Below are 54244 nucleotides of genomic sequence, written 5' to 3' on the forward strand. Positions count from 1 at the left end.
AACCGAGTGGTCGCCAGTAAGTTCGCGCAATATGTATCTGAACATGGTCGCGGATTCGTTAGCTAAGGCATCACAAAATGCTACCCATGTACAGCAGCAGATACAAACCATAACGGTCACCAATACGGCGTTAGGTTCAGGGCTGATTTATGCCATTGCCGCTCAAGGCTCAAAGGAATAACCGCTAAGGTAACGGACAGCATTTTATTAAGGTTAATGAGCCTGCTTGTTCACACAAAGCGTGGCTCAAGTATGCCTATACGTATGATCATTATTGCTGCAAATGATGACATAAAGTGTAAGGCATTGACTGACTCATGATGATGGATACTGAGACATTAGGTTAGGTATCAAACGTCATATTGAGAGGAGCTAATAGTCTATTAGCTTGTAGCAATACCATTTTAATCAACTGAAAAGGAGTAACACCATGCCAGTAAATGAACAAGTCACAGATTCAGTCACACAGGTCAACACCAAAGTAGTCGGCGAAACACCGGCCATGGCGATGGGCAACCTACTGATGTCTACCAGTCAGGCGTTGAGTAATGCGGCACACAATGCCACTGCGGCTCAGCAACAAGCACAAATCACTATGCAAGCGGCTACGGTTCAAGGGGTTAATTCTCTGATGGCGATTGGCTCTGCGGTGATTGGTCGTGGTGCTGAGGGAATCATTGAGAAAGGCTAAACCGCCCTGAGAGTTCAACAAGATTAGAAAGAGTAAAGGAGTTAAACCATGCCAGTAAATGAGCAAATAACCGACTCGGTCACTCAGGTGAATACCAGTGTAGTGGGTGAAACGCCAGCCATGGCAATGGGGAATTTGTTGTTGTCTACCAGCCAAGCTTTGGGTACAGCAGCTCACAATGCAACATCGGCTCAACAACAAGCCCAGATCACCATGCAAGCTGCCACAGTCCAAGGGGTCAATTCGCTTACAGCAATTGGCTCAGCGGTATTAGGGCGAGGGGCGGAAGGTATCATTGAAAAAGGCTAGTAACGAGTAATCTTAATTCAAAATAAGGAATGTAATCATGCCAGTAAATGAACAAGTTACCGACTCTGTCACGCAGGTCAACACCAAAGTCATAGGGGAAACACCAGCCATGGCGATGGGCAATATGTTGATGTCAACCAGCCAAGCGTTAGGTACAGCGGCGCACAATGGTACTGGTGCACAGCAGCAGGCGCAAATCACCATGCAAGCGGCCACAGTACAAGGAGTGAATTCCTTGATGTCGATTGGTAGTTCCGTCATTGGACGTAGTGCAGAAAGCATTATCGAACCAGGTTAAAGGGAAAATCGAATAGAGAGTGAAGGCGTCTTCACTCATATTTGAAAATGAAGCCAAGTGAAACAAAAGGAAGAAGATTATGCCAGTAAATGAACAAATCACTGACTCAGTGACGCAGGTGAATACCAAAGTCGTTGGCGAAACGCCAGCCATGGCGATGGGGAACATGTTGCTGTCAACCAGCCAAGCGTTAGGTACGGCAGCTCATAATGGCACCAGTGCGCAGCAACAGGCGCAAATCACCATGCAAGCGGCCACAGTACAAGGTGTGAACTCCTTGATGTCGATTGGTAGTTCCGTCATTGGACGTAGTGCGGAAAGCATTATTGAACCGGATGATGCTCCTGAAGCATAGGCCTCATAAGAGTCATCGATATAACGTCATTAGGCAACACCCTGACCAGTTACTGACTGGACAGGGCGTTATTTAATAAAGGAGAAGAAGATGAAAAATGTAAACATGCCTCCAGATCCGGATACCTCGGCTTTCCATGCGGCGACTCAATCGGTGGCTCAATCCACCGCGATGGCCTTAGTCGATGCAACGGATAACCTACGTAACTTGAATACATTAAGTACAACGGCCATCGGCACCGCATTAAGCCAGCTACTGGAAACGGGCGACAGCAAATACCTTGATGTTATAGAGCAGGCTCAAAAAATCGTTGTGAATGGCACGGAAAATTTTGGGGCTGTGGGGGAAAAAGTGGCCACTGTGTTGTATGAAAGTTCCCCATAACGCGCCCTTATATCGCTAAGTTGACGTGATATTAGCCGCAATGACCTTTATGTAACTCGATCAAACCATGGCTTAAATGACTAAGGAGTGAAGATGGAATCGCAGGATATACGTTATGAAAATGAGTTTGAGCAAGAAGTTCCTGCTAAAGCTGTTCAGGAGTTCAATACATTACAAACCTTTTCAGTTCAACCAACTGGCCTACTGGAAACCACGTTAACGGACACATTGGGGTTATCAATGCACAATGCCGTGACCAACCAGCAGCAATCACAGATGACCACAGCAGCATCGATTACCAATGCCTGTGCCCGTTTATTAAAGACCCAATCAGTGGTTGCCAAGCCAAAGGCAGCAGAGAAAGCGCCCGCAGCTGAAAATAACACCAAACAGGCAAGTCATGAGGCGCGGGCGAGTATTCCCCCTGAGGAGCCTAAACCGAAGAAAAAGGCCCTGAACGTAAAAGGGTTTCTAAAAGGCAAGAAAGGAGAGAAAGATGATCAAGCCGAGCCTAATGAGGTTTGATCTGGATGCCCAGCTTGAACAAATTGACACCTTTACTCAGCAACAACATTTAGAAGTGAAAAACCTGATATCCAGCACACAGGAGAAACTGTCTAAGGCTGAGTCAGAGAGTGCGGTGAATAAGGTGGAGCAAGAAGTCAGTCAAATACTCAGTGCCATCGAATCCACGTTAGATGAAGAAATGGCAAACATTAATCAGCAGTTACAAACCATGCTGCCAGTAGAGAAAAAATAGAGGTTATTATGGCTAAGAAAGTGAATGAACAAATTACCGACTCGCTAACACAAACCAATACCCAAGTTTTAGCGTCAACGCCCGCCAGCGCCATGGGCAACCTATACACAGCAATGGGGCAAGCCATGTCAAACATGAGCAGCAACGCCGCCAGTGCTCAGCAACAAGCATCGATCGGTATGCAAGCCGCTACCGTACAAGGCGTGAATTCCATGACCGCTATTGGTTCTGCCGTGCTGAGCCGTGCTTCTGAAAGTGTTGTTGAAAAAGACGACTGATCAGCATAGGTAACATAAATGATCTGTAGAAAAGCAACGCTCCAAGCCTAACGGTTTGCATATTAGCTTGTAGTGATGCATGACAGAAGCCGAACAGAGGAGGAAGCATGAGCGATGAGAACTCACAAGACTTGCAGCAAGTTAATGAGGTGATTGATCAGCTGACCGAATCTGCGATGTCAGACTCTATGGGGTTACAAATGCAAAATGCCGTTACGATTCAGCAAGGCATGCAAACCATCAGCAACGCAGCGACCTCTACGGCGTGTGCTCTCATTCTCAAAAAAGGCGGCTGATGAGTGATGCCTCATGGCCAATGAAAGCGCCACAGATAAGGCCAAACAATCGGTTGCCCAATCCACTGCCATTGCGGTACAGGATGCGGCGGATAATTTGCGCAATCTCAATACCATCAGTACGACGGCCATTGGTGTGGCTCTGTCAGAACTGTTGGCAACGGGTGATCCGAAATACATTGACGTGATAGAGCAAGCACAAAAGGTCATGTCAAAAGGCACGGAAAATTTCGCAGAGTTGGGAGCAAAAGCGGCGGAAGTGGCAGAGAAATTCAACTAATCCGTGTTTGATATGAAATGCTTAACATTGCCTCCACAAGATACCCCCCTCTTTCATTGACAGGGACAACCGCTACCATTGATTTTTAAGAACGGCCCTGATTCGCTCAATAAACCAAGCTTGAAGGGCAAACAAAACCTTATCTTGAGGCCTTTCATCGCGGCAGATGCCATACGAATGTTAGCACTTGTCTCGGATGCACTGTGTGGCGATTTGTCGATTGAACCGATTCATACTCTTGCTCAAGCACAAGCATTCGTCATGGGGAAAGGTTCGTCTCATCGTGATCGATACGCTGTATTGCATCCTCTATATGGTCTGATTGGTGGCGTCGCGTGGGGAAAGCAAACGGCCAATGTCGCTTTTATCAGCTACTGGATCTTTCCGCCATACCAAGGTCAAGGGTTGGGTAAACAGGCCTTGTCATTACTGCTTAACCACATAACGAAACAAGGGATTCCCGATATCATCGCGGATGTCTATTACGACAACTTAGTGTCTAAAAAATTATTAAAGCACTTTGGTTTTGTTTGGTCAGGCAGACAACTGGATGATCTACCAGGAAAGGCAATTGATCGATATGAATTGAGGTTATGAATTGGATGATTTTTTGAATGAAAGTCCGTCGGGTCGGTTCAAGAACAAAGCGACTGATGCCTTTCAGGATAGGCGTCGCTTCAACAACCACCTTGGCGTATACGATAACAGGACGATTGAATCGCTCAATATTCGCTCTTTACCAGGTTACTTAATTAATTTGAGGATGTCTTTAAATTCAGGTGCGTTACTGTCAGCGACTAATTCATACAAACACATTTCTACACTGCTGGTGGTAGCACCGTTGGCTAGCAGCTTTGAAATGGCCAGTTCTTTATTAAAAAGTGTTCGAGAAGAAACGCAGTCAACCACCACTTCTACCTTGTAACCTAAGTCGAGTAGTTGCATGGCGGTTTGGTAGACACAAATATGTGTTTCAATGCCACAAATAAGCCAAGTCTTTACCGGCGTTTGTTTCACCGCCACGATAAATTCTGCTGACCCTGCACCGCTAAAGGTGTGTTTTTTAATGGGTTCTTGGGATGCCAAGAGATTGGCAATTTGAGCTTGAGTAGAGCCGATTTTATCGGGTGTTTGTTCTAACCACAGAATGGGTAACCTTAACAGCTTAGCACCTTGGATTAATTTGGCCGTTTGATCCATGAGAGCCTTACTGTCGTGGACAATGTCTGCCAGCTTGCCTTGGATATCAATAACGATTAACCCTGTGTTTTGTTTGCTTAGCATCCTCTCTCCTTTTTATTATTCTGCTGACGATTTATCAAGTATGCGATCAGAAGTGCTCAGGTCAATCATTATTTCTTTAAAGCGGGGGAAGAGGGCCTATAAGCTTATGCTGTATTTATTGACTGCAAGCCAAGGTATTCGCAGAAAAAATCAGTCTTATCTCTTTGCTTTTATGCTAGTGCCCCACAAGTCATGTGGGGCATCAAGCAGCATCGCTAATATTTTAAATTTTATTATTTTTTGCGTGGTGTAATGGGCACAGCGAAATTTTGCGGTGCTTTCCATCCACCTGACCAAAGTTTTACTAAGCTTAGTTCTTTCATGAGCATGTAGCCTTCAGGCCCCAATACGTCGCGAATGTTTTGACCGTCTTTTAATTGGTTGGGGGTTGGGTTGCGGGTTTCATAAAACCCTTTTATAGCACTTTCTTGTGAAATGTATGTGACTTTCGGAGTGGTGCCCAGTTTAGTAATGGTGCGATTTTTCCAATTAGCATCTTGTGTGGGGGGATTGGGTTGGCTAGCGCTTAGATAGCACTCCGTCGCGGCGGCACTTAGTGTGGCGGGACCTCGGTAGGCATTGTAGACTTCTAAGGTTTCATAGACGCCGCTTTCTAATGCTTTCGTGCCTTCTAAAAAAACACTAAGAGCGGTCTTTACCGGCTCGAGATTAGCGTATGGCGTGTAGTTTAAGAAGACATCTAATAAATCTAAGTTTTGCCAATTAGGATCAAGACTATCGTTTCCGATTCTGCCGTCGTTCGTTTGGTAGTCATAAGTCACTAAATGATTATCATCTGTTGGCCTATAGCCCACATTGGGAGAGGTATCTTTAGGTTGTCCTTGGTACACCACGCCACCTTGGTTTCGGTTTTGAGTAGGGCCTGCGCTGACTGGTTTACTAAATAGAGTATTTAGGTCTCGTATTATTTTGCTTTCTGCATACTCTGAAGAAGCATGTAAGGGCATGACGGTCCAGCCTTCATCTGAGATTCCACTTCCTATGTCGTTAAAGTAATAATGATGCCTTTCACCTGTTTTTTGGTAGGCACCAGGGTCATAATCTTTCCCAATGATGGCTGGAAGCACGGTAGTGTCTGCAGTTAAGCCACCAAAATGGCTACGGAGTAAAAGCGCTAATATTTCTTTACCGGTAATGATGGCGCTGTGATGGTGTCCACCGGCGGCGCGATCGAGGTGTTTTTGAATTTCCTGGTTGCTATCTATGTCTTCTTTCCACTCTATGTAAGCGTCCAAGATGTCACCAAACCAAATCCACGGAGTGGCTTTGGTGAGCTTATTTAATGGGTCATAGGTGTCTTCCCACACTTGGATAGCAGTACCTTCATCCCTTTTACTGGACCAAGCAACTAAGATGATGACTGGTTTTAAATTTTGCTCTCTATTATTTTCCTCATCGATTGCAAATTTGCCACTGTTTTGCCTTTCTAAACAATTGATGTTTCTTATTGTTTGATAGCAGGGGCCACATCTCATGGCTGAAAAAGCCGCACTCTCTTTTATGTGTTTCTGTTCGTCTGGGCTGTATCCTATTTCTTGCTTTGTTTGTTCGTAAGGGCAATCTTGTGGTTGAGGTTCCCACCATTTATCTTTTGTTGGACTTCCTGGCCCAAACCAGACATAAAATATTATTGGCCTTTTATTTATAATTGCTTGCTCTACTATTGTTTTGAAATTGGCTCCGTCCATTCTCCAATGACGTAAATCTAACGGAGGTACTTTGGGTTCACCTAGGTAACGCTTTTCCTCTTTTAGGGAGGATCGGTTTAAGTGAGGTTTTTGGCTGTTGAGTGGGTCTTCTTGATGTTTTTCTTCGCACATAACTAACACCTTTACATGGTCTGTTTTTGATTGATCCGTATGGCATGGGTATTCAAAACACGATTAATAAAAATCGTTCTTCACCGCCTTTCTTCATCTGGCATAGACGTGATATTTGGCCGCTGCCGGTGAGGCCACTGTCGAGCACATAAGCGCATTCTTTGTGGTTATCCAGTGGTTGGAAGTGTTGGATATCTTGGCTGTTAAATCGTCCCCACAGTCCAATAAATAAAAGGATGTCGTCTTTAGGTAGGGCGTCACGTAAGGCTCTAACACGGTTGGCATCGTCATAGAGTCTGTTCAGTTCTTTTCCAACGGCAAGGTCATCTTGGTGGAGGACATGAAATTCAAACCAATACTGTTTGCTGGCTGTGGCGAGTTTTAAATCCGCTTTTGAGGCGCTTCTTCTTTCACTGTGCTTAACTTGATTGGTTTTGGCATTGTGTTTGTAATATTGGTCGTCTTGTTGATAGGGACAGGCATATTGAATGCCCGTCACATCAAGAATCTGGCTAAGAGGAAGGCTAAATTCGACCGCCATCCAGGAACGACTGAAAGGTTTGCACTGTGGTCGCGCGATGATCTTGTTTGCATGATCGAAGTCATACTGAGCCGCGATTTTAGCGAGCAAGGATTGCTGTATCATGTCGTGTCTCCTGCATGTTTAGGGTGAAAAATTCTGCTTTGATGCGACCATGAACCTGATTGTTAAGGGAAATATTCCTTAATGGCTATTGTTCTGGTCCAGCGAGCGCTAAGTTAGTTTGGGCTGTCCCACTGCTGTGCTGAATGGCTTTTACAAACTGGTTAATGGCATTTTCGGCGTGACTTTTTTCGACGTTTTCCTGATTAATGTAAGGGTCGAGCTCGGTGCGAATGTGGCCACCAGTAAGCGCATCTTTTTCTCTTTGTACCACAATGGCGTGAACGGCTTGGCAGAAGGCAAAGGCATCGGTTTTGCTGTAAATACGGTGTTGTCGTCCTATGTTGCCAGTATCTGGATAACGCGGCGCAGCATAAGACACTAGGTAAGGTTGGGTTCTTGGATCGTTGCCTATCATTTCTTCACATGAAAAAAGAACAAAGTCGGTGGATTTATAGTTGTCCATGATGTTATTACAGATGGGAGCGTTAGCTTGTATTCCTAAGTTGTAGTCGCAGAAGAATACATCGACGCCTTTGATTAGAGAGGCCATCATGGTGTCGAAGGCAGATTGGATCTCTGCGGGTAATTCAGCATCTTCGGGTAGTTTGTTAAACTCTGCAGATTTCACGATGAAGGAACTGCGCCAGCTCGCTAATAGCTCTGTGCCATTCGAATTATCTCGGTTTTTGTAGGCCACTTTGTAGCCGCTGTCGAAGACATCTTCGACATTGGGCTGATCGGAAAGGCAGGCAAATATCCGCCCGTCTGATGCTTCACATAATCGAAAAATGAGTTGGCTCATTGTGTTCTCCTATAGGGTGATAATTCATTGAGACTAGAAGAATAGGCTGTTCTCTATAGAGAGACTCGGTGGAACCTTTTAATCAAACGGTTGGATTAATGGTTTGATGCCAGCATACATGACGGAATATTCGATAAGTCATGAAGGCAAGGGCTGACGAGCGGGGCTGTACGAGCAGGAGAGGCGTTTTTGTCTGTTTGGCCTGAGAGTATTTGGTCGGGTATTTCGTAGTTTGTCATGCGTGTCTTGGCGCTTTCGTCGTCGTCAGTATCATCACCCTTTGTCTCTTCGCTGTCTGAATGCTCGTTGCTTTTATTGTTATCTGTCTGTTCATCTTGCACTGACGTGTGGGTATTGGCTGATTGCTTGGTTTGACTGTTAGCAGTGTGGTGATCTTGTGTTTGGTGGTTGGAAGCGTCCCGGATAAAGGTGTCTTGAGGCAGATCTGGGAGCTGCATGGAAAGGTTGTCCATGAATTGTTGATAAGGGTTGCAGCTAAAGTCGAAATGAACCAAGGGGCTACTCGCGTTAACAACGCACGTTTGCGACGTGAGTGCTTGCTTTTCTGTGGCTTCAGTCGGTGACTTGTCTGATTGCCGCTGTGGTTGTTGTGAGGGTGATTGGGCTTTTGTTACTCGCTTCTTCGTTGATTTTGAGCGCGTGTTGAGGCGAAACCCATAGGTAATGCGGACCACACGACGTTTGGGACGTTTCATTTTCCTCTCCTTGACTGGAGGGAGGCAAGTAACAGTCTACTTGCCTCATTGGCTTAAAGAAGACCTTTGCTCAGAGACTGGATGGCATCATTGACCAGCTTTTGAACTTCGGCTTTGGCCGCAATTTGTTTGGTGAGCATTTCAGCTTCCAGTATGTCTTTTTCTCTGTTCAGTTCCATGTCGAGTTCTTCTTGCGAAATAACCCCTTCTTGTTTGGCTTGTAGTAAGGCACTTAGGGTGTCTTGTTGTTTTGTTAAGCTACTGGTTAAGGCTTCACCAAGAGCATTTTTTAAGGGGGAATCTTCTACTTGGTCTAATGTTTGTTTAACAATTTGGTTAAAAATATGCTTCATTTTCCTGTCTCCTACTCGTGGTTATTGTTTGGCCATTTCCCCTTGAATAAGGGCTTTCATCAGTCGCTGATATTGGTCCATGCGGCGTTTAATAATGAAATCGGATACTGAATTTTGGCGTTTATGGCTAGTCATATCTTGCTGCCAAAAGGCTTTGAGCGTCTTTGTTTGGGCTAGCGTTTCTTCGTTTTTTTCACGCATAGCTTGGCGTCTTTCTAGACTTCGAATGTTGACTTCAATGTTCAAATATTGATCAGAGAACAGTGCGTAAGTCCGGTTGGACTCTGGCTGTGTCTGTAAGGTCAGGTAGAAGCGATCAATGTCTTGGTCGATGCGCTCCATTTGTTCAAGGGTTTTTGCATCATAGGAAGAAACAAGTTGGATAGAGCATCCGCTGAACCAGATAACACTGAGCAGCAGACAAAAGAGAGGAAGTCGCTTTTTCATGTGGATTCCTTGGTTTGATGAATGAGGTTGATAGTGTGGATCAGTTTATGGTGAAAAACTCAGGTTTATCGGTGCAGTTGTTTGCCCGAGTGATGTTGTCCCAAAAAAAGGAGAATATGGGATTTGGACAGCCGATATGGGCGACTTAGAGAAAACATTAAAGATTGTCTTGGATACATTAAAGCCAAAACCACAAAAGCCAAAACTCACGCCAGAACAATTCCAGCAACTGGCTAAAGTAAACATGACGTTACAGCTGGTTTTATTAGGCAAAAAGACCCCTAAAGATTTGCAAGACGACACGAATAAGATGTTAGAAAAATTGGCGAAAACCTTCATTGATGATGCCATAAAAAAAGCTAATGAGAAGGGGGGATAGTAGGGGGCGTAGAATTGGTCTGACGACGCAGACTGTCTATGAGTTTATCGAGCAACGAAAAGAGAACCTCGATGCTGTAGCCTGCTAAGAAAGCCAAAGCCATGGGAGAAAGTGCCATTTCTCCCATTTCGGGTTTAAGAAACCAGCCTGTAATCATGCCCGCAAGACAGCCTAGGGTTAAACGTAAGCGATAGCCGATTTCCCGGCTGGCGGTATAAGTCAGACTTCTTACTTGCTGTAAAAGGGTGCGTAAGACAAAGATTAAAGCGCCTAATAATCCGTAGATTAAGGGCAGTAAATAGCTTTGCAACATTTGTATAAAAGATTGGGCAGCAATCAGATTAGCTGAGAACTCAATGCCGAAATGTTGCTTATCTAGGGGGACGTCAAGTTGAATCGTTTGGCCGAACATCCACAAAAAATTCCATTGTTTTAGTAATTGATAATTCGCTTCAATATCATCAGGAAGCGGGCTTACGATGGGCTGGGGAAAGGGTTTTAAATCTTCAAGCAAGGTATAACCAAAGAGATAAAACATCTGCACCATTAATAAAAAGAGCAATGTGAAGACGGTGTAATAGCGATATAAGGTGATGGTTTTAGACGCTGTTGGTTTGGATTGTTTACCATTTGTGATGATCGGTACCACGGCTTTAATGCTTTCTATCGTGACTGGATAAATTTGACGTGCTAGTCGGTCATAACATTGGATCAAGTATATTTCATCGCCTACGGACCAATTATCGTTTTCTATTTTTGTACTGACCGTGGTAATGCCTTTGGCGATTTCTGGGCTAATGGTTAAATTGCCGTGACGAGCAACATAGTGCAATAAACAACGACTGTCTTCAGCGAGCTTAATCAGTTCTTTTTGGGCGCTGGAAGATGTTTTGCTTGCCTCATCGTTCGTCACTGGCAATGACTCCTTTAGTAACGGTATTCTGAAACAAGGCAACCTTGATAATCAAGCAGCTGACAGCCACCGCCAGAGTTGTTCCAAATGGCTCTAGGACTGTTAAAACTGAATTCGTCTGGTTTTAAGTCGGTTTTATTGGTGTAAACTTTGATCGAGGTGAACGCGTTAAGCTTAGTATGTATGGGAAAGCAGAATTCATTTTGATTTGTGATAGCGTCTAAACGCCACTCATCTAATATGACATCACAATCTGATATATTGCTGATTTCAACGAATTCATCACCTTCGCTACGGTGCTCTTCGCCATCATAATTCATGTGGCTAATGACGACTTTATCATGGGCACTTTTGCCATACGCTAAACAAGAAATGACCTTGTTTTGGTCATCGAGTAAAGAGCCTAAATCCCCTTTATTGTTCCACAGAGGCTGATTGGACTGAAAATTGAAATTACTGTCTCCTGATGTGTCTACTTGCAAGCACGTGTAGGGTGCTAGAATACTGCTTTCTGGAAAGACATATTGTTGTTTGGGAGACCCTGCTTGGATTCGCCAGCCACTAATGTCAATGTGCAGCCCTCCTGAGTTTTGAATCGTAATAAACTCATCTAATTGCGTTGGTATGCCTCTATATTGGATATTTTTAATCGTCACCTGGCTCAGTGCTTGAAGTGTATTTAGGCGTTGCCATAGGTCGTCTGCTTCGGTTTGTCTAATCGGTGGACAAGAGGCAAGAGATTCGAGTGTTTTGGTGATATCGCTTTGCAATTGGTTGGTAAAGTATGACATGTTGGTTTCCTTCTTTGTGGATTGATATGACGGTTGTTTACAGGGATGACGCTCGTTCTTTCAAGCGATCAAACATGACTTTCTGGTTACTGCTGTCTGCAAAAGCCATTTCATTTGAAATATAAATGTTGTTTCGGGTATCTAGAGTGAGTAGCCGTGCTCGTCCAGTGGTGCCCCAAAAGGTATTCATTAATTTGCGGTCTTCTATGGGATAGCTGCTTAAAATTTTTGTGCGGTAATGGATAATTTGGGTGGACGCTGGCTCTATTTCAGCTTGTCTTTGGTACTCCTGCATTTGTAGGCGTAAGTCGACATAATTGTTGTCACTGATGTTGACTCTAACGAGAGCAACTGGACGTAACGAGGCGCTGATACGTCCGTTATTGGTCACCACAACATCAAGGTTGAAATAGCTGTATAGGTGGCTTTGTTCTAGTTGTAGTTTCTGGATTTGAGTCTCAATGCCGCGCATATTGTCTCGTAATTTTTCTAACCTACGATTGTTAGAAACGATCACGTCATAGAGGTCTTCTTTGACATCGGATAATAGAAAAACCAGAGCTGGGGTGTTAATAGTTGGAATTTCTCTGTCTTTAAATTCCATGCTGGTGTAGTTCCGGGTAATGCTTAATACCTGTTGTAAATAGTGTTGAGCTTCATCGTCATCAATGTAGTTTCGAAGTGACCATTCTTTCATTTCCGCGACACGAAATTCCGTTAATAAATTCACCTCATTTTCAGGGTCTAGATATTGGTCGATGGTATGCATGTGCTGCATTAGAAGCGCTTTTGTTTCGGCTATGTTTTTCAGGTCCAGCTTTGCTTTTTCAAAAGCGTTGTGAAGCGTGTTAACGGAGAATGAAGGGTAACGAATCTTATCGCCTCGCTGACCATTGTTGTTATATTCATAGAAACGTTCTTCATCTATATAGGGCGTCAGCAGCTTGAGTTCATCGGTTGCTAATGTGACCTCAAAGTGATTTGAATTCAAACGTTTTATTTCTGCTAGCTCCACACTGAGATCAGATTGTTCGACAAAATAAACTTGCCAGATAGGGATAATGGCGGCTGAGACAACCCCGATTATAAACAGCGAAATCCCACGAATGTGCTTGTGTGATTTTTGTTTTAAAGAGGTTAAGTCCATCATGAATCCCCATCTTGGCTCAGTTTGTTAGGTTGCAATGTTCGTGACTCTGGTTCGCTATTATTCTGCGTTATGCTTTTCATAAGCGGATTGCAGTTTTTCGTCATAATGGTTTTCAGCGTAGCTAGGACCATTGTAGTAACGAGCAAATGTTGACCAATCTAGGTTTTGGATGGCCTCAAGCAAGCGATTGTTAGATTTAATAAAGTGGACGAAGGCGATCAGGTGATGGCGTTCGGCAAAAAACATATCGCTAACAAAGCTTTCGACGTCTTCGTAGCCTGCGGCTTCGTGGTTAAACCCCATAATTTGATAGCGTCCAAAAGACGCCGATTTAAGGGCGGCCGAACGGTCAAGCTCCATGGCTTTTTGCAGGCGTTCATATTCTTTTTCACCGCCAACATACAAAGATCTGTCCCATTTTGGTGACGAAATGTCGGGGTGCGATTCGTCAAAGCGATGATGGCTGTATTTGGAAAATTGATGGGCCTCAAACAGGATGCAAGGCGCATTATTTTTAAAGTAACCACTGCCAGAGGATTCGACTTCTGACACGGCTTTGATGGCAGCAACATCACAGCTCAATAATTCTGCGGCTTGCTCAAAGTCTGCTTCTTTTAGATCCTTATCAGGCACAATTTTGGGTAAAAACATACTGAGTATTGGCTCGGACTCTACTAGTGCTTTTTTCAATGCTTTATGAGTCATGCCATTACAGCTGATTAATGCATCCGGATTTTTAAATCCCAGTAGGTGACGTTGCAGTAAGGTAATAGCTTGGCAGGTTGGTGAGTCTGTTTCATCCTCGCCAATTTCGCCATCTTCTGCGAGGGGCTCGCTAAGTTCAATTTTTTCATAAATAGCATTTAAGGCTTTTTGTACGACGAGTACATCGTCGGTTTGGTTTTCACCACCAATACCGACAGACGATGAAAGAGTGAGTTTTGACATGCTTCTTCTCCATATTTAAAGGTGAGGTGACGCTAAAATAGTAATTAGGTTCGTAGGCGGTTTATTGGGCTGAGCTATGTATTCTTCGGGCAAATGAATGACATTGAATGGACCGAAGCGATAGGAGAAGGCGTTTTGCGCGGTATCAGGTGTTGAAGAGCGCATTCGTAACCACACAGCGCACTTTGAAATTGACCATACAGATTGTCTGTATGGCCTTCTGTCTGTTTAAGAAAGCACCTACCTGCCTCTATAGATAGGTGATCGATACCTCTATGATTACCTCTCAGGTCGTAAATTTGGTGAGGGCTTAGATATGATTATGATTGCATTAATACAGCACGTTTCATGGTGTTTTCAGCGTTATTGGTCACGCAGGAAACTGGCTTCTTTATCTCATGAGTTACGTAAAGACATGGGCATTATGCAAGATGACTTTGAGATGGAAGTGCGCAAAGGCAATTGTGTTCATTTGATCAAAGAGTTATGCCAGTTTGTGGGTTCAAACTCGGCCTTAACTCGTACAAAGCAGTTTGACGGCAAACAACACGACGTTAAGTCGAATTAATCTCAGACTTCCACAATTCCTCTATTGAAAATGTGGTTGAGAATGAATACCATTTGAGATCATGTTTTTACTCACTTGGAGAGTATTGTGGAAGATTCAATTCAGCAGAAAATAGTTGATTTCTTACAAGTCGGTGGTCCCGTTGTTTGGATTTTGATGGCGTTTTCTGTCGTTGCGCTGACGATCGTGTTGCTTAAACTTTGGCAGTTTTCTTCTTTGCGTGCTGAAAGTTTAAAAACAACCAATTTGGCGCTTGCCGAATGGCGTAACAAGAATGTTGAGGGAGCGTTGGAAAAATTGGAGCAAAAGCGTCCAATTGATAGTCTAGTGGCTTATTCAATGGAGGCCTTGGTTAATGGTTCTACGACCGCGGATTTGATTCGCGAGGAAGTGGAGCGCCGCGCCATGAATCTATTGAGTCAATTACGTTCTTTTCTACGACCTTTAGAAATCATCGCGACACTGAGCCCATTGCTGGGTTTGCTTGGTACAGTATTAGGTATGATCACGGCGTTCCAGCAAATGGAAGGGGCTGGCAATCAGGTTGATCCGTCAGTGTTATCTGGCGGCATTTGGCAGGCACTATTAACCACCGCGGTTGGTTTGGCTGTTGCGATTCCTGTCGTGACTTTACACAGTTGGTTGGAGCGAAAAGTAGAGCGTATCGCGCATAATATGAATGATGCGGTGACTCAGGTTTTCACCAGCCCAAAGGCAAAAGAGTTGGTGGAAGAAGCTGAAAAAGAGATCCTTCATGCCGCTTAAGCTGACTCAGCCAAAACGCAAGAATGCCATCAGTTTAACCCCTTTAATTGATGTGGTGTTTATCTTGCTGTTGTTTTTCATGTTGACGTCCAGTTTTGTCCCTTGGCGCATTGTCGACACACCATTGTCTGTGGCGTCCGATACGCCAAAACCTGAGACTGAAAGTGACAACCTGATTTTGACTCTTAAGCTGAACGACAACCAAGTTTGGTTAGCGGATCGATCTATCAGTTTATCCGACCAAACGGCTTTTCAGTCTCTAGTGGAAGAGAATAATGAGGGTGTTTTCATTATTAAGGCGGAAGACGGTGTGACGTTGCAGTCCTTAATGAAGCTGGCTGATCGTCTGAAAGAAAACGGTGCCAATACCGTTTCTATTGCCAATGCTTTTGCTATGCCGGAGAGCTCCTCAGAATGAAAATAGGAGAAAAGTACGCCGCTCGAAATGCCTCCAATGACGATAATATGGTGCCTTTGATCAATGTGGTATTTCTTATGTTGGTCTTCTTTATGGTGGCTGGACAAATTCAAAAAGCCGATCCAATTGCCGTTATTCCGCCAGAATCCATAAATGATAACCGTGCTGAAACGGACCCCAGTGTGGCGATCTTTGTCGGTTTAAATAATGAGCTTTATGTGGAAGATGACGTGTTTCAGATAGCCGATGTGAAAGGCTATCTGGAGCGTGAGTTTGAAAAAACAGAAGATAAAAACGCTTTTTGGGTACAAATTAAAGCCGATGGCAGCATTCCGCTAGAAAAACTGCGACCTGTGTTTGATCAAGTTCGACAAGCCGGATTAACCAAAGTAAGTTTGGCGACTCAGTTAGAGCGAGGCACACCATGATCTCTGCACGTCATTGGTTTGTCGCTGGCGGTTTGGCCATCTCAGTTCATGCTGGGGCGTTTTATTTTGCTTTTTACAGTAATGACTCTGAAGGAAGTCAAACAGCGGGTGTTCAAGGCATAGAGTTTGATCTAGGGATGATGGGCGATTTAGGGGTGGCGGCGCAAACGACTCTTGCTCAAGAAGAGGTTGAGGAAGTTGAAGAACCGATTAAAGAACCTGAAGTTGAACCAGAACCAGAACCAGAACCAGAACCAGAGCCAGAGCCAGAGCCAGAGCCAGAGCCAGAGCCAGAGCCAGAGCCAGAGCCAGAGCCAGAGCCAGAGCCAGAGCCAGAGCCAGAGCCAGAGCCAATCATTGAACCTGAACCAATCGTTGAGCCTGAGCCAATCATTGAACCTGAGCCAATTGTTGAACCAGAACCCGTTGAGATAAAACAAGACTCTCCAATTGAAGTGGAAAAGGTTGAGCCAGAGCCAGAGCCAGAGCCAGAGCCAGAGCCAGAACCTGAGTCAGAACCAAAACCTGAGCCAAAACCAGAGCCAAAACCAGAGCCAAAACCAGAGCCAAAACCAGAGCCAAAACCAGAGCCAAAACCAGAGCCAAAACCAGAGCCAAAACCCGTTCAGAAAGTGGTAAAGGCACCACCTAAAAAAGTAGCTCCTCCTTCTATGGCGAATATGAAGGCGACAACTGGCAGTAGTAACGCTGCGACAACCGGCGGTAATCCAGGTGCAAAAGCGACTTACTTCTCCAAGCTGAAAGCCGTTTTGGCGAAGAATAAACGTTACCCAAGACAATCGCGTCGACGTAACGAAGAAGGGGTGGTGTCTTTGTCTTTTATTGCTTATGCCGATGGTTCTGTGTCAGATGTACAGATTACCAAAAGTTCCGGCTATAAGCGTTTGGATAAAGCCGTGATGAAGATGATTCGCAACGCCACGCCATTGCCCAAATTTCCTAAAGACATGGCTGAAACGGAATTGAAAATTAACATTCCGGTGTCCTTTAAATTGAGTGATTTAAGATAGCTTATAATTGGCTCATCAAATGCCGCGGCGGTAAGAGTCGCGGCATTTTTAATGGCTTAATTTAATGTGACGGTGGATTGGATGATGGTAATAATAACCAGACTTTACCAAAGTGTTTCAGTTGGCCTGCTAGTCGATGAGCTTCTTCTCCGATGCCCTGATACCAGTCGATATGACCTGAGCCTTTAATGGCTCCGCCTTTGTCTTGCGCTAACAGTAAGCGAAATTCGTGACCGATGAGTTCACCTGCTTGATCCAGCTTTGGCACTTGCGCTAATAAGATTGAGCCCAAAGGAATGACGCTAGGATCGACCGCTGCTGAATATAATGGCGTCAGCGGTACGTTGGCTGCACCAACGGGTTTTTCCAGCCCTTCGCTAAAGAACAAATAGCTAGGGTTAGTGGAGAGGATTTCACGCATTCTGTGAGGGTGTTCCTCTAGCCACTGGCGAATGCTTTGTGCCGAAATATCGGCTCGGTCTATTTCCCCTCGTTCGATCAATTCTTTGCCAATGCTGCGATAAGGGTGACCATTCACCCCACCCCAAGATAACAACTTCTGTTCGCCATCCTCGTATTCGATCACCCCTGATCCTTGTACATGCAAAAAGAAGTTGTCGACTAAATCGGCAGTGTAAGCGATTTCTAAATCTTGACCTGCAAGGGCACTTTCAAAGTCAATGTCTTCTCGGGATGGATAACGACCTTCGGCGTTGGTTTGTGTGGGTTTACGGTACAAAGGGTAGCGGTACGCTTCGTCTGGTAAATGACGAACGGGCATCACCGGAACGTAATACCCTGTGATCTGCACATTGCCTCGTTGATCTTGCCCCGCCAGTTGATGAGCAACCAGATGAGGAGTGTATTTAGGGTTGTCTAGCCACAAAGAGATTTCATAAGCCACATGTTTGAGATCTGCCAAATCCACTGCTGTGTTGTCCAGTTGGAACTGTCGTTCTGATAAGCGATTTAAGTAGGTTTGTTGTTGAGTCAGTCCTTCACGAAAACTGTCATCAGGGTAAGGTAAACCAGGTGGCAGACTTTCTTTTAAATACAATTGATCTCGCTTCAATGCTGTGACGTCGCGACCATTATTTTCAAAGTCATTGGAATGATCGATTTCGTTAAAGCTACAAGCGGCAATCAAGGAGAAGCTAGCGAAACAGAAAGGGCGTAAAAGTAGACGAGATCCATGTAAAAAACGCAATATAGGCATAATATTCAACTTATTATTCGATGTTAGATGTAGGTCATTCAAACAATGGCGCGAATGACAGCGACACTTTATCTTGAATTTTTACGCCAATGAAAGCAATGTTTTAGCGTGCTTTTTACACTTAGATGTGTGCCTGCAGCATCAATTGTTCATACGCTTCGCGAAGGCTAATGAAGATTGCTTGATCGCCACCTCGGTCTGGGTGGTATTGTTGCGCGAGCTTACGATATTGTTGCTTAATACGGCCTTTACTTGGATTCTCTTCTGTTAGCTCCAAGGTTTTTAATGCGGAGCGTCGGTCACCAGAGTGGCAAACACCGTTATAAAAGCTGTCGAGCAAGCGGACTACATCCGCTTCGTCGGTTTTTTCGTATTCATTCCAGTCAAGGTAATAGGCCGCAAGCTTGGCATCTGGGCTATTATTAACACTGGTCGTATTGGAAGAAGACAGATGCTTTGCACTTAGCAGGCGAATCTGAGTGGCTTCTATACTTAACATGAGGTTGTCTTCTTGCCAGAGTTGGCTTTGCAACTGGTATAACGCGTTCATGATTAAGAAATGCTGACGAAACAGTTGTAGGTTTGTATCATCGGCTAATTGGCTGAACTCAGGGAACTGCCCCTGCAAAGACTTGAGAATATCAAACTCTTTTAGACCGTGAGGCTGTGCTTTTAGCATGGTAAGAATGGGGGCGATAAGCGGATTGTTCATGATCGTCTCGCGTAGTGCTGGTTACTGACAGTGTATGTGATGCAAGGCGAAAGCGCCAAACGCTTTACGACAGGGTGACGGTTTTCAGATAAAAAGGCAAAAGTATGTTGTGGGTTTTACTGGTTATTTTGGCTTTGGTGTTGATCCTTGGCCCCAACCTTTGGGTTAAGTACACCTTGAAGCGTTATGCGCAAGAACGTGGCGATATCCCGGGGACTGGAGGGGAATTGGCCGAGCATTTGGTGACGCGGTTTGAGTTGCCGCGAGTGGCGGTTGAAACCACACAAGAAGGCCGTGATCATTTTGACTTTAAACAACACGCGGTGCGTCTTAGTCCAAGCGTATTCAATGGACGCTCTTTGACCGCCGTGGCAGTGGCGGCTCATGAGGTAGGCCATGCGATCGCCCATGAGAAGAAACAACCTATATCTCATTTGAGTTCACGTTATTTGCCCTTGGCTCACGGCTTAAACCGCATTGCAGGCGCTCTGTTACTCGGCTGGCCTGTGATTTCCGTCTTGTTGCATTTGCCTTATGCGGTGCCTCTGCATGCGGCTGTGGTGGGCTTATCTGGTTTATTGGCGGTGTTTGTGCACTTGGCCATGTTACCGGAAGAGTGGGACGCCAGTTTCAAGAAAGCCTTACCTATCTTGGCGGAAGGGAATTATGTTCACGCCGAAGACTTACCCAAAATCAAACGCATTCTGACCGCTTGTGCCATGACTTACGTGGCTGCGGCGTTAATGCGCATACTCTTTGTATGGCGTTGGTTTAGACGTTAATGTTTCGTTTACAGCAAAGCAGGCGTAAATCAAATATACGAAATGTGCTAGACAGTTAACTTTGGCACCTATATGTATCACTAATTTGATATTTTTCCCGCCTTGTCACAAAAAACTCATGAATTCATCATCTTTTCGTTTTATGATCAAAAAACTGACTATTTGGTAAGTATTGATTTTTTTAATCTCGATGGAGTACTAACATGACGTTTGACCTATCTAAGAAGGCGGCTTTTTTGGCTTCTTCTTTAGCCTTTGCTTCCTTAGCGCAGGCTTCTACCATTGACTTACGAGTAATGGAAACCACGGATATTCATATGAATTTAGTGGATTACGATTACTATGGGGACAAGCAAAGTGATGCGGTAGGTTTATCCCGTGTGGCCACTCTAATCAAAGCGGCCCGAGCTGAAGTGAGCAACTCTGTGTTGGTCGACAATGGCGATTTGTTGCAAGGCACACCGTTGGGGGATTACGTAGCAAAAGGCCGTGTCTTGCGTTTTGGCGAAACACACCCTGCGTTTAAAGCCATGAACCTATTAGATTACGATGTGGGTAACATAGGTAACCATGAGTTCAATTACGGCTTAGACTTTTTGATGAAAAGCTTGAACGGTGCCAACTTTCCATACATTAGTTCAAACGTATACGTAGATGATGGTGACAATGACGCCAGCAATGATCAACCTTACTTCCAGCCTTATTTGATCAAAGCAAAAACCTTCGTTGATTCGGATGGCAAATCACAAACCGTTAACATTGGCTATATAGGGTTTGTGCCGCCACAGATCATGACTTGGGACAAAGACAATCTGACGAATAAAGTCATCGCCAAAGACATTGTCGAAACGGCGAAAAAATACGTACCAGAAATGAAAGCCAACGGCGCGGATGTCATCATTGCCATTCCACACAGTGGCATGATGAACTCACCTTATATGAAAGGTGAAGAGCATGCTTCTTATCATTTGGCCAAAGTGGATGGTATTGATGCCATTTTATTTGGTCATTCACATCGCGTGTTCCCAGGTGACAAAACCATTGCTCAATTCGACGGCGTCGATAACGAAAAAGGCACAGTTTACGGCAAGCCTGCGACCATGCCAGGGTTTTGGGGATCGCACCTAGGTGTGGTGGATTTAACCTTAGAGCCAGCAGGTGACGGTTGGAAAGTGGCCGATGGTAAAGCTGAAGTACGGGCTATTTCCCGTCGTGACGGTCGTAAGACGATCCCATTGGTGGAGGCCGATGTCGCTATTAACAAGGCAGTAGAAACGGAACATGAAGGCACGCTAGCGTACATGCGTCGTAAAGTGGGTGAGTCCACATCCGATATCAACAGCTTTTTTGCCTTGGTACAGGACGATCCATCGATTCAAATCGTTAACAACGCGCAAGTTTGGTATGTCGAAAACATTGTGCGTGGAACCTCGTATGAAGGTTTGCCTATTTTGTCTGCCGCAGCGCCTTTCAAAGCCGGTGGTCGCGGTGGTCCAGAATATTACACAGACGTACCAAAAGGTGACATTGCGCTGAAAAACGTCAGCGATTTGTACATCTATCCAAACGATTTGAAAGTGGTGAAGTTGACCGGAGCACAGGTGGTGGAATGGCTTGAGCGTGCGGCGGGTCAGTTCAATCAAATTGATGCCAAATCCAAGACAGCGCAAGACTTGGTCAACTCGTCTTTCCCAACTTATAACTTTGATGTCATCGACGGTATTTCATACCGCATTGATGTGACTCAACCTGCTCGTTACGACTCAGAAGGCAAGGTGGCGAATCCAAATTCGCACCGTATCCTAGATGTGACGTTCCAAGGTAAACCAATGGATATGACGGCCGACTTCCTTGTGGCGACGAACAACTACCGTGCTGGCGGTGGTGGTAGTTTCCCTAACTTGTCCGGTGACACCATCGTCATTGATGCACCCGATAAAAACCGAGACGTCGTGGCGAACTACTTGTTGAGTCAGAAAACCATTAATCCAGCGGCGGATGATAATTGGTCTTTCGCAGATTTTGGTAAGGCAAAAGTTCTGTTCACTACGGCTTCTAAAGCCAAAGAAGCTGCGAGTAGTAACATGATTTACCAATCAATGAACAATGATGGTTTTGCGGTTTTCGAACTGAAATAAGTCATTTCATGTTGTTTTAGAGAAAAGCTTAAGTCATAAAAAAAAGCCTAAAGTAATCATTACTTTAGGCTTTTTAATGAACTCTTTTCCGCTCAAATCGGAAGGGGCGATTACCGCTGCTTGGTTTCGTATTCAGGGTGAATCCAAACAGGCGCATCTAGGCTAGGCAGTGGTGCTTTACCAAGGATGATCTCCGCGGCTTTTTCCGCCACCATAATGGTTGGGGCGTTCAAATTACCATTGGTGATGGTGGGGAATATGGACGAATCCACCACGCGTAAACTCTCCACGCCTCGTACGCGACATGCTTCATCCAGCACTGCCATTGGGTCATTGTCGGCGCCCATTTTACAGGTACAGGATGGGTGATAAGCACTCTCGACGTTCTCTTTTACCCACTGATCAATTTCTTCGTCACTTTGCACATCAAGACCTGGCTGAATCTCTTCGCCACGGTAGTCATCCAGTGCAGACTGTTGAAGAATTTCACGACTCAAGCGAATGGTGTCGCGCCAGTCCTGTTTGTCTTGTTCAGTCGAAATGTAGTTGAACAAGATTCGTGGCTTGGCCGTAGGGTCAGCCGATTCAATCCATAACTTACCGCGGCTTTCTGGTTTATTCGGCCCAACGTGAACTTGGTAGCCGTGACCGTCAAAGGCGGTACGACCATCGTAGCGCATTGCGGCAGGCAAGAAGTGGTATTGAATATTCGGCCATTTCAAGCCAGCACGAGAGCGAATAAAGCCACAGGATTCAAAGTGGTTAGAGGCGCCTAAGCCGTCTTTGAACAAAATCCAGCGAGTACCGATGAGGCCTTTGCTGATCAAATCCAGTTTGCCGTTTAGGGTAACGGGTTGATTACAGCGGTATTGGAAGTAGACTTCCAAGTGATCTTGTAAGTTTTCTCCAACGCCAGGTAGTTCTTGAACCACAGGCACACCTGCTTTCTCAAGCACGTCTTTTGGTCCTACACCAGACAATTGCAACAATTGTGGTGAGCCGACTGAACCGGCGGATAGGATGACTTCGTTGTTGGCTTTGACTTGACTCACGGAGCCATTCTTACTGAATTCAATGCCCACAGCGCGCTTGCCTTCAAACACCACCTTATGACTAAGCACACCGGTTTTCAGTGTTAGATTTGGGCGTTTTAGAGCACGACGCAAGTACACATTGGAGGTGGAGGCGCGAACACCATTTTTCACCGTCATGTGCATTGGACCAAAGCCTTCTTGACGATAACCGTTGTAATCGTCGGTTTTGCCATAACCCGCTTCATTGCCAGCTTCAATAAAAGCTTGATAAAGCGGGTTGTAACTCATGTCGTTGCCATTGTTGGTGGCCAATGGACCTTCACTACCGCGGTATAGGTCGGCACCGCCTTTCCATGATTCGGCTTTTTTGAAGTAAGGCAGGCAAGACTGGTAGTTCCAGCCTTTGGCGCCATTTTCTTCCCACTCATCAAAATCACAGGCATGGCCGCGAACGTAGACCATGCCATTGATGGAAGAGGAGCCGCCTAACACTTTTCCGCGCGGGCAGTGCATTTCACGACCGTCTAGGCCAGGCTCTTTTTCCGTATGAAATTGCCAAGCGTACTTTTCTGTGTTCATTGGGTACGACAAAGCGGTCGGCATTTGGATAAAGATGCTTTTATCTGAGCCACCCATTTCCAGCAGCAAGACCTTGTGTTCACCGCTTTCTGTTAAACGGTCTGCCAGTACACAGCCTGCGGAGCCTGCACCGACAATAACGTAATCGTAAGTTTCGTTTGCCATTCTTTCTCTCGCTTACTCAGTCTTGCTTAATAAGGGTTTTGAATGTCGTTAAGGTCGACAAAGATGCTCTTGTTTTGCGTGTAGTGGTAAAGCGTGTCGATGCCGTTTTCGCGACCAATACCGGACTCTTTGTAACCACCAACCGGCATTTCTGCAGGGGATGCGCCCCACGCGTTAATCCAACAAATACCGGCTTGCATTTGATTGATAACACGATGAGCGCGAGCGAAGTCCTTAGTAAAGACACCTGCTGCTAAGCCCATTTTAGTGTCGTTAGCACGAGCAATGGCTTCGTCTTCGTCTTTAAAACTCAAGACGGACATGACAGGACCGAAGATCTCATCTTTTACTTGTGGCATGTCGTCGGTGCAGTCGGTGAACACGGTTGGTGCGACAAACGCGCCTTTGTCTAAACCGTTTTCCGTTACTTGGTAACCGCCACATAGCAAGGTCGCGCCAGCGTCTTTCGCTGCTTGGATGTAACCTAAGACTTTCTGCATATGATTTTTCGAGATCAAAGCGCCAACTTGCGTTGCCATGTCCATTGGGTCGCCGATAATCATGGCTTCAGTGCGTTCTTTAAGTTCTTTGGTAAAGGCTTCAAGAATGTCTTCATGGACAAAGACACGTGTGCCGTTCGTACAAACCTCACCTTGAGTATAGAAGTTCGCCAGCATAGCAGCCGATACCGCTTGATCGATTGGCATGTCTGGGAAGATGATCATAGGGGACTTACCGCCCAGCTCCATGGTCACTTCTTTAAGTGTTTGAGCGGATGCCGTCATCACTTTTTTACCTGTGCCGACTTCACCGGTGAAGGAAACTTTATCGATTTCAGGATGGCTCGTAATCATTTGACCGGTTCGACCATCACCTTGAACGACATTGAAAACACCGTCCGGTAAGCCCGCTTCGGTAAAGATCTCTGCTAGTTTCAGCGCCGTTAGTGGGGTTTCTTCAGACGGTTTGAAGATCATGGCATTACCAGCAGCAAGCGCAGGGCCTGATTTCCACATGGCGATTTGAATAGGGTAGTTCCACGCGCCAATGCCGGCACAAATGCCCAGTGGCTCACGGCGAGTATAGAAGAAGTTACCATTGCCTAAATCTTGGTATTCGCCTTGAATTTTATCGGTCAGACCCGCGTAATATTCGATCACATCCGCACCGGTTTCAATGTCAACGCAGATGGCTTCTTGTAAAGGTTTACCTGTGTCTAAGACTTCAAGCTTAGCCAACTCTTCGTTGCGCTCACGCAAGATTTCGGCGGCTTTCTTAAGGATACGACCACGCTCGACAGGGCTCATTGCGGCCCAGACTTTTTGACCTTGTTTGGCAGATTCAACTGCAGCATCGAGCTCAGCTTGTCCAGCATGTTCAACCGTTGCGATGACTTCCCCAGTGGCTGGGTTGATGGTTTCGAAATGTTCACCGCTGGTGGATGCATGGTAGCGGCCATGAATGTATTGCTGCTGGTGTGCCATGTTGTTTGCCTCTCTTGATTGGGTTCAATGCCTTGTTACTGGTCGTACTAAGGTATTAATTTTTTATTAAATGCGCGTTTAATAAAAAACATTGTAACATTTTTGCTCACTAATATCAGCCCGTCGACTGAGAGCGACGTAAAGGGTTCATTGTGCGTCGTTTCAAATACGCTGTAACAGTGTAGTGGGTTTTTATGACAAGGTAGGGAAGGTTGGCTTATAAAGGGCAAGAAAATACGGCCCCTCAATTCCGCGGGAATCTTGAGGCACCGTAATAGGTTGGTCGGTGAAATAAGCGATATTAGAGATTTAATACGCCGTTGCTATCATGGCTAACAGGGCTTGGCACATAAGCGTCCGCCATATCGTCGTTGAGCCAATGAACATTGTCTGCCACGTAACGAAATTGGTATGTGTGATCCACTTCCAAATTTAATGTCGAGGCATACAAACCGGTTTTTTGTTTTTTCAGCGGATTGGCTTCTGCGTCCCAGTTATTAAAATCCCCCACAACTGAAACTTTATTGGCATCACCAATGGTTTCTGCAGGCAAGGAAAATTTCACTTTGCATTTTGGCTTAGTCTTTAGGTAGGTTTTCTCAATCATTTTCAGCTCCATATGATTTAACAAGAGAGACTATAACAAGGCTACTGCAAAAGCCTGAGAGGGTAACACTGTATAAAGCAAGGCTTGCGCCAGCTTTGGTAACTCATTAACGGTAATAGAAAAGCCTGTGAGGTATGGCCTCAGCCTAAGACGCTTTTGGGTCAGCGTTCGCCAAATCGTTTCAAAATTGCCCTGTTGTGGGGCTTCACTCACCTTAATTATTATAGAACGTAAATTCACATTTACGCGGGAATATCCGGACTATACTCAAATGGCACTCACAAAAAATAGAAGAGGTGTCTTATGAGTATTCAAATGGTTGTCCTCATCGTATTAAGTCTATTGCTGGTGGCCAAAATCATCTATCTTGTGGCGACGAGAAAAACAGATGAAGAGCAAGAACACTCTGTTCATCATCGTCATCACCATGACCACCATCAATAGTCATGTGTTACAGTAAATTGTGTCTTGTTAGCCTCGGTAGCGTTTATTTTTCGCTTCTTTGACTGTGTTGAGATCGACCAAAACCAACCCGTCTACACAGTAGCCAAAGTCGGCATCCACACCAAAGTCTAAGAAGCGAACGCCACCAGGTTCACATAATTCACTGTATTGCTTGAATAAGGTCGGAACGCTGGCACCAAAGTGACCAAGTTGTTCCTTCAGCACCTTAAAGTCTTCCTCGTAGTTATCACCCGAAAACATATTCTGGATGATGTCTTTGTGCTCAGGATTTACTTGGTATGGCGTGAACGAACGGGCCAGATGTTCTTTATCGGCAAAGTAAAGCTGGTAAAAAGACACAATAAAATCTTTCGCGGCTTGCGGATAACTATTACTCAAACTCACTGGACCAAACATGTAACGAATTTCAGGATGACGATTTAAATAAGCACCGATGCCGTACCATAAATAATCCAGACTGCGTTTGCCCCAATATTTTGGTTGCACAAAGCTGCGTCCTAGCTCGATGCCTTGTTCAAAATACGGTTCCATATCACATGAATAACGAAACAGTTCAGCACTGTAGATACGATTGCTCGACTCGTCTTTCATATAGCGAGCCACTTCGCCAATACGATACGCGCCGACGATTTCCAACTCTTCTTCATCCCACAGAATCAGGTGACGATAATATTGGTCGAACTTGTCCAAGTCTGAACGTTCTCCCGTGCCTTCGCCTACTTTGCGAAACGCGACTTCCCGTAAGCGGCCAATTTCCTTCATGGTGACTGACGCGGCATCGTAGTCGAATAGGTAAATTTGCTTGTTGTCTTTGGTGCTGCCAAGGTGCTCAGACTGTTTTAGTTCGTGTTTAATTAACTGACGATTTTGCGGGTGATCCACTGTTTTTTCGGTTTTTAATAATGGCTTCTTGCCTTTGGCAATGCGGTACAGATGACGTTTGACCAGCTTGTTTTTTTCTTTATCACTCAATGGTAATTGCGCCAATTCTTGGATTGGAATGGCTTGACCCACTTGCATTGGAATCTTGCGGTTGCGCTGGCGAAACATTTCGTTGGCAAGTTGAATGGTGGATAACGGGCGATACACTAACGAGCTGGTGTAAAACAGCATGGAGTTACGGCCACCAATGTGCACCGGCAGCAATGGACTGTTGGTTTTCTGCGCCAACTTAAGATAGTTCTGATTCCATTTCTGGTCTTTCACGCCGCTGGGTGACATGCGGGACACTTCACCGGCAGGGAAAATAATAATGGCTTCTTCGTTATGGAGGCAGTTCATAATCGCTTTGAGTTGCTGGCGGCCGGTTTTGCCCCCGAGGTTGTCGACTGGCAAGACTAAGTCTTTTAAGCCGTCGAAGCCCATCAACATATCATTGGCGACGATTTTAACATCGGGTCGAATTTCACCGACTAAACGCAGTAATGCCAAACCATCTAGAGCACCAAGAGGGTGATTGGCAATGATCATAACGCGACCCACCGCAGGAATATTACGACGATCCATCTGGCTGACTTGGTAACCGAAGTTAAAATGATCCAAGACACGATCTATGAATTCAAAACCAGCACAACTGTCATTTTGCTCAAGAAACTCGTTCACTTCATTCTCATGAAACAAGCGTTTTAATAGGCTTAGCGTTGGGCGAGTGATGAGTGGACTTTTGTCGAAAAACTGAGGTGATTTACTGGCAATCATTTGCTCGACTTGTATCACAATGGCGCTCCGTTCTGAATAAACTTTTGATGATTTATTGTTCAGATTAGAGTGTCGGTGTGACAACGAAGTGACGTTAATATGGCGAAATCATGACCAATTTGTAACAGAAAAAAGTCATACTTTCTGATGTCGCCAGTTCTTATTGCCGTATTTTTATATTAAGAGGGGGAAGGCTATTGAGCGGAGTTATCTTCGTTTGTGTCGTCTTCGAAGCGATAAAAAAAGTTCCACACACAGTAGACGGTCAGTAAAACGGCGAAGCTGGCCCACATGGGTTCATCATAGAGCCATTCGATGCTGGCCCAAACAGCACAAGTTAATGTCGCGACGACACGACGCCAAAATGGCTTGAAAAATTGACGATCAGTTTCACTTAGCATAATCAATCCAACCAAATAGAAATGGGCAGGCTCACACAAATGTCGTTGAATAGTACATGACTGATCAAGAGGCAATGTTGTTGTGCACGCAATGTGCGTGAGCCTGAGGGTGTTACTGTGCTTTTGTTTTGCTGTTGCCCAGTGAAATATGGCGAGATCCGGTTAGTTGAGATTGGCCACTTACACCCGAATCGATCTTGTTAATTTGACCACCTTTCGCGAGAAACTCTTGCATTTGTTTTTCGATGGATTCCGAGGTTTCCGTTGCGGCTGGCTGTTTCTTTTTTGTTGCCATGACTGGTAGTCCTTGTTGTTTAATTGAGCAACTACTATATCAGAGTTTCACATTTTTTTCTTGTTGTGGATGAAAAACATCCGCACCGGAATGGCCGGTGAGAAAAAGCCGCAAACAGAGGCGATCCTTCGCGTTCTGTTTGAGAAATGTTTTAGGCGTGGAACGAGGGCTATAAGCTGGTATGAGGGTGGTAGCGGCGTAAAATTGGGTTTAAGAGGCGGGTAAACCAGCCGGTAAACTCAATAGGCGCGTCTAGCACTGTTAAACAGATGCACTCAGCGTCTTTGGTGACAATTGGCTTGTGCTTGTGTCGGGCGTCACGACTAATGAAATCACCTTGTCGGTAAATGCCTGTTTCGTCGGAGAACGCGCCTTCCAATACTAGGGTAATCTCGTCACCAGTATGAGTATGAGTCGGCATGTGAGCGCCAGCTTTCACTCGCGTCAAGGCAATCTGAGCGCCACCTTCTTCATTATGAAGTGTGGCGATTTTAAACGAAGGCGATAAATGCATCCAAGTCAGATCATCATAGCTCTTAGTAACAAACTGACGCAGGCTTTTGGGAATCTGGTAGCCATTGTTTTCGATCGGTTCAACGATTTTTGCCGTTTGATTCGCGTCAGCTGACGTATCTTGCTGTTCTAATTTGGCAAAAAATTGATCTTTCAAATGTCTTAATTCTTGAGGTGGCATGTGGTTTTGTTCAAACAACTGGGCCCCCAACATTTCTAATTTTTTCACTTGTTGCTGACACTCAGTGCAATGCTCTAAGTGGGTTGCAACACACAAAGAATGTGACAGTGGCAAAGCACCAGCCGCATAATCTGTTAATGTTTCTATTGATGGATGGTAGTGGGTCATCAAATACTACCTCTTTACGTAAATGGTCAGTTTCTGGAGTGCCAATCGGACTCTAGATTTTATGGTTCCAAGCGGGAGAGATAACTCCTCCGCGGCTTCTTTATGAGTTTTACCTTCCAAATACACTTTTGACAGAACTTGTCGTTGGTCAACTGGCAGCTTTTTAATACTTTGCTGAATCATTTGTTGATCTCGCTTTTGCTGCGCATCCTGAAACGGATCTGAGTTTTCGTCAACAATGTTTTGCCAAAGGTATTCTGGGTCAATATCAGACTGGTAGCGGCTGTTCTTGCGCAGATAATCTATCCGAGCGTTTCGGGCAAGGGTAAACACCCAAGTGTTTAATGACGCTGCTTCCGGTTTATAAGTGTGCGCTTTATTCCAAATACGGATCATCACTTCTTGGGCGATGTCATCGGCCATCAAATTCGCGCCTGGCTGGGCGGCCAAACAAAAACTGCGAATCTTTGGCGCATAATGATCAAACAAACGTGCTAAAGCGACTTGATCCCGTTGCTCAGCAATGGCAAACATGTCTTGCACTCTTTGTTTGTCTGGTTCTATTTTGGTTGCGCTTTCCATTTATTACTCCGCTTCAGGAGAAAGGCCAGCGAGGCCTGATCTGAATATTGTTCAATACGTGTATCACTCAATATAAACTTTACGTCGTGATATCTTTTTCGGATCACTGTTTGTTTTAAAAATGTCTAAAATAAAAAAGTGATCCAATTTGCGGTTTACGACGTTTGAAACTTTGATGGACAAAATCATGTCCTTAACGGTAACAACAAAGACAAGTGATGTGTATGACGGACTCTCAATCGCCACCTAATCTTCAATTAATCGATCGGTTTAAAGATTTTTATCGTGATGTGAAGCATCCCAAATTGGGAAGTATAGATCAGGTTTACGCTGATGATGTGCTTTTTAAAGACCCTGTGCATGAGCTCAGAGGGGCGGAAGCTCTGCATACTTACTTGTCTGAAATGAGTGTCAATGTACAAAGTGGGCGCTTTGAGTACCTTGATCAGATCGTTTCCGATGACATGGCCTACATTAAATGGAACATGCATTTTAAGCACCCACGTTTGGGTAAAGACACCATCACAGTTCGAGGTATGAGTCAGGTGCAGTTTCATGACCGCATCTACTTTCACGAAGATGTGTATGATTTAGGTCAACTGATTTATGAGCATGTTCCATTACTAGGTAGCGTGGTAAAAGGCCTAAAAAAGCGCCTAGCCGTATAGGATGAAGGAGACCGCAATGGAACCGCTTAGTGATAAAGAACAAAAAATTGTGTGGATTACGGGCGCCAGCTCGGGTATCGGCCTTGCTCTTGTACAGCGCTATTTAAAGGCGGGTTGGCGGGTCATAGCCAGTGCACGCACGCAAGGTGAATTAGCCAATTTAGCCAAACATGAAAGCCATCTTTCTTTCGTCGCGTTTGATATTGTCGACAAAGCACAGATTGACCCCGTTCGCGACGCCCTCAGTCGATTAGCACCACATCTGGATTGTGCAATACTCAATGCTGGAACGTGTGAATACCTTGATTTAGACGGTGATAATACCGACTGGCAAATGATGGAACGGGTTATGTCGGTGAATTACTTTGGTCTGGTGAACAGCGTTGATGTTTGTTTGCCACTACTAAAGAGAGCTTCTCAACCACTCCTCGTAGGGGTCAGTTCTCAAGCGGTACAAGCGGCGTTTCCTCGCGCTGAAGCCTATGGCGCAAGTAAGGCTGCGATTCGTTATTTTCTGTCCTCACTGCGCATGGATTTAAAAACCGATGGCATTGATGTTAGCTGTATCTTGCCGGGTTTCGTGGATACACCTCTAACACGGAAAAATACCTTTGATATGCCGTTTCTCATGTCGTCCGACGAGGCGGCCAAACGAACCTACCAAGCGTTACAGCATCGCCCCTATGAGTTTGCCTTTCCTAAGCGTTTGACGGCCTTACTTTGGCTCGGTCGTCACTTACCAAAATGGTGGTTAGGAAAGCTTGCCCCAAACAAACATGACAATTTGTAACGACAAAAAACACAGTTGCAGAATATCTTTATTAAGACATCCCAGTTTAAGGAGACGATGAGTGAAAATCGCCATTATTGGTTCAGGGATTTCTGGGCTAACCAGTGCTTATTTATTACAGAAGCAACATGATGTGACGGTATATGAATCCGCTGATCGCATTGGTGGTCATACGGCAACCGTTGAGGTACAAGAAGCGGGGAAAATTCGTGCTATAGACACAGGTTTTATTGTTTTTAATGATTGGACTTACCCAAATTTCATTCGTCTGATGGATGAAATCGGTGTGGTTTCTAAGCCCACGGAAATGAGCTTTAGTGTTAGCTGTCAGCGTACGGGATTGGAATACGGCGGTAATAATCTCAACACCTTGTTTGCTCAACGTCGTAATTTATTGAATTTGCCTTATTTAGGCATGTTAAAAGACATTTTACGTTTTAATAAAGAGGCCATCCAAGATCTTGAAAACGGTCAGTTAAAAGCCGACATCACGCTGGCTGAATATCTACAAGAGCGTGGTTACGGAAAGCGTTTTGCTGAGCATTATTTGATTCCAATGGGCAGTGCCATTTGGTCGTCTACCTTGGATGAAATGATGGATTTTCCGCTGGTGTTTTTCGTACGATTCTTTAAAAATCATGGACTTTTGAGTGTCAGTGATCGGCCTCAATGGCGTGTTATTGAAGGTGGCTCGTCTGCCTATTTGCAACCCTTGGTAGATCGTTTCAAAGACAAGATTGTACTGAATGCCGATATTAAGACCGTTCAGCGTTCAGACCACAACGTGGTATTGGAATTCGCGGATGGTCACAGCGAGATGTTCGACGAAGTGGTATTTGCCTGTCACAGCGACCAAGCGTTGGTTTTGTTGGCGGATTCAAGTAAAGACGAGCAAGAAATTTTAAAGGCCATTCCATACCGTAATAACGATGTGGTATTGCACACGGACACGCATTTATTGCCCAAAGCTAAGTTGGCTTGGTCGAGCTGGAACTATCACTTGAGTGATGTCCGTGATGAGCCCGCGACTCTCAGCTACAACATGAACATCCTTCAACACCTAGACAGTGACACGACCTATGTCGTGACATTGAATCAGACGGACATGATTGATCAGAGTAAGATTCTCGGTCGCTTCCAATATGCTCATCCAACCTTCACCTTAGAAGGCATTCAAGCTCAGTCGCGTTGGTCGGAGATTAATGGTGTCAATCGCACTTGGTTCTGTGGCGCATACTGGCGCAACGGCTTCCATGAAGACGGTTGTTGGAGTGGCGTACGGGTCGCAGAAGGTTTGGGGGTAACATGGTAACCCAGCGTGTCATTTTGACAGTAAGGGTCATGATATGAACGTTGGCTCGCCTGCGACTCATGATGCTCTGCACAGTGGCATTTACTATGGCACGGTACGTCATCGTCGCTTTACACCTCGCGGCCATGCTTTTCAGTATCGGGTTTTTATGATGTATTTTGACCTCGATGAATTGGATCAGGTTTTTTCCATAAGCCCTTGGTGGTCAATGAAAAAATGGTCATTGGCGCGCTTTGTCCGCCAAGACTATTTTGGTGGACCAACACTGCCCATCAAACAAGCGGTTCAAGGTGAAGTCTTTAAACAGCTCGGTTTAAGTCTTAATGGCCCTGTTCGGATGCTGACCAATTGTCGCTATTTTGGTTTTATTATTAACCCCATAACGATTTATTACTGCTTTGATCAAGAAGAGCAACTTCAAGCCATGTTACTCGAAGTGACGAACACGCCTTGGGGCGAAAAAGTCGCCTATGTTTTGAAATGTGATCCAAAACAGCAGGTTCAACGTATCCAATTTGATAAAGCCATGCACGTGTCGCCATTTCATCCGATGAATCATTTTTATGACTGGCGAAGTCGCCAACCAAGTCAGCAGTTAAGCGTGCACATGCAAAATAAAGAATTACAGTCACAAGAATTGGTTTTTGATGCGACGTTGGCTTTGGTAAGACAGCCAATAAGCGCATTTAATTTACGTAAAGTATTGTTTTCTTATCCTTTTATGACCGCAAAAGTGGCGTGGGGAATTTATTGGCAAGCGTTGAGATTGTGGTTAAAGAAAGTGCCATTTTACAGTTATCCAAAAATCTTCACCAAAGTAAAATAACGATTGAGAGGTTCCGTTTGTATGAGTTTGGTCAGTGCAGAAAATCAGAAACAAACTAATAAATCCTCACCATCTCGCCTCGATAATATGGCCAGAAAAATGGTGTTTGCTATGCTCAACCGTCTTGCGATTGGCCACCTGACGCTTGAAGAAGAGGGCATTGTGTTTTCTTTCGGGGAAGCTCGCCATTCTGCCAAACACATTGCGCATATCCGAGTCGAAAATCGCCATGCCTACCGAGATGTTTTTTTTAACAGCAGTATTGGTGCGGGTGAAGCTTACATGAAAGGTCATTGGAGTTCGCCGGATTTGGTTGGGGTGATTCGATTGATGGTGGCCAACTTAAACTTGATTAATAAAATGGATCAGAAGAGACCATTTTGGTCGCGGATTGGCACGAAAATACTGCACAAAATGAATGCCAATACCAAGAAAGGCTCCCGTGATAACATCTCTGCTCACTATGATTTAGGTAACGATTTCTTCTCTCTCTTTTTAGACCCAACCATGATGTATTCTGCGGCCTTCTATCCTGAGAAAAACGCGTCTTTGGAAGAGGCTTCGGTGTTTAAATTGGATCGTATTTGCCAAAAACTGCAGCTCAAAGAAACCGATCATTTATTAGAAATTGGAACAGGTTGGGGTGGGATGGCGATTCATGCCGCTAAACATTATGGTTGCCAAGTCACAACAACAACGATTTCGAAAGAACAATATGAATTCGCGCAAGCGCGTGTCAAAGCGGAAGGTTTAGAAAATAAAGTAACCCTTTTGTTGGACGACTATCGTGACTTGCAAGGGCAATATGACAAGCTGGTGTCGATTGAAATGATCGAAGCCGTGGGTCATGAGTACTACGACAGTTATTTCTCTAAGTGCAGTGAGCTATTAAAACCTGAAGGTTTAATGGTGATTCAAGCCATTACCATCGCAGATCAACGCTACGATTACGCACGTCGCTCGGTGGACTTTATTCAACGTTACATCTTTCCAGGCGGTTGTTTACCATCAAACCAAGTGATAGCAGATAAGATTTCGGCCAAAACAGACATGCAAATCGTCGGTTTGGAAGACATTACAGAGCATTATGCCAAAACCTTAGCAGACTGGCGTATACGTTTTCATGAGGCCCGCCAAGAGGTCGTCAAACAAGGGTTTGATGATGTTTTTTGTCGCATGTGGGATTTCTACTTAGCTTATTGTGAAGGCGGCTTCAAAGAGCGGGCGATCAGCACAGGTCAGTTTGTGTTTGCCAAACCTGAGCATCGCTTAACTTTGCCTTCAGGGGAGTAATAGCGTGGCAAAGAAGGCCATCATTAACGCGGTATTATTTCAAATAATATGGTTTGTATGCCTTCTTATGGGGTCGTTATGGGCATTGTTGGCCACCATGTGTTACCTCGCTTTTCATCACCTATTCATTATGAAAAACCGCCATGAGTGGCGGTTGATTAGTGTCTTTCTGTTGTTGGGTTTTGTTGTCGATGGCAGTTTATTTCGCCTGTCTGTTTTTACATCGACCACCGCATCTTGGACGACATTCGGTGTGCCTCCAGTCTGGCTATTGTGCTTGTGGGTCAGTGTGGCCACCTTATTCGCCCATAGTCTGTCTTTTTTAAGAAAGCGATATGTTCTAGCGGCAGGTTTAGGGTTGATTGGCCCGACCATGAGTTATTTTGCTGGTGCCAACATGGCCGGCATTACTTTGGCCTCGCCACTAATTTATAGCTTATTACTGGTCGCTGCGTTGTGGGCGATGATCTTGCCGTTTGGGGTTTGGCTAACGGATAAATGGCAACTGACTGATAGGAAGGATTAATATGCAGTCAATGTATTCTCTTCGTGTTTTACTCACCAGCACCCTCCTGTTTGCTAGCGGATTGTTGTTTTCGAATGCGCCCAGTTCCGCCATAGGCCAAGCTTTTAGTTTGGAAACGGGAGAGCTGGTTTATACGGAAAAACACATCAAATTAGACCGGGCACAACATCAGGTGATGTATTCTGAACCTGATGGCACCGAGTTTGCGCGCAAACAAATCGACTTCTCAAGGTCTTTAATACGCCCCAGTTTTCAACAGTTAAATGATCGCAATGGCGAAGCGATTGAGGTGAGGCAGGTGGGTGAAACGTTCTTGGTGAAATACCGTAAGCAGAATGGCAGCGAAGCAAAAGAAGACACGGTTGCTGACAAACCCAATATGGTCATAGATGCCGGTTTTGACGCTTTTGTTCGACAATATTGGCAACCTTTGATGTCTGGTAAGGCGATGGACATTGAATATTTGGTTCCCAGTAAGCGCACCACTTTTTCCTTCCGTTTCCAACAGGCTGATTGCCTAGCCGATACATCATCAAGTGCGGTCTGTTTTACTTTGTCGCCCGTGTCTTGGCTGGTCAAGATGGCGGTTGATCCCATTGTGGTGGCGTATGACTCAAGCACGCAAAGATTGCTGCGTTTTACCGGCAGAGCCAACATCAGCAATGCCGCAGGAAAATACCAAAGTGTCGATATTCGCTACCAATACAATGATTGAATTTAGAGGATTTGAATGATGTTTGTGAGATACAAAAAATGGCTCATGGTGTTATTGAGCGCCATTACTTTATCGGCTTGTTCTACGGCGGATGTGTCCATTTACGCCAACAACACCCCTAAGTTTGAGCTACAGTCTTTTTTTTCTGGCCAATTGCGCGCCCATGGTATTTTGAAAAATCGCAGTGGCGAAGTCATTCGTTATTTTAATGCCACGTTAGATGGTAGCTGGGAAAACGGTGTGGGGACTTTAGCGGAAGTGTTTGTGTTTGATGACGGTGAGATTCAGAACCGTACTTGGACCATGACACCCAATGAATCCGGACAATACACAGCAACAGCGAATGACGTGGTAGGCACAGGAAAAATCAACATCGCAGGCAACGCCTTGTTCATGAAATACGTACTGCAAGTGCCTTACGATGGCGACATTATCGAGGTAACCGTTGACGATCGCATGTATATGGTCAAAGACGGCGTAGTGATCAATGAATCCGTGATGACCAAGTTCGGCTTCGAAGTGGGTTACCTGTCTATCGTGATTGAAAAGGTGTGATTCTGTCTTATCTTTACCGCTTCTGAGCGAGTAGTGATTTAGGTGAAAAACCATAATAGCGACTAAACGCGGTGCTGAAATTGGAAGGGTGTTGATAGCCGACAAAATAAGCGGTTTGAGACACATTGTGGCCTGTCATTAACCGTTCCCAGGCTTTTTCCATACGAATTTTCAAAAGTAATTGGTGCGGTGATAATTGGTAGATGGCTTTGGTCCCTTGTTTTAGCTTGGTTTCGCTGATGCCAACCGCCTGACAGACGTTGGCTAAGGTGATGGGAAGAGACATATTTTGAATCATATACTGTTTTGCTGAGATGATGCTGGCTTCGTCTCTGTGGTGAAACCTGAGCGGATAGTCTTGTCGACCTTCCTGCAATAAAGATAACTGTTCACTTAATACATTCAACACCAGAATTTGTTTCTCTAAAGGTCGCTCTGGTTGATGAGAGTGCATCAAGGTCATCAATCGCTTTAAGTAATGTAAGGTGTTCGGGCTGGTTCGCGTGTGTTGCTGCTGGGTAGGAAAAGCGACATCCTTGGCCGCTTGCTGAAATGGGATACTAAGGCGATCAAATGCGTCTCCACTTATGAGTATCCGCAACTGATCGATTTTTTGCCCTTCTTGATATATTCGTTCTCCTTGGCTGTTGCCAACGATCGTCAATGTGGTGTGGTTTTCCGAAAAGACTAAATCGTCTGTTAAGGCACTTTTGCACTGATAAATGGATTGCCCTGATAAACCAAACGTTAAACTCAACCTTGTCTCTGACGTTTCAATCCGGCTTTGTTCAACGAAATTTTGGCTGGTGGTATAACTTGAATAAGCGAGGGTGATACCGGGTTCGATGAGTTCTCTATCAACGTAACACGTGCCTAATACTGCCGGTAAACGTTGTCTTTTTGCGCCATTACATGGCTGATTCACCGAAATAATATCGTTTTGATTCACTCTGTACGTCATCTAATCTTCCCATTTCACACCTTTTCACCGAAATGAATAGGTTTTATGCCGGAATGCATAAAAATACAAATGATAATCACTATTAAAAAATACTAGCATAGTTTCATCTGATTTCGATAAGTGAAATGGCTTTAAGTAAGGGGCTGTGTGTGATTCATACAAGCGCTTTTATTCATTTAAGAGTAAGGAGAACTAATATGCTAAATGATCAAAAAACGAAGCCAAAGGCACCGAAAAAATGGAAAGCCATGTTGTTGGTTTGGCTAACGATCTACCCTTTATTAAACCTGTTTTTTCCGTTACTCGATCCCTATATTGGTCAATTTAGTCTACCCCTACGTTTGCTTATTATGACGATCATTATTGTCCCTATTATGAGTAGCATTTTGGCATTCCTGCACAAGAAACTCTTCTCTTGGGTGAGAGCCTAATGGCTTGAGTTAAGAGGAGACTGAAGTGTAAAACTTTGTTCGTCTATATTGAATCTAAGGCATGAAGTGCTAAGTTTAAAGCAGTATTAAGAGAGGATAATGCCGTTTGAAAATCAATAAGGTGGACGATGCAAATACCAGACTTACCAGAAGACGAAACGCTTAGACTCAGTAATTTGAGAAGTTTAGGTATTTTGGACACCGATGCAGAAGAGCGTTTTGATCGCGTGACGCGATTGGCGCAGCGCATGTTTGATGTGCCTATCGCATTAGTCAGTCTGGTGGATGAAAGCCGTCAATGGCTCAAGTCCTGCCTTGGTCTGGAAATAAGAGAAGCTTCACGGGACATTTCTTTTTGTGGTCATGCGATCTTGGGATCTGAGCCTTTTATTATTCCTGATGCCTCTTTAGATCCGCGTTTTGCTGACAACCCTTTGGTAACAGGACCACCTAATATTCGATTTTATGCAGGTGTTCCCTTAGCTTACGGTGATGGTACAAAAATGGGCACACTTTGTATTATTGATCAGCGGCCGCATGACTTGTCGGGTCAGGATTTGGAGGCCTTGGTTGACCTAGCGAAAATGGCAGAATACGAACTCTTGGCAACTCACATTGCTTCTGTTGATGAACTCACTCAATTGCTCAATCGTCGAGGCTTTATCCGACAAGCTCAACACCAACTTACTATTCCTTATGCGCTGACAGAGACGTTTTCTTTGGTCTACATGGATCTCAATCTGTTTAAACCTATTAATGACCGGTTTGGCCATGATGAGGGAGATCGTGCTTTGCGGCAGTTTGCCGCATTGATGCAAGAAAATTTTCGTTCTGCCGATATTTTATGTCGATTAGGAGGTGATGAGTTTGTGGTCTTTATGCCAGGCATAGACCTAAAGACTGCCAAGCAGGTGATTGCACGTTTTAAACGTACTGTTGAGCAATATAATCAAGCGTCACTTCATAAATACGATTTGTTGTACAGTGCTGGGTTTGCTGTGACCGATTCTGCAGAGAGAAAATCCATAGACACCCTGTTGAAGGAAGCGGATCAGTCAATGTACGTGGCAAAACAACAAAACCCATCTACTGATTTTAAGTGAAGATAGATAGACATAATACGGCTTCACGATAAACCAAGAAGTGCCTCATCAGGCTGTGATTTTTAGTTAATTAACCTCGGCTGTTCGTTAGAATTCTTCCCCTGAACTGACTTCTCAACAGCCAGTTTTATCTTGATATAACCCATAAAGCACAATACTAACTAAAAGAAAGCTTGACTAAAAAGGTCGAACCACCTCAATATAAAATGGATTTATATCAACTGGTCTAAAGGGCGGAGTCCCAATGAAAAAGACAAAATTCTCGCTGGTACTATTGTTTAGTGTGTTGTTGAGTGCTTGCTCGTCTTCTTTTGTGTACAACAATCTTGATTGGCTGTTGTATTGGTATGTGGATGACTATATTGAATTGACCACAGAGCAAAAGGCCCTTTTGGATGAGCGTGTCGATTCGTGGCATGCTTGGCATCGCTCCGAAGAGCTGAAAACTTATCAAACCCAGCTTAACGCCCTAAGATCACAACTCCAGACAGCTCCCCTTGATCAGCAGCAATGGCTGAATGTGTTTGATGAGGTTCAGCAGAATGTACAACGCTTACGCGATAAAATTGCGCCAGAACTGGCTGTACTGGCGCCGCAATTGTCACCTTCTCAGATAGACAGTCTTTTATCGGCATGGCAGAAAAAACGAGAAGAAAGACAATCCAGAGCGGCGGCTGAAAGCAAAGAGGCGCGTTTAGCGGATCGACAACAGGATTTGACTGAACAGGTAGAAGACAACATTGGCAAATTAACACTAGAGCAAACACAAATCCTCCAGCGCTTTGCGCCGCAATTTATACCAACGTTTGAGTTAAGAATGGCTTATCAAACCCAGCTGCTAAAGAGGGTCAAAGACCTTTTTGCTGACCGTCAGTCACCAGACTTTCCTCAGCAACTGGGCAGTATCATGAGCAATCCAGAGCAATATAAACCCCCACAGTATAAAGCGGCCTCTGAACAGAATCGAATCCTATATGCACAAATGTTGGCTGAGTTAAACCGATCACTGACCAAAAAACAGCAACAATCACTTGATGATGAGCTGCAAGATTGGCTGACATTTTTGAAGGGGTTGATGCGATCTTAACGCCTTGTCTTTTTCTTTCGAAACAGTAGCGCTTATTAATGAACCCATCAGGGGGATGATGAATCGGGTCTTTTGAAGAAAATAGGTTTGGCCTGAGGCGCAAAAGCTTAGTTTTCCTATGCCTTGTATTAGATCGTTTTGTGAAACACTCATGTTCTTAATCGAGCCTATATGGCCCACTTTGGGCGTCGTATACTTTGTCTCGAAATCCAGATACTTCTTTATTGAATACCTTTGTTAAGGAGATTGTATGAGCACACCATTAGACAAAAATGCTTTAGATCAGCTGTTTTTAGAGGCCAGAACCTATAACGAATTCTTAGACACGCCTGTGAATGAGGAAACGATTAAAGCCTTATATGATCTCTGTAAATGGGGGCCGACTTCCATGAATACTCAGCCCGCACGCTTTGTATTTTTGAACAGCACTGAGGGTAAAGAAAGACTATTACCAGCTTTGGCTCCTGGTAATGTTGAAAAAACACGTGGGGCACCATTAACGTTAATCGTTGCTTCGGATTCTGAGTTTTATCAACACCTACCAACGCAATTCCCTGTCATGGATGCCAAACCCATGTTTGAGAATGACGCGGCTTTATCTGAATCAACGGCATTCCGTAACAGCAGCTTGCAAGGCGCCTATGTCATTTTAGCCGCTCGCGCTTTAGGTTTAGCAGCAGGGCCAATGAGTGGTTTTAATCCGGCGGCTGTTGATGCTGAATTCTTTGCCGATGGTCGTTTCAAAACCAATTTCATCATCAATCTAGGTTACGGCAAACCAGAGGGTTACCATCCGCGTGGTCCACGTCTTGATTTTGAGGAGGCCGCTAAGATTCTATAAATCGATAGCGTCCTGATTTTATAAAGGCGGATGTCATTGATGACGTTCGCCTTTTTTATGCGATTCTTTCCCTTCTTATCTTAAACGGCATTAATTGAACGTTATGCTGTATCTCTCCGGTTGTGTTTTAAGGTGCCTACGTCATTTAACGTACCCTCATAGGGTAATTAGCATGGGGCAAAACCTGATGACTTTCGAGCGCTCAGGAACCATTGCATGGGCGACGCCACAAACTCATGCTTTGATGGCAAAGGCACGACTCACACCTGATTGGCAAGCTGACCAGCTAAGCCATCTGGTAAAAGATTGGCTAGATCATTCGCCGCAAGAGGGCAACCGCTTTGAGCCCACGCACGGTCAACAAGCATCTAGAACAAATTTTTCCAAAGCTCGGGGTGGAGAATCGTACCTCGGCAGCGGGCGTGGCGTTACGTATTCAGGCTAATGCAGAGTAAATCGAGCGAATTTGACTCAAAATAAGCCTAGTTGATCCCCTGTCTTGGGTGGCAGGGTAAAACCAGAACAATCTAAATAACCATGACGCTGATCGCTCAAGCCATGTTTGTTACGAGCGATGCGAAAACGCTGATGAATGATGTCCGCAAACAAGCCTTCTCCTGTCATACGTTTGCCAAAACGGCTGTCGTATAGCTTGCCACCGCGCATGTCCATCATGCGCTGTAACACATGAGCGGCTCGCTCAGGAAAATGCTGGTGTAACCATTCCTCAAACAAAGGCGCCACTTCGTGCGGTAAGCGCAGCAGGATGTAATGAATTGCCTGTGCACCGGCGTCTGCGCTTGCAGATATTATGCTTTCCAGCTCGTGATCATTAATAAAAGGAATCACTGGCGCGGCTAATACTGTAACAGGAATGCAAGTGGCAGAGAGTGACCGAATGACCTCAAGGCGTTTACTGCCAGAAGCGGTTCTCGGTTCTAAAATCCGCTTTAAGTCGTTGTCTAACGTCGTCACACTGATGGCAACATGCACCAATCGCTGTTTTGCCATCTCAGATAATAGGTCTAAGTCTCTAAGAATCAAGGCACTCTTGGTGATCAAGGAAATCGGCTGCTTATGCGCTAAGGCCACTTCCAATAAAGAGCGGGTGATCTTTAAGTCTTTCTCAATGGGCTGGTAGGCGTCGGTATTGATGCCCAACGCAATGGGTTCACACTGGTATTTTGGGTGAGCTAATTCTTTTGCCAGTAACTCAGCAGCATTGGTTTTTGCTACTAATTTGGTCTCAAAATCCAAACCTGGAGACAAATCTAGGTAGGCATGAGTGGGCCGTGCAAAGCAATAAATACAGCCATGCTCGCAACCTTGGTAAGGATTGATCGAGAGATTAAAGGGCACATCAGGGGATTGATTGCGGCTGATGATGCTTTTGGCTTGAACATAATGCACCTGAGTCTGCGGTTGCCATGACTCGCGGGCGATCAGAGTGTCCTCGTTGATGTCTTGAGTAACCTGCTGTTTGCTAAAGCGTCCGGCTTGTAGATTACTGGTGCCGCGACCTTTTAGTGGCGAGCTGAACGGGTCTGATGACGACATAACAAAGCCTAAAATACTGTTTATATATACAGTATTTTAGGCTTTTTCAGTGTCGCTGCAAGGACTTTTACGAAAAGTCGGTATGTCGCTTGTGTCGCATCAGGATGACAAAGGCAATGCCACCGACAAGGCCTGTTAAAGCACCAATGGGAATGTCTTCTGGCGGTATGATAGAGCGCGCTGCGGTATCGGCTAACACTAAGAATATGGCACCGAGTAATGCGCTTAAAGGTAATAATTTACGATAATCTCCGCCAACCAAGAGTCGAATTATGTGCGGTACCATTAAACCGACAAATCCTATCACTCCCGAAAACGCCACGGCGGCACCGGTCAGCAAGGCGCAGACTATAATGACAGTAAGGCGAAAGCGGGTGACAGGGATGCCTAAGCTGGCAGCACTTTCGTCGCCTAGCATCATGGCGTTGAGGTAACGTGCTTGATAAATCAGGTAGGCACTGCCAAGAATGAGTGCTGTCAATGGAAACCACAGTTGTTGCCATTGAGCCAACCCTAAACCGCCTAACATCCAAAAAATCGCGGTGTGTGCGGCTCTGTGATCTCCTAGGAAAATCAATAAGTTGCCCATTGCGGTGAGAACAAAGGCCACTGCGACCCCCGATAAAATCAATCGGCTTGCGCTGTAAGAAGCAGAAAAATTCGCCACGCTCAACACCATAAAAATGCCTAGCAAGGCCCCCATAAAAGCAAACAGAGGTACGGTCATCACACCAAGTATCATACCGGTATGCAAGAGTGCAACAATGGCGCCTAATGCGGCACCAGAAGACACGCCTAACAAGTGTGGATCCGCCAAAGGGTTGCGTGTTACGGATTGCAATGCCGCTCCCACTATGGCGAGAGAAGCGCCGACCATGGCGGCCAATAAGCTTCTTGGTAAACGCACAGCCCAAACAATGTTTTCTTTGCCTCTTGACCAATAAGGTTGTGCGTCGAGTAACGATAATTTATGAGCGATGATTTGCCAGACGGTACTTTGGGGAATGGAGACGGAGCCAAAGCTAATCGCCATGCCAATAAAAGCGATTAGGCTCAGACTCAATAATAAAATCAACATAGGCATGCTGCTCAGTCGATTCATAATACGCCATCTAGTGGTGTTCATGGTGCTGCTCTAAAGGCTTTGGCAAGACGTTTTATCGCCGCGATATTACGTGGACCAGGCGTGGCTTCGACGTATTCCAATACCACAAACTGCTTGTTCTTCACCGCAGGAATGTCTTTGAAAGCAGGATTACTAAGCATAAAGTCAATTTTTTGCTGGGCCGTCACTTGGCCATAATTGACTATGATAATGACCTCTGGAGCGCGGTCGATGACGGCTTCCCAACCGACTTGTGTCCAGCTCTTCGCTAGATCGTCCAATATATTCACGCCACCAGCGGCTTCAATGAGCGCCGTTGGCATACCAAATCGGCCAGCCGTGAAAGGTTGCTCTTCACCTGAGTCATACACAAAGGCTTTAACAGGCTGGTCCAACTTAGGCAAATCGGCTTGGAAATCGGCGAGCGATGACTGATAGCTTGCCACCAATTGCTTCGCTTTGTCTTCGACATTGAAAATACGCCCCAGATTGAGTAAATCCAGATACATGTCCTGCATAGAAACCTTGGCTTTATCCATAATGTGGATGCAGCTTTCAGTGAGTTCGTACACCTTGATTCCCAGTGGTGCTAAGGTGTCTGGCGTCACGCCTCCACCGACACGCATACCATAATTCCAACCCGCAAAGTAAAAGTCAGCATCCGCGCCTAATAAGACTTCTTTGGTTGGGTATTTTGCCGATAATTCGGGCAGTTCACCTATGCCTTCACGTAGCTCAGGGGCAAGGGTTTTCCACCCCGAAATGCCGGTAAAGCCTACCATATGATCTTGTAATCCAAGCGCCAGCATCATCTCGGTAAGGTTCACATCGTTTGAGACGGCCGCCGTGGGCGCACGCTCAAAAGTGACTTGTCGATCACAACTTTGCACCGTGATCGGATAATCATGGGCGTTCGCCGGCAGGCTAAATGCGCTGACAACCACGGCCATGCTGAGGACTGTCAAATGGCTAAATAGGGGAGAGGTCATGCTTTTTCCTTATCAGTCTCTAGGTGGAATGAATAACTTGGACGAGGTTTATTAGGTTGAGTGTGAGCCACACTTTCAACACTGAAAACATTGCGAATTTGTGCTTCTGTTAGCGCTTCCAATGGCGGTGCGCAATCAATAATATTTCCTGCTTGCATGACCACGATACGATCGGCATAGTTTGCGGCTAAGGACAAATCATGCAATGAGACGATGACAGTACAAGGTAGTTGGCTGAGTAATTCCAGCACTTCGAGCTGATGACGAATGTCTAAATGATTGGTCGGCTCGTCGAGGATTAACACATCGGGTTGTTGGGCTAAGGCGCGAGCAATCATGACTCGCTGTTTTTCACCGCCAGATAGGGTTTCAAAACGACGCTCTTTCAGACTAAGTACGTTTAATGCGGCTAACGCTTTATCGACGATTTGACGATCTTCTTGGCTGCTTTTCCAGCTTAAAGACTTGGGTGTTAAGCCAATCTCTACCATTTCAAAGACGCTCAATCCAAGAGCATGACCAGCATCTTGTAATACAGTGGCAATGCGTTGAGCGCATTGCTTGGCGGATAATGACCAGATGCTTTTACCATCCAACAAAACTTCCCCTTTGTCTGGCGGATTCATGCGGTATAAACAACGTAGCAAGCTGGTTTTTCCGGAGCCGTTTGGGCCCACTATGGTTAACAATTCCCCTGCTTTCACCTCAAGATTAAGAGCGGACAAAAAAGCCGATTGAGCTTTGGGTTGAGTCCAGCTGACATGGTTAAGCTGCATGCTGGCAGGGCGGCATGATTGAAACAAATCCATGACGGATAAGCTCATTGAGGCCAAATGGGGAGAGGGCGGCTTAGTGGACATTAAGGTATCTGGCTCATTTAAAAATGTTATAATATAACAAAATAAACCATAATGGAAAGAGACTCAATAGGCGTCGACTTTAAATGGAGAAAAGTCGTTTATTTTGTTGGCGCCACTATAAAGACGTGACGCTCGGTGAACAAGCGAAATCAGGTGGGAATGATTCAGGTAAAGTTGCAAGAGATTGATAAACAAATGACTGGCGTGCATCTATGGCATCGCCAGTCATTTGTTTATCGCCTGCGAAATGCTTAGACAGTGAAGCGTTTCACGCGACTCGAAAGCTCGTTGGAGTTGAGTAAGGTTTCATTGACGGAGTGACTGATACGTCGAGACACTTCCATGACTTCTTTTGACATATCAGACAGAGAGGACAAGTTTTCATTGATTTCGTCCGTGACTTTACTTTGCTGTTCCGTTGCGCTGGCGGTTTGGGTGGTAAAGTCGTAGATGCGATCCGCCGATTGCTTGACCGTATTTATGGCGTCCATGGTTTGGTGAGAAAGGCTGGCACTGGAGCTGGCCATTTCAACACTTTCACTGATGACATTGACCGCACTGCTGACCCCCGTTTGCAAGTCGGTGATCATGCCTTGTATGTCTTCGGTAGAGGCTTGTGTTTTGCTGGCTAATTCTCGTACTTCGTCTGCGACAACTGCAAAGCCTCGACCTTGTTCACCGGCTCTGGCGGCTTCAATAGCGGCGTTTAAAGCCAATAAATTGGTCTGTTCTGAAATGCCCAGTATCACATCAAGCACGGAGGCAATGCGATCGGATCGAGTCGAGAGTTGATCAATGACCGACGCTGCGCCTTGAATTTGATCCGCTAAGGAGTCCAGTTGATTGATTGCATGTTTTAGTTGTTCCACCCCTTGATCTGCGGAGCGGTTTAGCTCTTGCACTTCATCGACTGTTTGAGCTGCATTCTGTGCCACCTCTCTGGTTGCGCCGCCCATTTCTTCAACGGCGGTGACCACAAAGTCTAACGATTGGTGTTGGCGCTCACTGAGTTGAGCCGATTCTTGCGCTGAGGAACCCAGCCCTGACATTTCTTCACGAATGTGCTCGCAGCCATTTCTTACCTCACCAATAATGCCGCCAAGTTTACCGACAAAGAGGTCTAATTCTCGACTTAACTCCCCCGTTTCGTCTTTTTTAGTACTGTTAATACGGCGTGTTAAGTCCCCATCTCCGGCGCTGATTTCATGCACACCATAGGTGACTCTTTTAATTGCTCGGGAAATATTGCGCGGCGCAAACCAAGCAAGAGAGATACTGAGCATTAACACCAAGACGGCTAAAATCGCCACGGACAGTTTAAAGTTCTCTGCATAAGCGTAAATGCTCTTCAGTTCTAAAGCCGCTATTTCACTGATGCGTTCTTCTGATTGATCGTACAAATTACGGAGTTGGGTGAAGCTGGCTTGGTTTTCCCCAATGAGTTTTACGATGGCTCGATCATATTGATATTGCTTGGTTAGGGTGATGATAAACTCAGTTTGTTGATGCCATAGTTGATATTGGTTTTCGAAATTTATTAATAAATCTCGGATTTCATCCAGCTCACTGGTCATCGCTTGAAAGGATTTCATACGATCATAGGCTTGTTGGGCATTCTCTAGCACGATGCTTTCTTGTTCTGCCACATCTACTCCATGTTTCGCGAAGACCAATGAAGCCAAGGCGAGACGTGATTGATATAAATCGCGATCCGCATTTTGGATGAGGGATGAGCCTGAGGCATATTTCCCCATGTTATTTTGTAAATAGTGAACTAGGCTTTCCGCCGCAATCACGACGACCAAAAAGGTGACGGCCAAACCGCCAAATGCAAAAGTGTAGCGGCCCCGAATGGTTTGAAATAGTGACATGAAGCGTTCCTTGAATGTGAAACTATTAATTAATAGAAGTGAATAACTTCCTTGCTATACAACGGTCTAAAACTTTCAGAGCATTTATGAAAAGACAATAGCGCTCATTTAACAGTGGCACTTTATTCTTTATGTGCAAAAAAAAGATTGTAACTTTTTTTATCTGCCCTTTTGGGTATGGCTTGCTGACGGGATGAAGACCGACGATGCTCCGTGTGTTTTGTTAGGAGCCTTCGTCAGTCTGGTAGGGGGCTGATCGTTAAACGGATTGCTGAGTTTGATCCTGTGGTGCTTATTGATTATCAGTGATGGGAATGTACCAGCTTTGTGCTTGAATCGATTGTATCCAGCGTTGCACATTGGGGTAATCAGACAATTGATAAGCGCCACCTTCTTCGGCGACATGGGTATACGCAAATAAGCAAATGTCAGCAAGAGTGAGGCGATCGCCAGCGAGATAGCTCTGTTTGGCCAGTTGATCATCCATTAGTTTCAGTGCAGCACGACCTTGTTGAAGGTGCTCTGGTAGCCTTTGCTCTTTTAGTTCTGTCATGGCGTTATGGGTTAACCAGAATCGTACCGAAGCAATATTCGGTTCGTGACTGTATTGCTCCCAGAATAACCATTTTGTGACTTCGGCTTTGTCGAGAGGGTTGCTTGGTAATAAATCAGACTGATGTACCTCTGCAAGATACAACAAGATTGCATTACTTTCGCTTAGGCATTGGCCGTTGTCGAGTTCAAGAACAGGGATTTTGCCATTTGGACTGAGGGCGAGAAAGGCCTCTGTACGAGTTTCCCCTTGGGTAATGTCGTATTCTTTTAACTGGTAACTGAGCCCCAACTTGGCGCAAGTAAGGCGGATTTTATAACCGTTTCCAGATGGCAAAAAATCGTGCAATATCATAGTAATACTCCCATAAAGCGAAACTGTAAGGTGTTTTCATCATGGCGTGAGCTTAGGCGAATGAAAAGCGAATTTAATTGATGGCATTGTTAAGCCATTTTGATGAATCAACTCAATGAGAGCCAAACAGAGGTAAGCGGTGGATACGGAATTACTTAAAACACTAGTGGCGATTGTGGATCATGGCAGTTTTCAGCGGGCCGCGATGCAAACTTTTCGCACACCGTCTGCGATTAGCATGCAGATGAAGCGACTAGAAGAGCAGGCTGGAACGCAGTTATTTGTCAAACAAGGCCGAGAGCAAGCTTTGACAGAAGATGGTCAGCGTTTAGTGCATTACGCCAGACGTATCCTGCAGCTACAAGAGCAGGCTTTAATGTCATTGAAAGGCCCGCAGCAAGGGGCCTTGATTCAATTGGGTTGTCCCAACGATTATGTCGCGAACCTATTGCCATTGATTATGGCAACCATGGAAGAAATGGCGCCTAGACTCAGGTTCCGTATTCGTACTGGTACGTCTATCGAGCTGCGAGAGCTGATGGACAAAGGGGAGGTCGATCTTGCGTTGGTGACACGCTCACCTGGCAGTGATGAAGGGTTAGCTTTGTATCAGGATAAAGGCGTATGGGTAGCGAAGAAAGGCTTTGATTGGCAAGCCAATTTGTCGCCTTTGAACTTAGCGATGTACGAGCCAGGGTGTAAATTTCATTCTAGTGCCATTGATGGTTTGCAAAAGAAAGGGGTGGATTACCACTTGTATTGTGTAACGTCTAATTTGGCGTTGATCGAAAGTTTGCTGGTGGCGGAAAAAGCCATCTCAGCCATTGCTAGTGTGAGTGTGAATGAGGCGCTAGAAGTGATTGATAGTGATGTCTTGCCAAGTTTGCCGAGTATTGAAATTGCCTTTAGTCGTTCTGCTGCCGCACCAGAATGGTTGACCATAAAGTGGATTGGAGAAGTGATCACCAAGATACAATCCTAAGCATAAAACTGAGTCATAAGGGAACACATGAAAAGTATCAAAATAGGCATTTATTTATACGATTTGGCAGAAGTATTGGACTTTTCTGGACCATTTGAAGTGTTTACGACGGCTTCTAGAATCAGTGAAGATACGCCTTTTGAGGTGTTTCTCATCAGTGAAAATGGGCAGACGGTTTCCGCTCGAGCGGGTTATAAAGTGGTGCCGGATTACAGTATTAAGGACCACCCTGAATTGGATGTGCTGTTAGTTGTGGGCGGTGATCATACTCAGGAAATGAATAAAACGGCGGTGTTGGCTTGGATTGCACAACAAGCATTAAAAGTGACTTGGTTAACGTCTGTGTGTACTGGTGCTTTTTTGTTGGCCAATGCGGGTGCTTTGCGTACTCATAAGGTCACCACTCATTGGGACGATGTTGTGGATTTAAGGAAGTTGCACCCCGATCTTGAGGTGGTGGAAGGGGTGCGTTGGGTGCAACAGGGCAAACAGCTGACTTCAGCGGGTATCTCGGCTGGTATAGACATGAGTTTGCAGTTAGTCAGTCTGTTACACAGTGACTTGCTGGCGGAAAAGACCGCACATCAAATGGATTTTGATTGGACGAAAAATCCGCTCTAGTGAATCATTCACTGTGCGACACATTGTAAAAACGTTCGACATTTTGAGCTATCTGTCCCCACGGTGACGCTTTTACTCTGGCTTGGTGTAGATCAAAAGCGGCTTGATCAATGAATTCTTCGTACACTTCAAATCTTAATGGGTTATGAACGTTCTGCGTTACTTTAAAAACCAAGCAACCTGTTTCTTCTCGGGTTAGCTTAATGTGTTCTGAAAGTGCTCTTTGTACCTGATTGAGATCTTGATGAGGCACCATAATGTGCCCCGTTAGTGTGATTTTTGTCATACTTTACCTGCTTCTTGTGTCTGTCTAATGTAATGCGATGACATGAAAGTTTCGTTAAACTAGCAGAATTATTTGAACGCTTCTGTGAGCCCTTATGAAACCGAATGATCCTCTGCTACTGGATAACCAACTTTGCTTCGCTTTGTATTCTACGTCTCTGGCGATGACTCAGTTCTATAAAGAGCCATTGGCGAAAATTGGTCTTACTTATCCGCAATATACCATCATGCTGATTTTATGGGAGCAAGATGGTGTGAGTCTGAAGCACATTGCTCAGTCTCTAGGGCAAAAATCAGGTGCATTAACGCCCGTCATCAAACGCATGGAGGGCGATGGTCTAGTGCAGCGTTTACGGGGAGTTGAAGACGATCGCAGTTTGAGTATTGCGCTTACCGAAAAAGGCCGTGCGTTACGAGAACAAGGCTTGGAAGTGAATCGTTGTGTGGCTGAAGCGTGTGGCATTGAGATGCAAGAAGTGGTCGCTTTACGAGACCAGTTAAACCGACTTAAAGCAAAACTAATGGAATAATGTTTGCACAGTTATAATTATCGCGATAACATATGTTTAATGGCTCATTCAGGTGAGCTTTTATTTTAGTTATATTGTTATCGCGATAACTATTTTGAACGATACTGTTTTAATCCTATAAGGGAGTCTTATTATGCAAGCATTATATACAGCAACCGCTACGACCACAGGTGGCCGCGATGGTCGCTCCATCTCATCAGATAATCGTCTTGATGTGGCGTTAAGCACGCCAAAAGAGTTAGGTGGTGCGGGTGGTGAGGGTACGAACCCAGAGCAATTGTTTGCGGCAGGTTATTCTGCTTGTTTTATTGGTGCATTGAAATTGGTCGCGTCTCAACAGAAAGTGACATTGCCAGCAGACCTAACCGTGACGGCAAGCATTGGCATCGGTCCAAACACTAAGGGTGAAGGTTTTAGCATCAGCGCGGATATGCAAGTCAATCTTCCTGGTGTTGAAAAAGGGCTTGCTGAGCAATTAGTCGAAACCGCTCACAAAGTGTGCCCATATTCTAATGCAACACGTGGCAACATAGAGGTGAATTTCGACATCAAGTAAGTCTTAATCTCCTATTGAATAGCCCCTACGAACCTTGTCTCGTAGGGGCTATTGTTGTTTATTTCTGGCTTAAAAGGGTTTTCAAATCGTCACTGGATTCAGGGACTAAAGACACCTTAAGCTGAAAAGGTTTAAACATTTTGTTGAGGATTTCCGCTGTGTAGTTACCTTTGTCGTTTTCCACTTCCGATAGCGTTTTACGTGAAACGCCAGTGAGTTCTGTGTAGGCTTCTTGCCTTAACCCCAACACTTTTACTCTTAATTCTCGCAGAGCTTCCCCTTGACTAAGGTCACCCATTAAAAGGCGCTTTATCACATCTTGAGTGGCAATTTTTTGTTCGTCTTGGGTGAGTGTCGCGAGGTTTTTTGAAGCACGTTGACGATTTGCATTCTCTGTTAGAGCCTGAATATCCTCTACCGAGGTTTGGCGTCTGGTGGCACGAGGACGTCGTGGGGCTCTTTGAACCAACTTCGGCTCGACTGCTGTTGCTGTTATGGCCGATTCTTGAGGCGTCTGTGATTCCGTTGCTTTCTGATCAATCGCTGTATCATTCATAGACTCGGTTGTTTGAGCTGTTGTTGCTTTACCAACCGTGTTTTCCACTGGGTGACTTTCAGTCACGGGTGTGTTTGTGACTTCTGTCTCTGGCAGTTTGACAGCAATGGACTTGTCTTTTTTGTCATTTGCTTCGACTTTGACGGATTTTTTGCCTTTTTTGGTTGCATCAGAAGTCTCTTTTTTAAGGTTTTTCTTATCTTTTTCTGCCTTTTTCGCTTTTAACTTGGCCTGTTTTTTTTTCTTTACCTCAGCCTTTTTGGATTTAGCTTTGGGCTTTTTCATCGGTTGAGGGCTGTCTAATTGATCTTTCATTTTCATATTGGTTGCACTCCAATCAGATTGAATTCTTGCCTACCAAGTAAAGCTACAGGAATAAGATGACAAATAAGTAACAATAGAAAGTATATACCATGAATTAAATTTACGATGGTTCAACGAGATCTGTCCTCGATCTTGTTTTAGGACGCAGAACCTTTCGATTTTCACCATATTGTACTGACTAATAAGGAGTGTAATGATGAAAATCTATTTGAGTTTGGTGCTTTGGTTCTTGTCCGGCTGCGGTTATGCCGTTGCGGCGAATGTGGGGTTTGATCAGAGTATTTTGTACGGTGACAGCGATCGACCGTTAAAAGTGAGTGTTTGGTACCCGTCAAAAGACGTGTTTCCGACAGAGAAAATCGCCGAGAATAGGGCATTTGTCGGAACCAATGTGGTGCGTATTGGCACCCCTTTAGCAGGAAAGTTTCCACTGGTGGTGATCTCTCATGGTTATCGTGGTAGTTGGCGCAATCAGAATTGGCTCGCCACAACATTGGTGCAAGACGGCTATGTGGTCGCCGCACTGGATCATCCGGGGACAACGTCGTTTGATCATGCTCCTGATGACGCCGCGAAGTGGTGGGCGCGTCCGCAAGACATGTCACGCTTATTGGATTGGTTGTTATCGAAAGCAGATTTTAAACGCTTTATCGATCCGACCAACATTACCGCCATCGGGCATTCACTGGGCGGTTGGACTGTGATGAGTTTAGCTGGGGCAAAGGTTGATATTGAGCAGTTGTCGGCGGAATGTTTGCCTTCACCTAACTCGCGAGTGTGTGGTCTAAGGTCTGAGTTGGGGTTGTTTGATGACAAACCGTTGAGTGTAACAAGCTTGCGAGATGAGCGTGTTAAAAGAGTTGTGTCGTTAGACCTAGGTCTGGCGAGAAGCTTTTCTAAACCTAGTCTGAAAATCTTGCCGGTGCCAACGTTAATTCTCGCGGCTGGCGTCGACATTGGCGATTTGCCTCAAACGGAAGAGTCCGGCTTTCTCGCGAAATATATCCCTAAACATCATCGTGAATACATTGTCTACCCAGATGCAACACATTTCAGTTTTATGCAACTTTGCAAACCCGGAGCCGTTGAGTTGATTGAAGAGGAGGAGCCAGGTGATGGCATTGTTTGCCAAGACGGTAATTGGCGTACTAGGGATGAACTTCACCAAGCAATGTATCGAGACATCATTCAGTTCATTCAAGCTTCTTGATTTTTCATATTAGCGCGCCGAAAGGCGCTGGGTGTCTGTTGGGTCACGCGGGAAAACTCTCGATGGAAGTTGGATTTAGTTTGGAAACCAGAATCCAAATAGATTTGGGTGATGGTTTTGTTGGTTGATACTAGTAGGCTTTTGGCGCGCTCAATACGATATTCGTTTACCACTTGCGAGATATTACGACCGTAAGTTTGGTTGATGGCGGCGGATATTTGACGCGCTGGGATGCAGGTTTTTCGAGCGAGTCTATCGAGTGTTAAATCTGGATCAAGAAACACTTCTTTAGAGCTCAGTAAGACTTCTATTTTGTGTACTATGTCTTTCACTTCATCGTCTGTTAATGGATGCTGTGGCTTGTCTTTTGATTCTTCTACTGGCGTTGTTTTTTCATTTTGATCGGGTGATTCGTTAACGCTGGGTGCGATACTTAGGCTCATCATAATGACGCTGATAGCCAGAACAGGTAGTAATACCGCATGACCAATAGACAGGATTATCAGCGCATGTTCACCCGCAAAAAAGGAAAAATCGACTGCCAAAGCGCCATCAATAACGGCAGACATTAATAACATGACTCCAGCGTCACGTTCGGCTTTTAAAGCATTGTCGATATCTGATAAACGTAC

General features: G+C 45.1%; 71 protein-coding genes (2 of these 71 only partly in view). 39 read left to right on the forward strand and 32 right to left on the reverse strand.

The window, feature by feature from the left end; genetic code table 11:
• The 12 genes from OA79_RS12845 to OA79_RS12900 form a co-directional block, all read left to right on the forward strand.
• Window positions 1-181 carry the 3' portion of a RebB family R body protein gene (locus OA79_RS12845; protein ID WP_063333637.1) on the forward strand. The gene continues 26 nt to the left of window position 1, outside the view, so the window shows 181 of its 207 coding nt (coding positions 27-207); its start codon lies beyond the left edge, outside the window; its stop codon occupies window positions 179-181.
• 249 nt (window positions 182-430) lie between these two features.
• Window positions 431-691 carry a RebB family R body protein gene (locus OA79_RS12850; protein ID WP_063333638.1) on the forward strand — a complete coding sequence of 87 codons (261 nt, stop codon included), beginning with the start codon at window positions 431-433 and terminating at the stop codon, window positions 689-691.
• 48 nt (window positions 692-739) lie between these two features.
• Complete coding sequence (locus tag OA79_RS12855) at window positions 740-1000, forward strand: RebB family R body protein (RefSeq protein WP_063333639.1); 261 nt, start codon at window positions 740-742, stop codon at window positions 998-1000.
• 37 nt (window positions 1001-1037) lie between these two features.
• On the forward strand, window positions 1038-1298 hold the full coding sequence (locus OA79_RS12860) for a RebB family R body protein (protein ID WP_063333640.1): 261 nt from the start codon (window positions 1038-1040) through the stop codon (window positions 1296-1298).
• Window positions 1299-1377: 79 nt separating this feature from the next.
• Complete coding sequence (locus OA79_RS12865; RefSeq protein WP_063333641.1) at window positions 1378-1653, forward strand: RebB family R body protein; 276 nt, start codon at window positions 1378-1380, stop codon at window positions 1651-1653.
• A 90-nt stretch (window positions 1654-1743) separates the two neighbouring features.
• Window positions 1744-2037, forward strand: coding sequence for a RebB family R body protein (locus tag OA79_RS12870; RefSeq protein WP_063333642.1), 294 nt, complete (start codon window positions 1744-1746; stop codon window positions 2035-2037).
• Between the two features lie 93 nt (window positions 2038-2130).
• Window positions 2131-2562 carry a RebB family R body protein gene (locus OA79_RS12875; protein ID WP_063333643.1) on the forward strand — a complete coding sequence of 144 codons (432 nt, stop codon included), beginning with the start codon at window positions 2131-2133 and terminating at the stop codon, window positions 2560-2562.
• Window positions 2534-2797: a hypothetical protein gene (locus OA79_RS12880; protein WP_156486268.1), complete on the forward strand. Its 264-nt coding sequence runs from the start codon at window positions 2534-2536 to the stop codon at window positions 2795-2797. Before OA79_RS12875 ends, OA79_RS12880 begins: the two co-directional genes overlap by 29 nt.
• Before the next feature lie 8 nt (window positions 2798-2805).
• Entirely contained in the window at window positions 2806-3075 is a 270-nt protein-coding gene (locus OA79_RS12885) for a RebB family R body protein (RefSeq protein ID WP_063333645.1), read from the forward strand.
• Between the two features lie 107 nt (window positions 3076-3182).
• On the forward strand, window positions 3183-3371 hold the full coding sequence (locus OA79_RS12890) for a RebB family R body protein (protein ID WP_063333646.1): 189 nt from the start codon (window positions 3183-3185) through the stop codon (window positions 3369-3371).
• Window positions 3372-3384: 13 nt separating this feature from the next.
• Complete coding sequence (locus tag OA79_RS12895) at window positions 3385-3651, forward strand: hypothetical protein (protein ID WP_063333647.1); 267 nt, start codon at window positions 3385-3387, stop codon at window positions 3649-3651.
• Window positions 3652-3795: 144 nt separating this feature from the next.
• Window positions 3796-4248, forward strand: coding sequence for a GNAT family N-acetyltransferase (locus OA79_RS12900; protein WP_269447847.1), 453 nt, complete (start codon window positions 3796-3798; stop codon window positions 4246-4248).
• 147 nt (window positions 4249-4395) lie between these two features.
• On the opposite strand, the gene OA79_RS12905 is transcribed toward OA79_RS12900, so the two are convergent.
• The 7 genes from OA79_RS12905 to OA79_RS12935 all read right to left on the reverse strand — a co-directional run bounded on the left by OA79_RS12905 (window position 4396) and on the right by OA79_RS12935 (window position 9740).
• On the reverse strand, window positions 4396-4935 hold the full coding sequence (locus OA79_RS12905) for an isochorismatase family protein (RefSeq protein ID WP_063333649.1): 540 nt from the start codon (window positions 4933-4935) through the stop codon (window positions 4396-4398).
• 233 nt (window positions 4936-5168) lie between these two features.
• Window positions 5169-6776 carry a hypothetical protein gene (locus tag OA79_RS12910; RefSeq protein ID WP_063333650.1) on the reverse strand — a complete coding sequence of 536 codons (1608 nt, stop codon included), beginning with the start codon at window positions 6774-6776 and terminating at the stop codon, window positions 5169-5171.
• 52 nt (window positions 6777-6828) lie between these two features.
• On the reverse strand, window positions 6829-7422 hold the full coding sequence (locus tag OA79_RS12915) for a hypothetical protein (protein ID WP_063333651.1): 594 nt from the start codon (window positions 7420-7422) through the stop codon (window positions 6829-6831).
• An 85-nt stretch (window positions 7423-7507) separates the two neighbouring features.
• Window positions 7508-8224 carry a hypothetical protein gene (locus tag OA79_RS12920; RefSeq protein ID WP_063333652.1) on the reverse strand — a complete coding sequence of 239 codons (717 nt, stop codon included), beginning with the start codon at window positions 8222-8224 and terminating at the stop codon, window positions 7508-7510.
• Window positions 8225-8319: 95 nt separating this feature from the next.
• The gene (locus OA79_RS12925) at window positions 8320-8940 is read right to left on the reverse strand and encodes a hypothetical protein (RefSeq protein ID WP_063333653.1); all 621 of its coding nucleotides are present in this window, start codon (window positions 8938-8940) and stop codon (window positions 8320-8322) included.
• A 53-nt stretch (window positions 8941-8993) separates the two neighbouring features.
• Window positions 8994-9293, reverse strand: a complete 300-nt coding sequence (locus OA79_RS12930; protein WP_063333654.1) for a hypothetical protein — start codon at window positions 9291-9293, stop codon at window positions 8994-8996.
• Between the two features lie 21 nt (window positions 9294-9314).
• Window positions 9315-9740 (reverse strand): hypothetical protein, encoded by a 426-nt coding sequence (locus OA79_RS12935; protein ID WP_063333655.1) that lies wholly within the window; start codon window positions 9738-9740, stop codon window positions 9315-9317.
• A 136-nt stretch (window positions 9741-9876) separates the two neighbouring features.
• On the opposite strand from OA79_RS12935, the gene OA79_RS12940 reads away from it, so the two are divergent.
• Window positions 9877-10119: a hypothetical protein gene (locus tag OA79_RS12940; protein WP_063333656.1), complete on the forward strand. Its 243-nt coding sequence runs from the start codon at window positions 9877-9879 to the stop codon at window positions 10117-10119.
• Here the strand turns inward: OA79_RS12940 and OA79_RS12945 are convergent.
• The 5 genes from OA79_RS12945 to OA79_RS18245 are packed head-to-tail and all read right to left on the reverse strand — an operon-like array spanning window position 10100 to window position 14086.
• Window positions 10100-11032: a hypothetical protein gene (locus OA79_RS12945; protein WP_156486270.1), complete on the reverse strand. Its 933-nt coding sequence runs from the start codon at window positions 11030-11032 to the stop codon at window positions 10100-10102. The genes OA79_RS12940 and OA79_RS12945 overlap by 20 nt on opposite strands.
• Before the next feature lie 14 nt (window positions 11033-11046).
• Window positions 11047-11823: a lamin tail domain-containing protein gene (locus tag OA79_RS12950; protein WP_063333658.1), complete on the reverse strand. Its 777-nt coding sequence runs from the start codon at window positions 11821-11823 to the stop codon at window positions 11047-11049.
• Between the two features lie 37 nt (window positions 11824-11860).
• On the reverse strand, window positions 11861-12973 hold the full coding sequence (locus OA79_RS12955) for a hypothetical protein (protein WP_156486271.1): 1113 nt from the start codon (window positions 12971-12973) through the stop codon (window positions 11861-11863).
• Between the two features lie 57 nt (window positions 12974-13030).
• Window positions 13031-13921 (reverse strand): N-acetylmuramidase family protein, encoded by an 891-nt coding sequence (locus OA79_RS12960; protein WP_063333660.1) that lies wholly within the window; start codon window positions 13919-13921, stop codon window positions 13031-13033.
• Window positions 13922-13936: 15 nt separating this feature from the next.
• Window positions 13937-14086 carry a hypothetical protein gene (locus tag OA79_RS18245; protein ID WP_156486272.1) on the reverse strand — a complete coding sequence of 50 codons (150 nt, stop codon included), beginning with the start codon at window positions 14084-14086 and terminating at the stop codon, window positions 13937-13939.
• Between the two features lie 151 nt (window positions 14087-14237).
• Here OA79_RS18245 and OA79_RS12965 point away from each other — a divergent pair, with 151 nt between their 5' ends.
• From OA79_RS12965 to OA79_RS12985, 5 genes are all read left to right on the forward strand, one after another.
• Complete coding sequence (locus OA79_RS12965; RefSeq protein ID WP_063333661.1) at window positions 14238-14489, forward strand: hypothetical protein; 252 nt, start codon at window positions 14238-14240, stop codon at window positions 14487-14489.
• Window positions 14490-14576: 87 nt separating this feature from the next.
• Window positions 14577-15254, forward strand: a complete 678-nt coding sequence (locus OA79_RS12970) for a MotA/TolQ/ExbB proton channel family protein (protein WP_063333662.1) — start codon at window positions 14577-14579, stop codon at window positions 15252-15254.
• Window positions 15244-15672 (forward strand): ExbD/TolR family protein, encoded by a 429-nt coding sequence (locus OA79_RS12975; protein ID WP_063333663.1) that lies wholly within the window; start codon window positions 15244-15246, stop codon window positions 15670-15672. The genes OA79_RS12970 and OA79_RS12975 overlap by 11 nt, the downstream gene beginning before the upstream one ends.
• Window positions 15669-16100 (forward strand): ExbD/TolR family protein, encoded by a 432-nt coding sequence (locus OA79_RS12980; protein ID WP_063333664.1) that lies wholly within the window; start codon window positions 15669-15671, stop codon window positions 16098-16100. The genes OA79_RS12975 and OA79_RS12980 overlap by 4 nt, the downstream gene beginning before the upstream one ends.
• Complete coding sequence (locus OA79_RS12985) at window positions 16097-17131, forward strand: energy transducer TonB (RefSeq protein WP_063333665.1); 1035 nt, start codon at window positions 16097-16099, stop codon at window positions 17129-17131. The genes OA79_RS12980 and OA79_RS12985 overlap by 4 nt, the downstream gene beginning before the upstream one ends.
• 61 nt (window positions 17132-17192) lie before the next feature.
• On the opposite strand, the gene mltA is transcribed toward OA79_RS12985, so the two are convergent.
• Complete coding sequence (gene mltA / locus OA79_RS12990) at window positions 17193-18347, reverse strand: murein transglycosylase A (protein ID WP_063333666.1); 1155 nt, start codon at window positions 18345-18347, stop codon at window positions 17193-17195.
• A 121-nt stretch (window positions 18348-18468) separates the two neighbouring features.
• Window positions 18469-19059, reverse strand: coding sequence for a DNA-J related domain-containing protein (locus OA79_RS12995; RefSeq protein ID WP_063333667.1), 591 nt, complete (start codon window positions 19057-19059; stop codon window positions 18469-18471).
• 104 nt (window positions 19060-19163) lie between these two features.
• Between OA79_RS12995 and OA79_RS13000 the strand changes: the two genes are divergently transcribed.
• The gene (locus tag OA79_RS13000; protein ID WP_063333668.1) at window positions 19164-19841 is read left to right on the forward strand and encodes a zinc metallopeptidase; all 678 of its coding nucleotides are present in this window, start codon (window positions 19164-19166) and stop codon (window positions 19839-19841) included.
• A 203-nt stretch (window positions 19842-20044) separates the two neighbouring features.
• Entirely contained in the window at window positions 20045-21979 is a 1935-nt protein-coding gene (locus OA79_RS13005; RefSeq protein ID WP_063333669.1) for a bifunctional 2',3'-cyclic-nucleotide 2'-phosphodiesterase/3'-nucleotidase, read from the forward strand.
• A gap of 110 nt (window positions 21980-22089) precedes the next feature.
• Here the strand turns inward: OA79_RS13005 and betA are convergent, their stop codons facing one another.
• The 3 genes from betA to OA79_RS13020 all read right to left on the reverse strand — a co-directional run bounded on the left by betA (window position 22090) and on the right by OA79_RS13020 (window position 25848).
• The gene (gene betA / locus OA79_RS13010) at window positions 22090-23757 is read right to left on the reverse strand and encodes a choline dehydrogenase (RefSeq protein WP_063333670.1); all 1668 of its coding nucleotides are present in this window, start codon (window positions 23755-23757) and stop codon (window positions 22090-22092) included.
• A gap of 26 nt (window positions 23758-23783) precedes the next feature.
• Window positions 23784-25241, reverse strand: a complete 1458-nt coding sequence (gene betB, locus OA79_RS13015; protein WP_063333671.1) for a betaine-aldehyde dehydrogenase — start codon at window positions 25239-25241, stop codon at window positions 23784-23786.
• Between the two features lie 301 nt (window positions 25242-25542).
• A complete protein-coding gene (locus tag OA79_RS13020; protein ID WP_063333672.1) occupies window positions 25543-25848 on the reverse strand; it encodes an isoamylase early set domain-containing protein in 306 nt (101 codons plus the stop codon).
• Between the two features lie 303 nt (window positions 25849-26151).
• On the opposite strand from OA79_RS13020, the gene OA79_RS18250 reads away from it, so the two are divergent.
• Window positions 26152-26292, forward strand: coding sequence for a hypothetical protein (locus OA79_RS18250; protein ID WP_156486273.1), 141 nt, complete (start codon window positions 26152-26154; stop codon window positions 26290-26292).
• Between the two features lie 27 nt (window positions 26293-26319).
• Here the strand turns inward: OA79_RS18250 and OA79_RS13025 are convergent, their stop codons facing one another.
• From OA79_RS13025 to OA79_RS13045, 5 genes are all read right to left on the reverse strand, one after another.
• A complete protein-coding gene (locus OA79_RS13025; protein ID WP_063333673.1) occupies window positions 26320-28029 on the reverse strand; it encodes a GNAT family N-acyltransferase in 1710 nt (569 codons plus the stop codon).
• Window positions 28030-28205: 176 nt separating this feature from the next.
• Window positions 28206-28412, reverse strand: a complete 207-nt coding sequence (locus tag OA79_RS13030; protein WP_063333674.1) for a hypothetical protein — start codon at window positions 28410-28412, stop codon at window positions 28206-28208.
• Window positions 28413-28524: 112 nt separating this feature from the next.
• Entirely contained in the window at window positions 28525-28707 is a 183-nt protein-coding gene (locus OA79_RS13035; protein WP_063333675.1) for a hypothetical protein, read from the reverse strand.
• A 169-nt stretch (window positions 28708-28876) separates the two neighbouring features.
• Window positions 28877-29569: a ChrR family anti-sigma-E factor gene (locus OA79_RS13040; protein WP_063333676.1), complete on the reverse strand. Its 693-nt coding sequence runs from the start codon at window positions 29567-29569 to the stop codon at window positions 28877-28879.
• Window positions 29570-29575: 6 nt separating this feature from the next.
• Entirely contained in the window at window positions 29576-30151 is a 576-nt protein-coding gene (locus OA79_RS13045; protein ID WP_063333677.1) for a sigma-70 family RNA polymerase sigma factor, read from the reverse strand.
• A 224-nt stretch (window positions 30152-30375) separates the two neighbouring features.
• On the opposite strand from OA79_RS13045, the gene OA79_RS13050 reads away from it, so the two are divergent.
• The 8 genes from OA79_RS13050 (at window position 30376) to OA79_RS13085 (ending at window position 36836) form a co-directional block, all read left to right on the forward strand.
• Window positions 30376-30819 carry a nuclear transport factor 2 family protein gene (locus OA79_RS13050; protein WP_063333678.1) on the forward strand — a complete coding sequence of 148 codons (444 nt, stop codon included), beginning with the start codon at window positions 30376-30378 and terminating at the stop codon, window positions 30817-30819.
• A gap of 16 nt (window positions 30820-30835) precedes the next feature.
• On the forward strand, window positions 30836-31609 hold the full coding sequence (locus OA79_RS13055) for an SDR family NAD(P)-dependent oxidoreductase (RefSeq protein ID WP_063333679.1): 774 nt from the start codon (window positions 30836-30838) through the stop codon (window positions 31607-31609).
• Window positions 31610-31670: 61 nt separating this feature from the next.
• Entirely contained in the window at window positions 31671-32921 is a 1251-nt protein-coding gene (locus tag OA79_RS13060; RefSeq protein WP_063333680.1) for an NAD(P)/FAD-dependent oxidoreductase, read from the forward strand.
• Between the two features lie 34 nt (window positions 32922-32955).
• Window positions 32956-33747 (forward strand): DUF1365 domain-containing protein, encoded by a 792-nt coding sequence (locus OA79_RS13065; protein WP_063333681.1) that lies wholly within the window; start codon window positions 32956-32958, stop codon window positions 33745-33747.
• A gap of 21 nt (window positions 33748-33768) precedes the next feature.
• Window positions 33769-35040, forward strand: a complete 1272-nt coding sequence (locus OA79_RS13070) for an SAM-dependent methyltransferase (RefSeq protein ID WP_063333682.1) — start codon at window positions 33769-33771, stop codon at window positions 35038-35040.
• 4 nt (window positions 35041-35044) lie between these two features.
• Window positions 35045-35566, forward strand: a complete 522-nt coding sequence (locus OA79_RS13075; RefSeq protein WP_063333683.1) for a DUF2878 domain-containing protein — start codon at window positions 35045-35047, stop codon at window positions 35564-35566.
• 1 nt (window position 35567) lies between these two features.
• Window positions 35568-36281 (forward strand): hypothetical protein, encoded by a 714-nt coding sequence (locus tag OA79_RS13080; protein WP_063333684.1) that lies wholly within the window; start codon window positions 35568-35570, stop codon window positions 36279-36281.
• A gap of 15 nt (window positions 36282-36296) precedes the next feature.
• Window positions 36297-36836, forward strand: coding sequence for a DUF3833 domain-containing protein (locus OA79_RS13085; RefSeq protein ID WP_063333685.1), 540 nt, complete (start codon window positions 36297-36299; stop codon window positions 36834-36836).
• Window positions 36837-36849: 13 nt separating this feature from the next.
• On the opposite strand, the gene OA79_RS13090 is transcribed toward OA79_RS13085, so the two are convergent.
• Window positions 36850-37797 (reverse strand): helix-turn-helix transcriptional regulator, encoded by a 948-nt coding sequence (locus tag OA79_RS13090; RefSeq protein WP_063333686.1) that lies wholly within the window; start codon window positions 37795-37797, stop codon window positions 36850-36852.
• A gap of 197 nt (window positions 37798-37994) precedes the next feature.
• Here OA79_RS13090 and OA79_RS13095 point away from each other — a divergent pair, with 197 nt between their 5' ends.
• The 5 genes from OA79_RS13095 (at window position 37995) to OA79_RS18100 (ending at window position 41714) form a co-directional block, all read left to right on the forward strand.
• On the forward strand, window positions 37995-38228 hold the full coding sequence (locus tag OA79_RS13095) for a hypothetical protein (RefSeq protein ID WP_063333687.1): 234 nt from the start codon (window positions 37995-37997) through the stop codon (window positions 38226-38228).
• A 128-nt stretch (window positions 38229-38356) separates the two neighbouring features.
• On the forward strand, window positions 38357-39331 hold the full coding sequence (locus tag OA79_RS13100) for a sensor domain-containing diguanylate cyclase (RefSeq protein WP_063333688.1): 975 nt from the start codon (window positions 38357-38359) through the stop codon (window positions 39329-39331).
• A 244-nt stretch (window positions 39332-39575) separates the two neighbouring features.
• Complete coding sequence (locus OA79_RS13105) at window positions 39576-40418, forward strand: DUF6279 family lipoprotein (RefSeq protein WP_063333689.1); 843 nt, start codon at window positions 39576-39578, stop codon at window positions 40416-40418.
• A gap of 250 nt (window positions 40419-40668) precedes the next feature.
• Window positions 40669-41259, forward strand: a complete 591-nt coding sequence (locus OA79_RS13110) for a malonic semialdehyde reductase (RefSeq protein ID WP_063333690.1) — start codon at window positions 40669-40671, stop codon at window positions 41257-41259.
• Window positions 41260-41600: 341 nt separating this feature from the next.
• The gene (locus OA79_RS18100; RefSeq protein WP_442919201.1) at window positions 41601-41714 is read left to right on the forward strand and encodes a LuxR C-terminal-related transcriptional regulator; all 114 of its coding nucleotides are present in this window, start codon (window positions 41601-41603) and stop codon (window positions 41712-41714) included.
• A 16-nt stretch (window positions 41715-41730) separates the two neighbouring features.
• Here the strand turns inward: OA79_RS18100 and OA79_RS13120 are convergent, their stop codons facing one another.
• The 6 genes from OA79_RS13120 to OA79_RS13145 form a co-directional block, all read right to left on the reverse strand.
• Window positions 41731-42816 (reverse strand): PA0069 family radical SAM protein, encoded by a 1086-nt coding sequence (locus tag OA79_RS13120; protein WP_063333692.1) that lies wholly within the window; start codon window positions 42814-42816, stop codon window positions 41731-41733.
• A 67-nt stretch (window positions 42817-42883) separates the two neighbouring features.
• Complete coding sequence (locus OA79_RS13125) at window positions 42884-43942, reverse strand: FecCD family ABC transporter permease (protein WP_082825466.1); 1059 nt, start codon at window positions 43940-43942, stop codon at window positions 42884-42886.
• A complete protein-coding gene (locus OA79_RS13130) occupies window positions 43939-44910 on the reverse strand; it encodes an ABC transporter substrate-binding protein (RefSeq protein WP_063333693.1) in 972 nt (323 codons plus the stop codon). Before OA79_RS13130 ends, OA79_RS13125 begins: the two co-directional genes overlap by 4 nt.
• Window positions 44907-45770, reverse strand: coding sequence for an ABC transporter ATP-binding protein (locus tag OA79_RS13135; RefSeq protein ID WP_231908869.1), 864 nt, complete (start codon window positions 45768-45770; stop codon window positions 44907-44909). Before OA79_RS13135 ends, OA79_RS13130 begins: the two co-directional genes overlap by 4 nt.
• Before the next feature lie 251 nt (window positions 45771-46021).
• The gene (locus OA79_RS13140; protein ID WP_063333695.1) at window positions 46022-47641 is read right to left on the reverse strand and encodes a methyl-accepting chemotaxis protein; all 1620 of its coding nucleotides are present in this window, start codon (window positions 47639-47641) and stop codon (window positions 46022-46024) included.
• Window positions 47642-47933: 292 nt separating this feature from the next.
• Entirely contained in the window at window positions 47934-48548 is a 615-nt protein-coding gene (locus tag OA79_RS13145) for a glutathione S-transferase family protein (protein ID WP_063333696.1), read from the reverse strand.
• 139 nt (window positions 48549-48687) lie between these two features.
• On the opposite strand from OA79_RS13145, the gene OA79_RS13150 reads away from it, so the two are divergent.
• Window positions 48688-49530 carry a LysR family transcriptional regulator gene (locus OA79_RS13150; protein WP_063333697.1) on the forward strand — a complete coding sequence of 281 codons (843 nt, stop codon included), beginning with the start codon at window positions 48688-48690 and terminating at the stop codon, window positions 49528-49530.
• A 27-nt stretch (window positions 49531-49557) separates the two neighbouring features.
• Window positions 49558-50151: a DJ-1/PfpI family protein gene (locus tag OA79_RS13155; RefSeq protein ID WP_197465395.1), complete on the forward strand. Its 594-nt coding sequence runs from the start codon at window positions 49558-49560 to the stop codon at window positions 50149-50151.
• 4 nt (window positions 50152-50155) lie between these two features.
• Here OA79_RS13155 and OA79_RS13160 read toward each other — a convergent pair whose 3' ends face one another.
• Window positions 50156-50437 (reverse strand): putative quinol monooxygenase, encoded by a 282-nt coding sequence (locus OA79_RS13160; protein WP_063333698.1) that lies wholly within the window; start codon window positions 50435-50437, stop codon window positions 50156-50158.
• Between the two features lie 94 nt (window positions 50438-50531).
• Between OA79_RS13160 and OA79_RS13165 the strand changes: the two genes are divergently transcribed.
• Both OA79_RS13165 and OA79_RS13170 read left to right on the forward strand, forming a co-directional pair.
• Entirely contained in the window at window positions 50532-50966 is a 435-nt protein-coding gene (locus OA79_RS13165; RefSeq protein WP_063333699.1) for a MarR family winged helix-turn-helix transcriptional regulator, read from the forward strand.
• 133 nt (window positions 50967-51099) lie between these two features.
• Window positions 51100-51522 carry an organic hydroperoxide resistance protein gene (locus tag OA79_RS13170; protein WP_063333700.1) on the forward strand — a complete coding sequence of 141 codons (423 nt, stop codon included), beginning with the start codon at window positions 51100-51102 and terminating at the stop codon, window positions 51520-51522.
• A 58-nt stretch (window positions 51523-51580) separates the two neighbouring features.
• Here the strand turns inward: OA79_RS13170 and OA79_RS18370 are convergent, their stop codons facing one another.
• The gene (locus tag OA79_RS18370) at window positions 51581-52399 is read right to left on the reverse strand and encodes a helix-turn-helix transcriptional regulator (protein WP_197465396.1); all 819 of its coding nucleotides are present in this window, start codon (window positions 52397-52399) and stop codon (window positions 51581-51583) included.
• 196 nt (window positions 52400-52595) lie between these two features.
• Here OA79_RS18370 and OA79_RS13180 point away from each other — a divergent pair, with 196 nt between their 5' ends.
• Window positions 52596-53612 carry an alpha/beta hydrolase family protein gene (locus tag OA79_RS13180; protein ID WP_231908870.1) on the forward strand — a complete coding sequence of 339 codons (1017 nt, stop codon included), beginning with the start codon at window positions 52596-52598 and terminating at the stop codon, window positions 53610-53612.
• Here the strand turns inward: OA79_RS13180 and OA79_RS13185 are convergent.
• Window positions 53600-54244, reverse strand: the 3' portion of a protein-coding gene (locus tag OA79_RS13185; protein ID WP_063333702.1) for a helix-turn-helix domain-containing protein. Its footprint extends 414 nt past the window's final position; only the last 645 of its 1059 coding nucleotides appear in the window; its start codon lies off the right edge, out of view; its stop codon occupies window positions 53600-53602. The genes OA79_RS13180 and OA79_RS13185 overlap by 13 nt on opposite strands.

The sequence above is a fragment of the Marinomonas sp. TW1 genome (assembly GCF_001625355.1).
Classification (GTDB): Bacteria; Pseudomonadota; Gammaproteobacteria; order Pseudomonadales; family Marinomonadaceae; genus Marinomonas.

Coding starts and splice junctions, on each gene's coding strand:
- OA79_RS12850 (WP_063333638.1), top strand. CDS start 431: ATGCCAGTAAATGAACAAGTCACAGATTCAGTCACACAGGTCAACACC.
- OA79_RS12855 (WP_063333639.1), top strand. CDS start 740: ATGCCAGTAAATGAGCAAATAACCGACTCGGTCACTCAGGTGAATACC.
- OA79_RS12860 (WP_063333640.1), top strand. CDS start 1,038: ATGCCAGTAAATGAACAAGTTACCGACTCTGTCACGCAGGTCAACACC.
- OA79_RS12865 (WP_063333641.1), top strand. CDS start 1,378: ATGCCAGTAAATGAACAAATCACTGACTCAGTGACGCAGGTGAATACC.
- OA79_RS12870 (WP_063333642.1), top strand. CDS start 1,744: ATGAAAAATGTAAACATGCCTCCAGATCCGGATACCTCGGCTTTCCAT.
- OA79_RS12875 (WP_063333643.1), top strand. CDS start 2,131: ATGGAATCGCAGGATATACGTTATGAAAATGAGTTTGAGCAAGAAGTT.
- OA79_RS12880 (WP_156486268.1), top strand. CDS start 2,534: ATGATCAAGCCGAGCCTAATGAGGTTTGATCTGGATGCCCAGCTTGAA.
- OA79_RS12885 (WP_063333645.1), top strand. CDS start 2,806: ATGGCTAAGAAAGTGAATGAACAAATTACCGACTCGCTAACACAAACC.
- OA79_RS12890 (WP_063333646.1), top strand. CDS start 3,183: ATGAGCGATGAGAACTCACAAGACTTGCAGCAAGTTAATGAGGTGATT.
- OA79_RS12895 (WP_063333647.1), top strand. CDS start 3,385: ATGGCCAATGAAAGCGCCACAGATAAGGCCAAACAATCGGTTGCCCAA.
- OA79_RS12905 (WP_063333649.1), bottom strand. CDS start 4,935: ATGCTAAGCAAACAAAACACAGGGTTAATCGTTATTGATATCCAAGGC.
- OA79_RS12910 (WP_063333650.1), bottom strand. CDS start 6,776: ATGTGCGAAGAAAAACATCAAGAAGACCCACTCAACAGCCAAAAACCT.
- OA79_RS12915 (WP_063333651.1), bottom strand. CDS start 7,422: ATGATACAGCAATCCTTGCTCGCTAAAATCGCGGCTCAGTATGACTTC.
- OA79_RS12920 (WP_063333652.1), bottom strand. CDS start 8,224: ATGAGCCAACTCATTTTTCGATTATGTGAAGCATCAGACGGGCGGATA.
- OA79_RS12925 (WP_063333653.1), bottom strand. CDS start 8,940: ATGAAACGTCCCAAACGTCGTGTGGTCCGCATTACCTATGGGTTTCGC.
- OA79_RS12930 (WP_063333654.1), bottom strand. CDS start 9,293: ATGAAGCATATTTTTAACCAAATTGTTAAACAAACATTAGACCAAGTA.
- OA79_RS12935 (WP_063333655.1), bottom strand. CDS start 9,740: ATGAAAAAGCGACTTCCTCTCTTTTGTCTGCTGCTCAGTGTTATCTGG.
- OA79_RS12940 (WP_063333656.1), top strand. CDS start 9,877: ATGGGCGACTTAGAGAAAACATTAAAGATTGTCTTGGATACATTAAAG.
- OA79_RS12950 (WP_063333658.1), bottom strand. CDS start 11,823: ATGTCATACTTTACCAACCAATTGCAAAGCGATATCACCAAAACACTC.
- OA79_RS12955 (WP_156486271.1), bottom strand. CDS start 12,973: ATGATGGACTTAACCTCTTTAAAACAAAAATCACACAAGCACATTCGT.
- OA79_RS12960 (WP_063333660.1), bottom strand. CDS start 13,921: ATGTCAAAACTCACTCTTTCATCGTCTGTCGGTATTGGTGGTGAAAAC.
- OA79_RS18245 (WP_156486272.1), bottom strand. CDS start 14,086: ATGCGCTCTTCAACACCTGATACCGCGCAAAACGCCTTCTCCTATCGC.
- OA79_RS12965 (WP_063333661.1), top strand. CDS start 14,238: ATGATTATGATTGCATTAATACAGCACGTTTCATGGTGTTTTCAGCGT.
- OA79_RS12975 (WP_063333663.1), top strand. CDS start 15,244: ATGCCGCTTAAGCTGACTCAGCCAAAACGCAAGAATGCCATCAGTTTA.
- OA79_RS12980 (WP_063333664.1), top strand. CDS start 15,669: ATGAAAATAGGAGAAAAGTACGCCGCTCGAAATGCCTCCAATGACGAT.
- OA79_RS12985 (WP_063333665.1), top strand. CDS start 16,097: ATGATCTCTGCACGTCATTGGTTTGTCGCTGGCGGTTTGGCCATCTCA.
- mltA (WP_063333666.1), bottom strand. CDS start 18,347: ATGCCTATATTGCGTTTTTTACATGGATCTCGTCTACTTTTACGCCCT.
- OA79_RS12995 (WP_063333667.1), bottom strand. CDS start 19,059: ATGAACAATCCGCTTATCGCCCCCATTCTTACCATGCTAAAAGCACAG.
- OA79_RS13000 (WP_063333668.1), top strand. CDS start 19,164: ATGTTGTGGGTTTTACTGGTTATTTTGGCTTTGGTGTTGATCCTTGGC.
- OA79_RS13005 (WP_063333669.1), top strand. CDS start 20,045: ATGACGTTTGACCTATCTAAGAAGGCGGCTTTTTTGGCTTCTTCTTTA.
- betA (WP_063333670.1), bottom strand. CDS start 23,757: ATGGCAAACGAAACTTACGATTACGTTATTGTCGGTGCAGGCTCCGCA.
- betB (WP_063333671.1), bottom strand. CDS start 25,241: ATGGCACACCAGCAGCAATACATTCATGGCCGCTACCATGCATCCACC.
- OA79_RS13020 (WP_063333672.1), bottom strand. CDS start 25,848: ATGATTGAGAAAACCTACCTAAAGACTAAGCCAAAATGCAAAGTGAAA.
- OA79_RS18250 (WP_156486273.1), top strand. CDS start 26,152: ATGAGTATTCAAATGGTTGTCCTCATCGTATTAAGTCTATTGCTGGTG.
- OA79_RS13030 (WP_063333674.1), bottom strand. CDS start 28,412: ATGCTAAGTGAAACTGATCGTCAATTTTTCAAGCCATTTTGGCGTCGT.
- OA79_RS13035 (WP_063333675.1), bottom strand. CDS start 28,707: ATGGCAACAAAAAAGAAACAGCCAGCCGCAACGGAAACCTCGGAATCC.
- OA79_RS13040 (WP_063333676.1), bottom strand. CDS start 29,569: ATGACCCACTACCATCCATCAATAGAAACATTAACAGATTATGCGGCT.
- OA79_RS13045 (WP_063333677.1), bottom strand. CDS start 30,151: ATGGAAAGCGCAACCAAAATAGAACCAGACAAACAAAGAGTGCAAGAC.
- OA79_RS13050 (WP_063333678.1), top strand. CDS start 30,376: ATGACGGACTCTCAATCGCCACCTAATCTTCAATTAATCGATCGGTTT.
- OA79_RS13055 (WP_063333679.1), top strand. CDS start 30,836: ATGGAACCGCTTAGTGATAAAGAACAAAAAATTGTGTGGATTACGGGC.
- OA79_RS13065 (WP_063333681.1), top strand. CDS start 32,956: ATGAACGTTGGCTCGCCTGCGACTCATGATGCTCTGCACAGTGGCATT.
- OA79_RS13070 (WP_063333682.1), top strand. CDS start 33,769: ATGAGTTTGGTCAGTGCAGAAAATCAGAAACAAACTAATAAATCCTCA.
- OA79_RS13080 (WP_063333684.1), top strand. CDS start 35,568: ATGCAGTCAATGTATTCTCTTCGTGTTTTACTCACCAGCACCCTCCTG.
- OA79_RS13085 (WP_063333685.1), top strand. CDS start 36,297: ATGATGTTTGTGAGATACAAAAAATGGCTCATGGTGTTATTGAGCGCC.
- OA79_RS13090 (WP_063333686.1), bottom strand. CDS start 37,797: ATGACGTACAGAGTGAATCAAAACGATATTATTTCGGTGAATCAGCCA.
- OA79_RS13095 (WP_063333687.1), top strand. CDS start 37,995: ATGCTAAATGATCAAAAAACGAAGCCAAAGGCACCGAAAAAATGGAAA.
- OA79_RS13100 (WP_063333688.1), top strand. CDS start 38,357: ATGCAAATACCAGACTTACCAGAAGACGAAACGCTTAGACTCAGTAAT.
- OA79_RS13105 (WP_063333689.1), top strand. CDS start 39,576: ATGAAAAAGACAAAATTCTCGCTGGTACTATTGTTTAGTGTGTTGTTG.
- OA79_RS13110 (WP_063333690.1), top strand. CDS start 40,669: ATGAGCACACCATTAGACAAAAATGCTTTAGATCAGCTGTTTTTAGAG.
- OA79_RS13120 (WP_063333692.1), bottom strand. CDS start 42,816: ATGTCGTCATCAGACCCGTTCAGCTCGCCACTAAAAGGTCGCGGCACC.
- OA79_RS13125 (WP_082825466.1), bottom strand. CDS start 43,942: ATGAACACCACTAGATGGCGTATTATGAATCGACTGAGCAGCATGCCT.
- OA79_RS13130 (WP_063333693.1), bottom strand. CDS start 44,910: ATGACCTCTCCCCTATTTAGCCATTTGACAGTCCTCAGCATGGCCGTG.
- OA79_RS13135 (WP_231908869.1), bottom strand. CDS start 45,770: ATGTCCACTAAGCCGCCCTCTCCCCATTTGGCCTCAATGAGCTTATCC.
- OA79_RS13140 (WP_063333695.1), bottom strand. CDS start 47,641: ATGTCACTATTTCAAACCATTCGGGGCCGCTACACTTTTGCATTTGGC.
- OA79_RS13145 (WP_063333696.1), bottom strand. CDS start 48,548: ATGATATTGCACGATTTTTTGCCATCTGGAAACGGTTATAAAATCCGC.
- OA79_RS13155 (WP_197465395.1), top strand. CDS start 49,558: ATGAAAAGTATCAAAATAGGCATTTATTTATACGATTTGGCAGAAGTA.
- OA79_RS13160 (WP_063333698.1), bottom strand. CDS start 50,437: ATGACAAAAATCACACTAACGGGGCACATTATGGTGCCTCATCAAGAT.
- OA79_RS13165 (WP_063333699.1), top strand. CDS start 50,532: ATGAAACCGAATGATCCTCTGCTACTGGATAACCAACTTTGCTTCGCT.
- OA79_RS13170 (WP_063333700.1), top strand. CDS start 51,100: ATGCAAGCATTATATACAGCAACCGCTACGACCACAGGTGGCCGCGAT.
- OA79_RS18370 (WP_197465396.1), bottom strand. CDS start 52,399: ATGAAAATGAAAGATCAATTAGACAGCCCTCAACCGATGAAAAAGCCC.
- OA79_RS13180 (WP_231908870.1), top strand. CDS start 52,596: ATGATGAAAATCTATTTGAGTTTGGTGCTTTGGTTCTTGTCCGGCTGC.